Below are 57,671 nucleotides of genomic sequence, written 5' to 3' on the forward strand. Positions count from 1 at the left end.
GGACGTCCGGGTCCAGGGCGGCGACCACGCCCACCCGCCCCTCCGCGACCGAGCCCGGCCCGGCGCCGGGCTCATCGCCGTCGATCTCCAGATAACGGACGGTCTCGACCGGGACTTCCGCGCCCGGGGGCGCGGCTCGCCGCACCATGTTGACCCCGCCGTGCCGGACACCGGCGGCGGTCAGCCGCGCGGCCGCCTCGTCGATGGCGGGCGAGGAGAACATGAGAATGTGCAGTCCCTCGAACCGGCCCAGGCACGCCGCCAGATTGGCACTGGTCTCACCGATCCGTTTCACGAGCACGGGCAGCACCTCGGCCGGCGCTTCCAGTGGAACGAGCCGGGCGTCGGCCGGAAGGCGGGCGGTGTCACCGTCCTTCACACACGTCGCGAGTTCGAGAAAGGAATTCGCGAAATCCGCATGGGTATTGGCGGCACCGAAGGGTTCGGGCACCGCACCTTCACGCCGGGGCATCGCCGGACAACTGGGAGGCGGAACGACGAAGCCCAACCGCTCGTACAGGCCGATCGCCTGCGCCATGTCCTCGACGATATGGCCGACGTGGTGCAGACGGACGATGTCATGCCCCATGGCCGTCACGGTACGGAAGGCCCGACCACCGGTCAACGCCCCGCCGAACGGGCCTGCCACATGGCGGCGGAATCCGTCGCCGCTAAATGGGTTGGGCGGCCCGGTCCCCGGCTGGTACCTTCTGGGCAGCCGTGAAAGAACGCGAGGAGGTGAGACCCATGAAGGCCGTATCCATGTGGGTGCTCCCCCTTGTCGTCACGGTGGGCGATTGACAGTTGGTGTCGCCGGGAGCGCCTCAGACAAGGCACTCCTGAGAGGCAACACCAATGAATTCTTCGCATTCCCCTTCGGACACCGGCAACCACACCGCCGTGGTCACACGGATCTCCGACACACAGTGGCACGCCGTCGAGGACGACCGGGTGGTCGGCCACGGCGACGCTTCGCGCCGACCCGACGGACGGCTCTTCATCAGCATCGACGCATGGCACGAGGCGGTCTTCGACCGCATCGCCGACACGATGCTGACGGACCTGCCGACACCGCTCCACACCGTCGTCGACGAGGCCGACCACGACTCGAAGTCAGCGTGGGAGCGGGCCGGCTTCACCACCGGACGCCGCGAGCAGGGCTATCACGTACCCACCGACCCGCAGGTCACCGGGCTCGGCTCGGTGCGGCCCCCGTCAAACGTGACGATCGTCCCCGCCGGCGAGGCGGAGGAGGGCCCGCTGCGCGCCCTGGACCGCGTCATCCGCGGCGAGGTCGAGGCCGCCGTCGGCTGGCGGACGATGCCGGCCGAGGTACTGCCCCGCCCGGCGGGCACCACCCTGGTCGACCCGTCCAAGTACGCGGTGGCGCGGCACTTCGACCAGTACGTGGGCCTGGTCCGGGTGACGCCGCTGACCCGGCGGCCACGGATCGGGCTGATCGCCGTCCGCGCCGACAGCCACCGCCGCGGCATCGCCCGGGCGCTGCTGGCCCACGCGCTGGGTTCGCTGCACCGCTCCGGGACGGCATCGGCATACGCCGAGGTGGACGACTCCAACGCGGCGGCCACCGCCCTCTTCGAAGGCATCGGCGCCCGCCGCGCGGGCAGCACCATCGAGCTCGTCCGTCACTGAACGAAAGACTCGTCCACCACTGAACGAAAGAAGAGAGAGACCATGACGAAATCATCAGGAGGCATAGACGTCGAAGGCACCGTCGTCGAGTGCCTTCGCAATGCCACCTTCAGGGTTGAACTGGAGAACGGGCACACTGTGCTCGCCCACATCAGCGGGAAGATCCGGAAGAACTACATCAAGATCCTCCCGTACGACCGGGTGCTCGTGGAGCTCAGCCCCTACGACCTCACCCGGGGCCGGATCCGCTTCCGGTACCGGTCGTAGTCGAAGCTCGGCGGCTCAGTGAACAAATAATCGGTTGCCCATCGGCGACGGTGACGGGTCCAATGACCGGCGTGATCACCCAGGGGAGATACCACCCGATGAACACGCCACCATCGCCGTCCGGAGCGGAGCGCCCAGGCGGGTCACCCGTCCGCCTGGGCGCTCTCGTCCCGTTGACACGGCCCGGCTGGGTCGAGGCGGGCCGACACCTGCTCGCAGGACTCGACCTGGCCGTTCACGAGGTCAACGACACCGGCGGGATCGACGGCAGACCACTGGAACTGTTGGTCCGGGACACCGCGGCCGATCCGGAGCGGGCCGCGGCGGCCGTGGACGAACTGGCCGGCCTGGGCGTGGCCGCCGTGGCGGGCGAGTACCACAGCGTCGTCGCCCGCGCCGCGGCCGCCCGGGCCGACGCCCTCGGCGTGCCGTTCCTCTGCTCGTCCGCGGTGCTCGACGCGCTCACCGAGGAGCCGACGGAATGGGTCGCGCGCTTGGCCCCGGCGCAGAACCACGGCTGGCGGATCTACGCGGACTTCCTCCTCGGCACGGGCCGGCGCCGGATCGCCGTGGCGACCCAGCCGAGCGTCTACTGGACGTCCGGGACCCGCGTCCTGCGGGACCACCTCGCTCCCCACGGCGGCACCGTCGTCGAACTCGACACGAACGCGCTCACCCCCGAGGCCCTGTGCGACGCGCTCGTCGACCACGGCGCGACGGCACTCCTCCTGCTGGCCGGCCATCCGGAGCCGGCGGTGCCGATCGTCAGGGCCGTCCGGGGCGACCGGCGGCTCGCGGAGATCCTGATCGGCGCTCCGGCCGGACAACCCGAGTTCGCCGAATGGGCCGCGGCGCTGGGCGAGGACGGCGCCGGCATCCCGTTCCTGCGCTATCTGCCCGAGCGCCTCGGTCCGCTCGGCGAACGCGTCGGGAAGGAGCTGCGCGAGCGGCTGGGCGAAGCGCCCTCCTTCGTCGCCTTCGAGGGCTGGGACACCGTCGCCGTCCTCGCCGAGGTGCTGCGTTCCCACGGCACGGACCGGGCGGCCATCGCCGATTCATGGCCGCGCGTGGCGGTCGAGGGCACCCGCGGGCCGATCCGGTTCTCCCGCACGCCGGGCATCAGCGTTTGGCAATGGGCTTGGACACCGATCCAAGTCGCCGACCGGGACCCGGCGGAGCCCGATCGCTTTCGGATCCTCCACGCCGGCTGAGCGAGCACGGAGGCCCGGCGGCCCTCCGTTTCGGGGACGGCCATCCGCCTCCTACGGCCGCCCACCGCCTACGGTCGGGTGGCTTCCGCGGGAGGCCGGGTGCCTGCGAGCGGGGCTCCGAGCGCGTAGTGCACGTAGGTGTGGATCGGCTGGAATCCGGACTTCGCGGCGAGGTGGCGGCTGGGGTGGTTGTCGCGGGAGCAGGTCCAGGACGGGATGCGGCCCCGGGCGGTGATGTCGGCGCACAGGGCCCGGACGCAGGCGGTGGCCAGGCCCTGGCCGCGCTCGGCGGGCAGGGTGGCCACGGCGATGTCCTCGTAGCGGCCGCCGGCGAAGAAGGTGCAGGCGAGGGAGAGCAGGCACCCGTTACGGAAGGCGCCCCAGCCGTGGCCGGAGGCGGCGAGCCCGGCCGGGCCGCCCCAGCTGTCGGCGAGCCAGGCGAGGTCCGGGCCCAGGGCCCGTACGGCCGGCGCGTCGGCGGGTACGAGGGGGCGGACGAGAAGGCCGGGGCCCTGCCGGGCGGCAGGCGCCGGAGCATCGTAGGCCCAGATCATGCGTTCCCAGGGGACGATCCGCGTGAACGCGCGGCCGAGCACGGGCAGGAAGACGTCCGGGGTGACGACGTAGCAGTGGGCCAGATGCGCGAGGTCCCCCGGGGCCGTCGTACGCGGGTTGCCCGCGAGGACGGCGTACCCGGCGCAGGAGACGGCGGCTGCCCGCGGGCGCAGCGGATGGTCGGTCCACCAGGTGCCCAGCCCGGTGCGGGCGGCGTGTTCGGGCAAGGCTCCGACACCCGGGCGGCCGGCGGGGAACCAGGGGTGCCGTGCCCGGGCGGCCGGCGCTGTGCGGAGGGTGCAGGGGTTCGGCATGACGGCTCCGGAGAACCCGAGGGGCGGGCGGTGCCTCACCACCCGCCCCGGTGGTGACGGCCTGCGGTCAGGTGCAGGCCTTGCTGCCGTGGTTGGCGTTCTTCTTGCGGCGGGCTCGCTTCTTACGGGCGCGCTTGGACATCAGGGGTTGTTCCTTCCTTACTTTCTTTCGGTAGCGGGATGCGGGGGCGTTACGGAGGTCAGGCCGTCCGGGCGACCAGCCCGTCCGCGAGCTTGCACAGTCGGCGTACCGTGCGGTCCTCCATGGCGACGGGAGCGGCCGGGGACAAGGCGGTGCAGTCGTAGTACGCACCGGGGACGAGCTCGGCGACCGGATCGCACAGCCGTACGACGCGCTCGGCGCCCTGCGAGGCGGAGTCGCCCTCGTGCGCGTACAGCGGCAGCAGGGCCGTGTCGCACACGCCCGGGTGCACGCTGACCGACGTCCACGGCGCCTGCTCACGGGCGAAGATGGTCAGCGCCAGCTGGGACTGGGCGTAGGCGGCGATGCGGGAGTAGCGCTTGGCGCGCTGGGGGTCGCTCCAGGAGATGGACGCCGTGCGGTGCATGGACGACGACACGTTGATCACGCGGCTGCCGGGGCGGGCGCTCAGCGGGCCGGACAGCTCGTGGGTGAGGAGATAGGCGGCCAGGAAGTTGACCTGGAAGGAGAGTTCGTTGCCGTCGGCGGTCACGGTGCGTCGCTCGGGTGCGACGACGGCCGCGTTGTTGACGAGAACGTCGAGGACGGGGTGCTCCTCGGCGACGCGGGCGGCCATGGCGCGGACCTCGTCCAGCCGGGAGAAGTCGGCGACGACCAGGCCCAGCCGCAGGGTGTCCGCGCCGGCCGCGACCAGGCGGGAGACGGCGTCGTCGCCCGAGGCCTGGTCGGGGGCGTGCAGGATGACCGTGTCCCCCCGGCCGGCGAGCAGCCGGGCGGTCTCCCAGCCGATGCCGGAGGTGGCACCGGTGACCAGAACGGTCCTGGGAGCGGGCGAGACAGCAGAAGACATGGGAATCCACTCCGGAAATACGAGCAAAGCGGCAGCTGGATCCGCCCCTTGGCGGACTGCCGTGCGAACAGAAGGCGACGTCAGCGGCGGCGCACGTGAACACACGTGGACGTGCCCGCCGACGGGCCGGGTGATGTCGTGGTGCCGTGGAACGAAGATGTGCTCAGCGCACGGGAAGTGAACAGCGCGCGGTGCCGGACAGCGCCGTATGAGGCGGCCGGTCGTCGTGGCGCAGGTGGCTGTTCACAGGCACCATCCAAAACGGCCGGGTAGCCCGGGGCAAGTGACACACCGCTTCCCTGACGCGCTTCTGACATACCGCCACGGGCGTTCGAACCTTGTTTCGCCGCACTCGTCCACTGGATACGAACGACTCCCGGCGTCCAGCGCGTCCTCGCCGTCATCGGCGGCACCGACGCGTCCTCCGTGCCCCTACCCGGCGCGCAGGCCGCGCTCGCCTTCGTGGCAGCGGCCGGCTACGCGGCGGTGGGCCGGCTGATCTGCGGCAAGGCCGAGGAGACCGAGTCCGCCTCCGGCCCCTCCACCGACGCCGAGCGCCTCACACTCGGTGACTCCGAGACCGCCGACTGGCCCCGCGTAGCCGGATCCCGCGTGCTGCCCGTCACCGGCATCCTGGTGGTGACAGCCGGCATCGTCGTCGGATTCACCACCGGGTGGGTGCCGGCGCTGCCGCTCGTCATCACCGGCGTCCCCATGGCCCTGCTGACGATCACACGTCCCAGGTGACCGGGAGACACTTCACCCCGTAGATGTCCGCGGTCTCCGGGCGCAGGGCGACTTCTTCGGCCGGTACGGCCAGGCGCAGTGTGGGGAAGCGGTCGAACAGCGCGCGGAACGCGACGCGCATCTCGACGCGGGCCAGTTGCTGGCCCAGGCACTGGTGGATGCCGTGGCCGAAGGCCAGGTGCCCGCCGTCCTGCCTGCTGAGGTCGAGGACGTGGGGATCCGCGAAGCGCTCGGGGTCGCGGTTGGCGGTGTTGTACGACAGGACGACCGTCGTGCCGGCCTTGATGGTCTGGCCGCCCAGCTCGACGTCCTCCAGCGCCGTCCTCCAGAACTGTTTGGCGACGCTCAGGTATCGCAGCAACTCCTCCACGGCCCGGTCGGTGAGCGCGGGGTCGGCGCGCAGCGCGGCCAGCTGCGCCGGGTTCTGCAACAGCGCGAAGGTGCCCAGCGACAGCATGTTCGCGGTCGTGTCGAACCCGGCCGCCAGCAGGATCAGGCTGATCCCCTTCAGCTCCTCATCGGTCAGGTCGCTGTCGGTGAGTTCGCTGAGCACGTCGTCGGTGGGATTGGCGCGCTTGGCGGCCACCAGCTCCGCGAGGTAGTTCTGGGTGGCGGTGTAGGCCGCCATCAGCTCCTCCTCGCTCGTCTCCCCGCCCATGAACGTGTCGATCTGCTCCTGGAAGGAGCCCCGGTCCTCGTACGGCACTCCCAGCAGCTCGCAGATCACGATGGTGGGGATGGGCTTGGCGAACGCGGTCACCAGGTCCGCCGACGGCCCGGTCTTCTCCATGGCGTCCAGGCAGTCGGTGGTGATCTGCTCGATGCGCTCGGTGAGCAGTCGCATCCGCCGTACGGTGAACTTGCCCATCAGCGGCTTCCGGTAGCGCCTGTGCTGTGGGTCGTCCATGAGGAGGAACTCGCCGGGCGGCGCCGGAGGTATCTCGAAGTCGGCCACGTTCATCAGCTCTCTGCGCGAGCTGAACCGCGAGTCGGCCAGGACCGACTTGACCAGGTCGTACCCGGTGACGAGCCAGCCGGGTGTTCCGCCGGGGTGGGTGCAGCGACTGATGGAGCCGTGCCGGCGGGCGTCGGTCAGCTCTGCCGGCGGGTCGAAGGGGCAGCCGGGCTGACGCGCCGTCGGCAGCGTCGTGACGGTGTGGACGGATTCATCCATGACCATTCCTCGTCTCGCGATATGACGTGTTTGCCACTGCCCGAAAGCTACGTTGCGTTCATGATGTCGTCAATCTACTGAAGGACATATCCCCAGGTCAGATCAGGGAAATTGATGCAATGACGCTGGGATCGAACGCAATGCCATGTTGCAATGACTGACGTCGAAGGCAACACTGACGGCATGCCAGGAGGACGATTGACCCAACAGGACCGCCAGCGCATCGCGGCCGGCCTGTCCGACGGACTCTCCTACGCCGAGATCGCCAGGCGGCTCGACCGGTCGACCTCGACGATCAGCCGGGAGATCGGACGCAACGGCGGCCCCGGCGGCTACCGGTCCCAGCAGGCGCACCAGGCGACGGTCCAGCGGGCGAGGCGTGGCACACCGGCGCCCCCACGCGCGGCCACGGTGCCGGGCGGCGCGATGGAAGAGGAGATCGTCGAGCTGGCGGTCAGGTCGGGGATGCCGAGGATGACAGCGCGCGTGCACGTCGACCTGTTGCTGTCCGAGGACGGCAGGCGCACCGCGACCGAGCTGACCCGCAGGCTGAAGGTCAGCCCGGCCTCGGTCTCCGTGGCCGTGAACTTCCTGGTCCAGCAGGGATATGTCCGGCGCGAGCGCGATGCGCGGCGGCGTCGCGACATCTACGTGGTCGACGACGAGGCCTGGTACCACTCGGTCGTCATCAGCGCGCGGCAGACGCTCGAGTCGGCGCGGGCCGCGATGACGGGGGCGGAGACGGCCGGGCTCGACACCCCTGTGGGACAACGGCTGGCCAGGTGCGGGGCGTTCCTGGAGCGGGTCACCCTGGACATGATGGAGTCGGCCGACCGCTGGCGCACCCTCCTGACGTGACGGGTCCCGGCCGAACCACCTCAATGTTACGGGCAGTAGAACCGGAAGGAGGAGATCCTGTCGTTGTTGTACGCCTTGGAGGTCCCGGAGGCGTAGTCACCCTTCAGACCCCATTGCCATGACGGCGCGAAATCCACGTCAGAAGGGTGGAGCTCCCCGTTGGGATCGTCCCAGAACTGCACCTGGCACTGCGAGTTGTTCAACCAGGACGAGACTTGGTTGTCGGCCAGCTCCCCGTTCAGGAAATGGGTGTTGGTGAGTCTCACTATTTTTATGTTGCCGCCCGCCGGAGGAGGAGTGACAACCACCTTCGAGCCCGTTCCGCCCCCGTTCTGATAGAGGCACAGCGCCCACCCCGGGCAGCCGCTGTAGGGAGGGCTGTCCGCGGCTGCCGGTCCCGCCGAGAAGAGCAGCGCCGCTCCGGCGAATGCGCTCGCGACGGCGGCGGCCATCGGCTTGGGCGATTTCAGTGTCATGGGTCTCTCCACTCTCCAGGTCGCACCGCGTCCGGATGACGCGTCAGCAGAAGATACGTATGCAAGATAGTAGCCCTCCGACGATACGTCAGCTCACACCCAAGAAGCACACATGTGACTGGTATTGCACTCACCGGCACACGGTTGAACATGTGAGAGTCGGCCGTACCGATGCCTCCACCGGTCTCGTCACCTACACGAAGGGTGTTCGCGTGTTCATCACCAGGGCGAAGCTCCGTGCCGCCGCCGCTGCCGCCGCCACGGCCGTGGCTCTGATCGGCCTCGGGGCCGGGACGGCGAACGCCGCGGACTGGCCTCCGTTGCGGGAGGGCGCGTACCTCTACTCGGGAACCCACGGCACGGGGACGGTGTCGACGGTCGACCTCACCGACCTCGGTACGTGCCACGCTCTGCCGGTGCCGCCCCGTTCCGTTCAGATCGTCTCCGGTTCCGCGTCCGTGGTGCTGTACCCCGGGGCCGGTTGCACCGGTACCCACGCGTTCGCCACGGGGTCCCTCCTCCAGGACGACCTTCCGTGGGCGGCGTTGAGCTACCGCGTGGTCCCCGCGTAACGAGTCGGCGGGCGCCGGCCGCCGGCGCCCGCCGACATGGCACACGTCGCGAGCCGGGACCCGCCCGTACCGGACGACGGGTCACATCGTGATGGTCTTGTACTCGGTGTAGGCGCCGAGGCCGACCGCGCCGTACTCGCGGCCGATGCCGCTGGCCTTGAAACCACCGAACGGGCCGTCGAAGCCGACGGAGGCGCCGTTGACCGTGACAGTGCCGGTGCGGACGCGACGGGCGACCGCCAGGGCGTGCTCCTCGTCGGAGGACCAGACGCCACCGGAGAGGCCGTACTCGGAGTCGTTGGCGATGCGGACGGCGTCGTCCTCGTCGTCGTAGGCGATGACGACCAGGACCGGGCCGAAGATCTCCTCCTGTGCGATGCGCATGGAGTTGTCGACATCGGCGAAGACGGTGGGTGTGACGTAGTTGCCCTTCTCCAGGCCCGCGGGGATCTGCGGGCCGCCGGTGACCAGGCGGACGCCCTCCTCGATGCCGAGCCGGATGTAGTCGCGCACACGCTCCTGCTGATCGGGGCGGATCATCGGGCCGATGAAGGTGCCGGGATCGTTCGGGTCGCCGACCCGCAGCGACTCCACCAGTTCCTTGAGCCCGGCCACGACCTCCTCGTACCGGCTGCGCGGAGCCAGGATCCTGGTCTGGGCGATGCACGACTCGCCGTTGTTGAGCAGGGAGGCGAACTTCACGCCCGCCACGGCCTTCTCGATGTCGGCATCGGGGAGGATGATCGCGGCGGACTTGCCGCCCAGCTCCAGGCTGACCCGCTTGAGCTGCTCGCCCGCGATCGAGGCGATGCGGCGGCCGGCCCGTGTCGAGCCGGTGAAAGCGATCTTGTCGACCTTCTCGTGCGACACCAGGTACTCACTGGTCTCCCGGTCCGCGGGCAGAACGCTGATCACACCCTCGGGCAGGCCCACCCGCTCCAGCAGGCCGGCCAGGAAGCCCATGCTCAGCGAGTTCTCCGGGGACACCTTGAGGACCACGGAGTTGCCGGCGACCAGAGCGGGGATGATCTTCGAGGTGGCCGAGGAGAACGGCGAGTTCCACGGGATCACCGCGGCCACGACCCCGACCGCCTCACGGCGCACCACGCTGCGCACGGGGGACGCCGGGTCGGAGGGGACGAGCGTCTCCTCCCAGCCGAATGCCTCCGCCGCCTTCAGGTAGGCGTTCGCCTGTCGGGTCAGGCCGAGCTGTCCGGCACGGGTGAACCATCCGGCCGAACCGTTCTCCAGGGAGATCAGGCGCGCGATCTCCTCCGCGTTCTCCTCGCGCAGTGCGTTGAACCGCCGCAGCTTCGCGATCCGTTCGGCCGGCGGGGCCAGACGCCACGCACCCGCGTCGAAGGACGCCCTTGCCGCGGACACCGCTCGGTCGATGTCCGCCGGCTGCGCCTGGGCGGCGCGGCCGACCACCGACCGGTCGTGCGGCGAGGCGATGTCGAGCAGGTCCGGGTCGCTCGGCTCGACCCAGGAGCCCCCGATGAAAAGCCGACCGTAGGTGATCACGTGCTTTCCCTCTTCCAGTCCAGCGGTGTCGGTTGGTTCCGGCACTCCATCTAACTGTCACGTCAATGTAGCACTTACTATTTCTAGTCACACATTGATGTGCCGAGCTGCTCTTAGGTTGCACACACTTGTGGCAATAGATGCACCAGATTCCACACTTCACGACTAGAATCGGCGCGGTGAGAGCCGACGCAGCACGCAACCTGGAAACCGTCCTGACCACCGGAGCCCGCATGCTCGCCACCGACCCGGGCGCCAGCATCGCGAGCATCGCCGCCGAGGCAGGCGTGGACCGGCGCACCGTCTACCGGCGTTTCGCCTCCCGCGAGGAACTCCTCACCGCCATCTACGAAGCCCGCCTCACAGCCGTCGAACAGGCCATCGAAGATGCCCGACTGCGTGAAGCGCCCGTCGCCGTCGCCCTGCACCGCTACGTCGAGAACGTCATCGCCGTCAACCGCGCCTGGCCCGTCGATCTCACCCGCATGCTCACCGACGACGCCATCCGCCAACGCAGGGATGTGTCCGTCCGCGAGGTCGACAGCTTTCTGCGGCGGGCCACCGACGAGGGCCTCCTGCGCCGCGACCAACCCGAGGGATGGGCAAGCGCGCTGCTGCCCCAGCTCATGCATCTGGTGTCACGGCAGATGCCCGAACTGAGTCCCGGTCAGGCGGCGGACGTCGTCGTCGACACCCTGCTCCACGGCATCGGAACGTCCTGACACAGCGCGGCCCTCGGGTTCACACATGGCGGAGGAGGAAGTGGGGACGATGGAGTCGATCGACGGGGCGCTGATCGGCCGCGAGGCCGAGCAGGAGGTGCTGTCCGGCTTCGTGACGGCCACCGGGGGCCGGGCTCTTGTGCTGCGGGGCGACACAGGCGTGGGCAAAAGCGCCCTGCTGGACCATGTCGCCGACCTTGCCTCGGGCGAGGAGCACAGAGTGATCAGGGCGGCCGGTGTCGAGGCCGAGTCGGAGCTGCCGTTCGCCGGCCTGCACCAGCTCCTGTACCCGCTGTTCCCCTACATCGACCAGCTGGACGACAGCCACCGCCGAGTCTTCGACGTCGTCTTCGGCAGGGGTGAAGGCGCACCGCCCTCGGTCATGGCACTCGGCATCGCCGTCCTCGACCTGCTCTCCCTCGCGGCGTCGCGGAAACCCCTCCTGCTGGTGCTCGACGACGGCCAGTGGTTCGACACCTCCAGTATCGAGGTGTGCGGGTTCGTGGGACGAAGGCTCAGCGGTGGCACGGTCAAGCTCCTCATCGGCCTGCGTTCCGGCGTGCCCTCCGGCTTCGACACGGCCGCGCTCCCGCAACTGCTCGTGACCGCGCTGTCGGAGAAGGCCTCCGAGCAGCTCCTGGACATGCGCAACCCCGGGCTCGATCCCCGGATCCGTCGTCTGATCCTGGACGAGGCCCAGGGGAACCCGCTGGCTCTGCTGGAGCTGCCGCCCCATGTGATGCGCGGGGGCCGGGGCCCGGCAGCGAGCAACCGGGGGGAATTGCCCGGATACGCGGGCACGGGTATCCCCCTGCCCGTGCGCCTTCAGCATGTGTACGGCGCCCGTATCGGGTCACTCGGTGACGCCGTACGCACGGAACTGCTGCGCGGCGCCCTGGACGGCGTCGGAGCGGGCACGGCAACGACCGGACACGCCCGTGGCACGCGCTACCGCATGGTGGACGCCGACGAGGCAGCGGCATGCGGCCTGCTGGACATGGATCCGCTCAGCGGCGACTTCGTCTTCCGGCACCCTCTGGTGCGGTCGACGGTCGTCCAGACAGCGACCGTCGGCCAACGGCGCGCCGCCCACGCGGTCCTCGCGCACGTGCACCGCAAGGATGTGGAACGGCGCGCCATACACCTGGCGGCTTCCGCGGTCGACCCCGACGAACAGGTCGCGGCCGCACTGGAGGCGGCCGCCGACTCCGCCACCCTGCGGGGCGCCTCGCTGGCCGCCGTGTCCTGGCTGACCCGGGCGGCGGAGCTGAGCGAGAGCCACGAGGAACGGTCCCGGAGGCTGGGCGACGCGGCGTTCGTCGCCGGGCAGGCCGGCCTGCTGGACCGGGCCCAGCAACTGGTCCGTTCCGACATCGCGTCAGGAACGAGCGAGTCCCCGGCCGCGGTCCTCACATCGGCCTACGTCGCGCTGTACGAGGACGGGGACGTGTGGTCCACGCAGCGCCAGGTCCTGGCCGCGATCGAGAACATCCGTGACGGCGGAGCGCGGGAGCCGAACGAGGTGCTCACCCGGTTGGTGAACCTGCTCCTGGCCATCAGCCAGTACGCGAGCGACGAGACGTCGTGGGAGCGGGCACACGTTCTGCTCGGCTCCCTGGGCGGCCTGGTGTCCCCGAACTCCCGCATATACGAGGACGCCTGGGGTGACGTGGTACGTCGCGGGACCGGCGTGCACGAGCGGGTGGAGAGCGCCCTCGCCGACCTCCGCGCACTCGAACCGTGGGAGATCACCCGCCTGGGCGTCGCCGCCTACCACGTCGACACCCTCAGCCAGTACCGGCCGTACCTCCAGCGCACCGTCGACCGCGAGGTGGAGACCGGGGCCGTGGCGTCGGCCATGACCATGCTGCACCTGGTCATGCTCGACCAGATGGCAGTCGGTGAGTGGGACGAGGCCGAACGGACCGGACAGCGCACCCTGGACCTGACGGCGTCGCACGACTACGCGTTGTTCGTCCACCACACACATGCGTATCTCGGCCTGCTCGCGGCGATGCGCGGCCGGACCGAGCGCGCGAGAGAGCTCCAGGCCACCGTCGACACCTGGGCCCGCCCCCGCGGCGTCGGCTTCCTGACCCAGCTCGCCGACGCCATCGGCACCACCGCCGCCCTCACCGAAGGCGACTACGAAGCCGCGTACCTCCACGCCATCGGCATCACTCCCCCCGGCGCCTTCGCTCCCTACGCCCACCAAGCCCCCCGCACCCTCCTCGACCTCGTCGAAGCGGCCCTCCACACCGGCCGCACCGAACAAGCCCGCCACCACGCCCTCGCCGCACACCGGGCCGGTCTCCCCGCCGTCTCCCCCCGCCTCGCCCTCGTCACCTACGGCGCCCTCGCCATGACCGCCACCGACCCCACCGAAGCCGACGACATGTTCCACCGCGCCGAAACCCACCCCGCCGCCGCCTTCTTCCCCTTCGAATCCGCCCGCATCCGCCTCGCCCACGGCATCCGTCTCCGCCACACCCAAGGGCGCAAAGCCGCACGCCGCCCCCTCACGCTCGCCGCCGAAACCTTCGAACGCCTCGGCACACCCCCCTGGGCCGAACGAGCCCGGGCCGAGCTCCGTGCCGCGGGTACGTCCACCCCCGCCTCCACGGCGCACCTCGCGGCACTGACGTGGCAGGAACGCCGGATAGCGGATCTCGCCGCCGGCGGCCTGACCAACAAGGAGATCGGCGCACGCATGCACCTGTCACCGCGTACCGTCGGTTCCCACCTCTACCGGGTCTTCCCCAAACTCGGCATCACCTCCCGGGCCGCGCTGCGCGACGCCCTGAGCAACATTCCCGACGACAAGAACGTGTGACTGCGGCCGGGGACGACAATCGTTGGTCTCAGGCGACATGGCGGCGCTGTTCGAACTGCCGATTCCTCCGCTCTCGGAGTGGCTCGAACACACCTACAGGCTCATTCCCGCCGGTCATGAGCTCTCCGGAGTCGACTGGGACATCGCCACCGCCGACCTTCCGCACCCCTAGACAGGTAGTCACGAGGGGCTTCGTCCCGTCGACGACATACGTGGAAAGCATCATCGTCGTCACCTCGCCGACATTGCGAGCATTGTGGATGACGCCCTCAGGAATGAAGAACGGATCCCCCGAGCGCAGACGGAGAGGCGGCCTGTCGTCGAACTCCATCAGGACATCACCACGGATGATGTAACCGACCTCGACACCGGGATGGCTGTGCCGCCCCGACTCCCTGTGCCGAGGGATCTGCACGAGCGTCTGCACGGCATCCCACCCCTCGGCAGGCGAGGGGTGCTTCTGAAGGAGGGTACGCGTGACGCCCTCGGTCGGGTCGGAGCCCGTAGTGGCCGCCGCTGCGGTGTCCGACAGGGCGGCCGCACCGAGCGCACCGGCCACGGCAACGCTACTCGTACGCAGAAGAAGGCGTCGGTTGATCGTCATGTCTCTTAGACAAACATGTCCCTGAAACACACACAAGGCTGAAGTCAGCCAACGCACACGTGTGAGTCAAACGCAGCGCGCCCGTTTCCGGCGAACCGAGGTTCGCCGGAAACGGGCGCGCATGGCTCCGGGCCGTAACTCAGGAGTGGTAGTCGCGCAGGAACAGGGAACGGCCGGCGTCGGTCCTGGAGGCGTTGACGCCGTCGCCACGGGTGTAGTCGTTGCGTTCGTTGTCCGCCCAGTCCTGGATGGGGCCGCCCGCGCCCCTCAGGTGCTGGAAGACGCTCGCGTCGCCGGCGGCGGAACCGAACTGGAAGATCCTGGAGGTGTCGGCGTAGGGCTGGTAGGGCTCGTAGGGACCTCCTGAGGTCGTCTGCTTGGTCAGTGTGTTGCGGAAGAAGACGTTCTGCGGGCCGGTGGATCCGGACCAGCCGATGCCCTTGCTGCCTGCGGCCCAGTAGATCGGCCACCAGGTGCCCTTGTCGCCGGCTCCGCCTTCACCGCCGCAGTTGCTGGCGCACTCGCCGGAGGAGTGGTTGTAGGGAACGTGCACGGTGTTGTTCTCGAACAGGTTGCGTCGTTCCCAGCCGCCGTGCAGGTTCAGGTCGGAGTCGAAGTCGTTGCCGATGGCGACGTTGCCGGAAGCCGACCACTGGAAGGTGAAGTGCCGTAGGTTGCGGCTGGTGTTGAAGGCGTGGAGGGAGTCCCAGACGCGGGATCCGCGCAGGTAGCCGTTGCCGCCCTTGCCCTTGTTCCAGGCGCCGTCGAAGACGTTGTGCTCGACCTGGATGTTCCTGGCCACCTCGGTGACGACCGGGTGCGAGCCGGTCATGTCGGCGCGGACACCGCGCACCCAGGAGTCGGCGGCCCATTTGAAAACGATGCCGTGCATGGCGTACTCGGGTGCCATGTTGCCGTAGTTGTGGACCGCGTCGGCCGGGCTGAGCCGGTACGTACCGCCGCCGAGTTTGGGCAGGCCGTTGATGTCTTCGGTGAAGGAGAAGTCCTCGAATCCCACATCGGTGATCATTTTCAGCGCGGTGACCTTGCTGGTGTAGGGCTTGCCGTTCACCCCCAGCGGTGGGGAGCCGTCGGAGGTGGAGTCGACCGGGACGTCGAACTCCAGCGGCTTGTCGATCGTGACGGTGTGGCGGGCGGCGTCCACCGAGGCGATGGTGAACACCTGCTGGCGCATGTGGAGGTTCTCCAGCCGGCCGTCGTCCGCCGCGGCCCCCGCGACCTCCTGGGACTGGTAGAACTTGAGGCTGTTGGCGGCGCCCACCCACAGGTCGCCGCCCGGCTTGAAGGCGTCCATCTTCGCCTTGGGGTTCAGCTGGATCACCCGGTCGCCCTGGTGTGCGGCGTACTTGGCGTCGGCCGGGGATCCGGCCACGGCGACGCCCGACTCCCAGTGCTGGTTGACGGAGCCCTCGAAGAGGTCACGGCGGTTCTCCGGGATCTTGGAGGGGTAGCCGCAGATCTTGAGGTACTTCTCGGCGACCTCGCGGGTCTGGACCCGGAACAGTCCACGTCCGGGCCATATCCAGCCGCCCGTGCCGACGTTGTTGCCCGTCGTGAACTCACACTTGTGTTCCATCGCCCCCTGGTTCCAGCGCTCGCCCTTCTCGGTCAGCTTGTCGTAGCGGGTGTTCTCGTCGGGGCGGAAGACGATCCGCGAGCCGCTGTCCGGGTCCGCGCCCTGTCCCCGGATGACCAGGTAGGAGGCGTCCACGGCGAGCTGTTTACTGACGTCGATCTTGCCCTTGGGCAGCTCGATCACCGACAGTCTGTTGGGGCCCGCGCTGGGCGTGCAGGAGTCGCGGATCTGGTCGATGGCGCTCTGCAGCCCCGCCGTGTCGTCCTGTCCGTCGTCGGGCTTCACCTTGAACCGCTGCTCGAGCTCGGACGGAGTGATGCGGCAGGTGGGGTCGGAGGTTCGGGAAGCGGCGCCGGGGAGCACCTCACCGGCGCGGTATCCGGCCCGGCTCCAGTCCGGCAGCCCGGCCACGGGGGCGCGGCGGTTGCTCTTGCTCAGCACCGTACTGTTGTCGACGCTCCCGTCGACGGTGTCGGGAGCACCGGACGGCTTGCCCACGCAGGACGAGGTCACCGGGGTCTCGCCGAGCTTCGCCGTGATCTTGGTCAGACAGGCGGACAGGGCGAGCTGGCCGTAGTGGTTGGGGTGAATCGCCTCCTGCTGGTTCCCCTGGGCCTGCCACGGCAGGTCCTTGAGGCCGTCGACCAGGTACGGGACCCACCGCACCCACTCGGCGCGCTCGGCGGGGAGCGGGGAGGAGAGCTTGTGGTCCTTGTTGGCCTGCTGCGTCGTCCTGCCGCACAGCTCGTGCCCGGCGAACGCGTCCTGAAGGTCCAGGAAGGACACCCCGGCCTCGTTGGCGGCGCCGCGCAGCATGGCGCTGATCCGGGGCACCACGGAGGTGTGCGCCCAGTCGCTGTCCGCGTCCAGGAAGGGGCATCCGCCGCTCAGGTACCGGCTGTAGTTGGCGGGCGGGACGGGCGCGTTCTCCGGGTCACGGTAGTCGCGGCCGAGCGGCAGGGGGTTGGGGTAGGACTGCAGCACGATCTGATACGAGCCGTCCTCCTGCCCGGCCTCGCGCAACACCGTCCGGATCGCTTCGACCGACTTCACGATCTTGGCCCGTGCGGGGTCGAGACCTTCGGCGAACTCCTTCTCCTTGGCGCCGCGGCAGCCCTTGTTGAACAGGGACGGATAGAAGTACGCCTTGACGCAGTCCTGGAGGATGTCGGCGAACTTCAGGTCGTTGCCGCCGATCGACAGCACGACCAGTCGTACGTCGTTGTTCCGGGCGATGTCGCGCAGATCGTCGATCTGGGGACGCCGGCCCTTGAAGCCGGTCGTGGTGACATTGTCCGTCGTCGCTCCCGAGCAGGCGATGTTGAAGCGCCGCTCCAGCGGTACGTCGTCGACCGTCAGGCCCCTGATCTCGGCGGAGTCGGACCGGTCGCACGCGCTTCCGCCCTTGTCGTACGACGTGTCGCCGTACACCTTGGACGGGTCGTGGTCGCACACGCTCTCTTCGCCGTTGCAGTTCACCGCGGCCCGGTCGGTGCCCCACGCCGAGCCGACTGCGGAGGCGGGAGCGTTCCCGGCCCACCGTCCCGCTTCGCCCGAAATATAGCTGTCCCCCATGGAGACGACCGCGGGCGGCGGACCGCACGCGTCCCCTGCGTCACGCGCGGTGAGTGCGGTGAGCCGGGCGTCGTCGTAGTTGTAGCTTGTCGGCCGGCTCCAGCCCTCTTTGCACGGCGCTGTTTTCCACGGGGCGAACCTGACGGGAAAATGGTCGGAATTGCCGTTCCGGCTGCTCATCGACACGTCGAGGTTCTTCAGCTGATCGCTGGCGATCATGTAGTCCAGCGCGAAGCCACTCAGCTGCGTCGTGACGGGCGTGCCGTCGGGCTTGCCGTTCTGCGTCGCGTAGAACGTGTTGGGGAACCTGGCCCGGGTGGGGGCCGCCGAGCTGTTGAAGTCGCCCAGAGCCCGCCATCGCTGGCCGGCCATGGTCTGGGTGATCGTGGTGATCAGGGCGACGGTATGCGGGTTGGGCTTGTCACCGGAACGGATCGACGCGGCATGGATGTCGAAGTACCAGGTGTTGTCGACCTTCACGCCGAACGCCGGACGGGACCGGAGCCACTTGTTGCCCGCGTCCTGAGCGGGGAACACCTTGACGCGGTCCTTCAGGTCCTTGAGGTCCTCGGGTGCGTCCCGCAGCCAGATCGCCATGGACTTCTGGTGGTTGTTCTGCGAGTCCGGGTCATCGGGGTCGGCGCCGGGGCCCCAGGTGTCCCTGCCCAGGATGTCCAGGTAGAGCAGCACCCCCATTGTTTTTCGATCACCCCATCGCTGGGCGTAGACCCGGTACTTCAGACGGCTGCTCGGGGGTTGCGCGGTGTCGGTGAGGTTGTCGGTGATCACTTCGCTCTTGGTGAAATCATTAGGAGCGGTCGTGGCCTCCTGTAGGGCCACGATGTCGGCGTCCTTGATCAGATTCGACCTGACGTGGCCCCAACGGTCGCCGCCGAGCATATTGAACGTGATGGCCGGCTTGCCGACGTCCTCGATCGCCTGCGCCGGCACGAGCGGCGTGAGCAGCGTGACGAGCGAGGCGAGCATCGCCACGCACAGGCCCTGCGCCACAGCGCCCGCCCGCCAACGGCTCGGTCTGCCCCGGGACCCGCGTCCCGGCGTACGTATGGACAACTGTCCGTCTCTCTTTCCTGTCCGCCGCGGCCCGCCACGAGCCCTGGAGCCGAACCGATGCCGATACCGATGCCGTTTTCCACAACGGTCCTTGCGTGACGACCGGGCGGATCAGTCATTGGGGTGGACGCCGATGGTCAGCACCGGCCGGGCAAGCCCACACGTGTGAACGCTGCCGAGCGACCGGGGATCGTAGCCCGCTCAGCGGGTGGCGATGCTGACATGTGCGGCTTCTGACTGTCAATAGACGACATGTGTGACCGCGAAGCGTCAGTCGCCGTTCGGAACATGTTGACGTAGACACATACGTGAAGTTCCCCCCACCTGATACAGTGTCAGCTACCTTGGGCTGTTTGATCGAGGAGTCCCGGACGTGGTGGGTGAAGACATCTCCGGATGAGGTCCGGAGGTAACCCGGCCGAGCGGTGGAGGAGAAGGCCGACGTGCCTGCATGCGGAGGCATATTCGCGCTTACGGTGAAGAGCCAACATGTTCGACGAGCCGTCCGGCGTCGCCACCCATCCGCACGGGGCCCTCGACGTGGGTACCATGCGCAGCGTCATCCATATCGAGGGAGTGTGCGGGTGTGAGTAGCCAATCAGCGGCCAGGCTTCGATCGCGGTACGTGGAGCAGGTCGCGTCGGAGCTGGAGGAGAACCGCAGGCGTCAGGAGGAGCTGGCGAAGAGGATCGAGCTGCTGAAGCAGGAGGAAACCCTGCTCTCGGACATCCTCAGCCTCGCCGAGCGGTACGAAGGTTTCGCGGATGCCTCACGCCTGCCCGAGCAGGCACAGGACGAGCCCATGGCCGCGAAGACGAAGCGCCGGGGCACAGCCGGAGCGAGCACCAGGACGAAGAGCGGCGCGGAGGGGAAGTCGCCCCGGCCTCTGCTCGGTGACCTGCTGATGGACCTGCTCGCCGAGCATGACGAACCCCGATCGGCGAAGGAACTGCGGGACGAGCTTCTGGAGAAGGACCCGAGCCGGAATCCGACACCGCAGGTGGTACGGAACACCCTCGAGTCCCTGGTCGCCAAGGCACGCATCCAACGCCACAAGCAGCAGCGGTCGGTCATGTACACCCTCGTGGAGTCTGCCGACGTCGGCTGACGTTCCGCTCGGAGCCGTGTGAGCGGCGATGCGTGGGTCAGACGGTGAGGTCCTGCACTCGGGGTGCCACGAGGCCGAACAGGTCGCCGATGGTGGTCAGGGCGGCGGCCTGGAGGGCTACGGCGGGCAGGGCGGTGCCGTCGGGAGCGGCGAGGGCGCGGGTTGCGGTGGCCTCGGCGACGACGGTGGGCCGGTAGCCGAGGTTGAAAGCACCCTGGGCCGTGAAGGTCACGCACATGTGCGTCATGAATCCGGCCAGCACCAGGTCGGATCCGGAGCCCAGGTCGCGCAGGGTCTTTTCCAGGTCGGTGTTGTGGAAGGCGTCGGGGAACTGCTTGACCACCACCGGCTCCCCCTCGGCCGGGGCGACCTCGGGGCTGATGGCGCCGATCTCGGCCCGGACGTCGTAGGGGGTGCCCTCGCCGCCGTCGTTGACGATGTGTATCACGGGCGTGCCCTGGGCGCGGGCGGCGGACAGCAGACGCGCGCCGGCGGCCAGCGCCTCCTCGGCCCCCTCCAGGGCCATGACACCGGTGCGGTAGGTGTTCTGGAAGTCGATCATCAGGAGGGTGGCGTCGGCGACCCTGGGGAGCCGGCTGTCCAGGCCGATGACGTCACGCAGTGTCGTGGAAATAGGCATAGTCGTGTCCTCATTGGAGTTGAAGATTGGAATGGAACCGGCAGGCAGGGCGCGTTGACCGGTCAGGCCATGGTGGTGCGGAAGCGGCGCCGGTAGGCGGCCGGGCTGGTGGCGATCTGCCGGCGGAAGGCGCGGTGGAGGGTTTCCACCGAGCGCAGGCCGGTGGCCCGGGCGATGTGGTCCAGGGGCTGGTCGGTGGTCTCCAGTAGGCGGCGGGCGGCCTCGACGCGCAAGGCTTCGACGTACGCGGCGGGGGTCGCTCCGGTCTCCTGCGTGAAGACGCGGGCGAAGTGCCGCTCGCTCAGGCACATCCTGGCCGCAAGCGCGGCCGCCGACAGGTCCGTATCGAGGTGGTCGGCGATGTACCGGCGCACTTCGTCGATGTCCCGGCGGGACGTCGGCGGGCGGCTGATCGGCACGCTGAACTGGCTCTGGCCGCCTTGGCGTTTGAGGTAGACGACCAGGTGCCGGGCGACCGCGAGCGCGAGGTCCTCGCCGTGGTCCTCGGCGACCAGGGCGAGGGTCAAATCCAGGCAGGCGCTGATGCCCGCTCCGGTCCACACCTTCCCGGAGCGGATGAAGATGGGGTCGGGGTCGACGATGACCTCGGGGTGGTCGGTGGCGAGCCGGTCGGCCGTGGACCAGTGCGTGGTCGCGGCCTTGCCCTCCAGCAGACCGGCCGCCGCCAGCAGGTGGGCGCCCACGCATACGGAGGCGATCCGCCGTGCATGGGGCGCGGTGTCCTTGATCCAGTCCACGACGTGGGGGTCGATCCGGGGCCGGGGCCCGTCGGCGTCCACGTCCACCGCACCGGGCACCAGGAGGGTGTCCACCGCGGTGCCGACGTCGCCGAAGCCGAGGTCGGTGACGACCCGCACGCCCGCGGAGGTGGCCACCGCCTCCCCGGCCCGCCCGGGCCCGGCCAGGCGGACCCGGTAGTCGGCCCGGCCGCCGGACTCCCGGTTGGCCAGCGCGAAGACCTCGGCCGGCCCCGTGACGTCAAGCAGATCGACGTCGGGGAAGACCGCGATCACGACGCGGTGGCTGGTTCTGGACATGCGTCCATCGTCCGCCCCGACCGGCGCGACCGCAATGACAGGCTTATGTCACATCCGGACATCCCTGGCACCTATCGCGTTTGAGCGTTTGAGGGGGATCGACAGGAGCCAGGTCCACAGTGCCGTTCGGGGGAGAGAAATGCGGCGAAAGCCCGCGGTTGCATGGTCGATGTGTCGGGCTAGGGTGAGGAGTAAGAGCGTCACAGAGGGACGCAGAATCCCGATCCTGCCGTTGTCTGGCCTTGCTGTTTCGCTGAAGGCCACCCTGGTCCGGACAGACCCGCCGGGTACAGCCCTGCACGCAGTTCGCCCAGCCGTACGCGGTCGCGCGGCGCCTTGACTGATTCAACAGAGCGACGGTGTCCAGCACTTCACCGTCCAGCCCGACAGGCAGGAGGCGTCGCATGCCTGGCAACGCCCGACTGAACCAGATCGATCACATCGTGGTCCTGATGCAGGAGAACCGCTCCTTCGACCACATGCTGGGGTTCCTCTACCCCGACAAGAAAACCCCGTCAGGCAAGCCCTTCGAAGGCCTGACGGGAGAGGAGAGCAACCCCGGGGACAGTGGCCCGGTCACGGTCTTCAAGATCGATACGAGCACCCCCGACGCGTACTTCATGCCGGGCGCCGATCCCAGAGAGGGCTACAAACCGACCAATACGCAGCTGTTCCGGACAGAAACTCCTGACACACCCACCTCCGTCCCGACCATGGACGGCTTCGTGGACAGCTTCGCCGACGCCCTGCAGTTCGACCCGCAGCACGGCAGGGAGGTATATCCCGGTACCAAGCCGGCCAACATCATGGGCTGCTTCACGCCCGAAGCCCTGCCGGTCCTCTCCGGTCTGGCCCGCGGCTTTGCGGTCTGTGACCAGTGGTACAGCTCGGTACCGACCATGACCCTGCCCAACCGGGGGTTCGCCCTGGCCGGCACCAGTTTGGGTCACATGGATGACAAGGAGGCCCACTTCCCCATCGCCTTCGATACGCCGAGCATCTTCGGCGCACTCGGCGACAGAGTGGGCTGGGCGATCTACAGCGGCGGCAGGCTGTTGACCCGCCGCGACTTCCGCGATACTCAACAGGCTTCCGACAGCCATTTCGGTGATCTCGCCGCGTTCAAAGCCGCCGCCGCGAACGGTACTCTCCCCCAAGGGTTCATCTTCCTCGAACCCAACTGGGACGGAACCAACGGCAACGACCAGCACCCCGTTCATGACGTCGCTTACGGTGAGCAGCTCATGCTCGACGTCTACAACGCACTGCGCGACGGGCCGGACTGGAACAAGACCTTGCTGATCATCACCTACGACGAGCACGGCGGCTGCTACGACCACGCACCCCCGCCTTCCGGCGCCGCCCCTCCTGACGGTTCGCAGGGGCAATTCGGTTTCGGCTTCACACGGTTCGGCGTGCGCGTGCCCACGGTGCTGGTCTCTCCCCTCATCGAAGAGGAGACCGTGTTCCGCGTCGACGGCGGCACTCCGCTGGACCACACGTCACTGCTCAAGACGATCGAGGAGCGGTGGGACGTGGCTCCCCTCACCAAGCGCGACAAGGCCGCTCCGGGAATCGGCGACGTCCTCACCCTCGACCGGCCCCGGGAGGACAACCCGCTCGCCGGCGTCGTGGTTCCCACCTCCAGCGGCAACAATCCGGAAGCGGGCAGGATGTCCTACCTCGACAAGGTGTGCGACGCTCTGGCCGCCCGGGCAATGAACGAATAGCCGGCACGCCCCCGTCAAGCTGCCGGGTCGCGGACGGCGTCCGCGACCGTGTCCGGCAGACCACGGAGAGAGCAGTGTCAGCAAATCCCATCTTCCTCCGTCTCCACACCTGTACCGTCGACGAGGTCGTGGACGAAGCCCTGCCGGGTACGTCCGCAGCCGTGCGCGGGGAGGCACAGGCATGGAGATCGAACTGGCGGCCGCGGTGGCCGCGTTGCGCGACGAGCTGACGGCGGCCGTGGCCCGTGGCAGCGAGCAGGAGATCAAGTTCCAGGTGGGCCCGATCGAGCTGGAGTTCACCGTCGAGCTCCGCCAGGACGTCAAGGCGAAGGCCGGCTTCAAGGCCTGGGTCGTCTCCGGTGACGGCGAGGCGGGCCTGGCCCGGAGCCGTACGCACCGGGTGACGGTGGCCCTGACGCCGAAGGGGCCCGACGAGGACGTCTGGATTCACGGACGGCGGTCGGCGCCCCCCGGGCCGGGCGACGTGTCCGGCCGCATCGCGGACTGACGCAACGGGAAGAGCAACCGGGCGCCTTACGAGGGGGTCACCGGAGAGTCACGTACGGGGGGACGTCACGGTGAACGGTGATCTGGTGGTCGGGGTGAACGGGCCCCGGGGTCCGGGGTCGGGGTACGTCGTCGCCCCCAGCCTCATTTTGACCTCGGCACACGTCGTGCCGGCGGTGGGCGGGACGGTGACCTTCTTCCACCCCGGGAAGGACGGGCAGTACTCCGCCACGGTGGCCTGGCGGGGCACGCCCGGGGAGCGGGACGACGCGGCCCTCCTGCGTGTCGACAGCGCGTATCCGGACGCGGCAGGGGCACCACCGGCGAACGGGTCCGTCCGGTGGGGGCGGCTCGTCACCCACCGGCCCGCGACCGCGTGCGAGACGCGAGGCCTGCCGGACGTCGTACAGCGGGAACGTCAGGCGGCAGACATTCTGCACTTGGAGGGAACCGTCAACCGGGCGGACCGCTCCGCCAACAACCGGTACCTCATGCGCCTCACCGAACGAGTCGAGCCGTGCACCGACCCGTCCGGGCGGGCGGTCTCGCCCTGGGCGGGCCTGTCGGGCGCGGCCATGTTCTGTGACGGGCTCCTCACCGGGGTGATGTGCACGGACTTCGGTGGTTTCGCGCACACCCGGCTGGAAGTGGTGCCGGCCTATGTCCTGCTCAACGACGGCGGCTTCCGCCGGGTCCTGGCGGAGCACGGCGTGGGAACGGTGCTGGAACCTGCGGAGTGGAAGGGGCTGTCCGGCCTTTCGTCCCGGTTCAGGGACCGCCTGGCGGCACCGGCTCTGCCGGCGTCGCCCGCGGCGCTGCTGGAGGCCCGGCGTGCCGTGGTGCCCTTCCGCGCTCGTAAAGCACTGCTCCAGGAGTTGCGCGAGTGGTGCGAGGAGCCCGGCCTCGCCGTGCGTCTCGTGCACGGGCCGGGAGGCCAGGGCAAGACCCGGCTGGCCCTTGAGCTCACGGCCCGGCTGGAAAGCAGGCACTCGACGGTGGTGTGGCTGAGGAGCGACGCGAAGGCCGGGGACATGGCGGCGCTCGCCGACACGGCCGTTCCGCTGCTGGTGGTCCTCGACTACGCCGAGACGCGTGTCGAGCAGCTGACCGCCCTGCTCAAGACGATCGTCGCCCGTACGGTCCCGACGCCGTTCAAGGTACTGCTGCTCGCCCGTACCGCCGACGACGACTGGTGGCGGCCCGCGCGGCGGGCGAACAGCGACACCCGGGACCTCCTCGACGACATGATCGAGACGCCGTTGCCGCCGCTGGAGCCGGACCCCCAAGGCCGTGCCGAGGCATACCGGTCCGCCGTGGAGAGTCTGGCCCGGGCCCTGCCGGAGGTGCGCGGGCAGGAGCACCACACCTGGCCCGAGCACGCCACGACGGTGACCGATGCCGTTCGGGACCGTCCCGAACGGCTGGGCGGCCCCGGACTGGACATGGCCCTCACTCTCCACATGACCGCCCTGGCCGACCTACTGGATGAGTCCGTCCGCGCCGCCTCGGCCCGGCCGGGGGCCGAAACCGGGCCAGGGGCCGGAAACGAGCCGGTCACCGCTGCCGGCCGCAAGGCCGTACGCGTGGAAAGGCGACTGCTCGACCATGAGTCCAAGTACTGGGAGAACGCCGCCCGGCAGCACGCGCTGACGGAGCTGGATGACAAGACCCTCGAGGACGCCCTCGCCGCTGCCTTCCTGTGCGGCGCCGACACCCCCTCCCGGGCGGAAGTCCTCCTGGGCCGTATCTCCTGTCTCAGGGACCGGGGACGGGCGTGCCACCGGTCCCTCACCGGCTGGATCGCCGCGCTGTACCCGCCCCGCGACGGCGGGGCGTGGGGGGCCCTGCGTCCGGACCGGCTGGCCGAGTACTTCGTCGGAGAGCGGCTGAGCAGGAACCCCGACCTCGCGGAGGACCTGCTCGGCGGCGTGACGGCGGGTGACCACGGCCCGTACGCCGGGCCGCAGGACCTCACCGACGCGCAGATCACGCAGTTGCTCACCGTCTACGCCCGGGCGGCCGCCCACCCCGCCCACCTCGGCGCCCTCGACGCCCCCCTCACGGAGCTGTGCGTACGCCGTCGCGACGTGCTGACGCAGCCCGCCATCGACGTCGCCACGCAGGTCGAGCGGCCGGAACCGCTGGTGTCGGCGTTGGGCAGGCTGGCCGACGAACCCGGTGCCACGCCGGAGGATCTGCTCGGACTGGCCGACCGCCTGCCGCGACCGACGCACGCGCTGGCCCCGCCGGCCGCGCAGGTGACCGAGCGGCTCGTCAGGATCCACCGCAAGCGGGCCGGCAAGGACCCGGCCTGCCTGCCGGACCTGGCGCTGATGCTGCGTCGCCTGAGCGGCCGCCTCGATGACGTGGGGCGCACCCGTGAGGCGTACGCGGCCACCGACGAGGTCGTCCAGCTCTACCGGCGGCTGGAGCGGGACGATCCGGCGACCCACCGGCCGCATCTCGCCGCCGTCCTGCACAATCTGTCGCTGATGGCGCGCGGTCTGGGCCGGCGGGAAAAGGCCCTGTCGCACGCCCGGGAAGCCGTGCGCTTCTACCGTGAACTGCGCGAGGCCCGGCCCGACGCGCCCGAGTCCTTGTCCGGCCTGGCCCACGGCCTGGGCGCGCTCGCCCAGGCGGAAGGCGAGCTGGGCCGCCCCGAAGCGGCGCTGAAGTCGATGGACGAGGAAGTCGCCATCCGGCGCGGCTTGCACAAGGAGTACGGCGATGAAGCCCTGCCGGACCTTGCGGCGGCTCTGAACAACCAGGCCATATGGCTGCAGGAGTGCGGGCGCGTCGAGGAGGCCGTGCCGGTGAGCCGGGAGGCCGTCACCTTCTACCGGTCACTGGCCGAACGGCGCCCCGACGCCTTTCTGAACGGCGTCGCCCGCAGCCTGGGCACGTACTCCACCAGCCTCCACCGCGCGGGCAGACCGAAGGAGGCGCTGGCGGCGACGGAGGAGGCCGTCACGATCCGGCGCCGCCTGGCCGGTGAACGCCCCGGCGCGTACCTCGCCGACCTCGCGCTCAGCGTGCACTCCCTCGCGATCGACCTGGCCGGGGCGGGACAGCCGGACGAGGCCCTGGCGCGAGCCGAGGAGGCCGTCCGCCTCTACCGGGGCCTGGCGGAACAGGAACCCGACGCATTCGGGCACCGGCTCGCCAACTCCCTCAACACTTACGCCCACCGGCTGAACGACGTGCGGCGGACGGCGGACGCCCTGGAAGCCGCCCATGAGTCGGTCCGCCTCCACCGGACTCTGACCGAGACGGAACCCGGCGCGTTCAGGGCCGACCTCGCCATGAGCCTGGACACGTTGGCCACCCAGCTGGAGGAGACCGGGCACCCGGAGGACGCCTTACGCACCGGCGAGGAGTCGGTCACCCTGTACCGCCTGCTCGCCGAGCAGCGCCCCGATGCCCCGCTCGAAGACCTGGCGTGCGCTCTGAACAACCTCTCACGTCGGTTGAACACCCTCGGAAGAGCGGACGAGGCCCTGTCGGCGCTGGACGAGGTGGTCCGCATCCGTCGCCGTTCGGTGACGGCGGATCCGGTCGGCAGGTCGCGCTCCGCCCTGGCGGGCGCCCTGCTCGCCAGGACGCACTGCCTGGGCGACATGGGACGGACGGAGGACGCCGTGCCCGCGGCGGCCGAAGCGGTGAAGCTGTACCGCGGCCTCGTGGGGGAGGACGCGGACTTGTACGAACGCGGGTTCGCCACGGCTCTGTCCGGTCACTGGCTGGTGCTGTCCCGGGCCGGGCACACATCGGAAGCCCTGGCCGTACTGGAGGAGTCCATCAAGGTCAGCGGCCGTCTGCTGGAACGGGAGCAGGACGCCGGTTCGGCTCCGGCGTACGGCGACGAGCTGTACGTCCTCGCCACCCAGCTCTCCGCGGCGGGCCGCCCGGACGACGCGGCACGCGTCATGCGCAAGGCTCTCGCCGCCCATCGGGAGGCGGCAGGGGACGTCTCCGCAAGGCCTTGGCCCCGGCTGCTCCCGGCCCTGTCCTGCCTGGCGACGTACCTGATCCAGGCGGGCCGGCGTGCCGAGGCCCTGCCCATCGCCGAGGAGGCGGCCGGACTGCTCGACGACCTCGCACGGCGGGACGACGCGCACCAGGGCCTGCTGGCCGAGTCACTGTGGGTCCTCGGCTGCCTCCAGCACAATGCCGGCCGGCGGGTAGCGGAGGAAACCCTTCGACGGGCTGTCGCCGTCGCGGACGCCCTGCCGGCCGGCACCGGCGGCCGCGACGTCGCCCGCAGCCTGGCCCGCTCCGATCTGGGCGTACACCTCGTGGAGCGGGGCCGGGCGGCCGAGGGCCTGCCGCACGCCCGGGAGGCCGTCGCCATCGCCCGCGTCCTGGCCGACGCCGACCCCGCCCACGGCCGGGTGCCGGCCCTGACGCTGATCGACCTCGGCCGCCTCCTGGCACTCGGCTCACCACCGCACGAAGAGGCCTTCGACGTCTCCGCCGAGGCCCTGGCCCTGTCCGAGAAGTTGGCGACGACCGGGGCCGAGGCCGACGAAGCGGTCCTGGTCTGGGCGCTCGCGCACCATGGCCTGCGGCTGGGCGAGGCGGGACGGCACGCGGAGGCTCTGGACACCACAGCCCGGGCCGTCCCCCTGAGCCGCCGCCTGGCCGCCCGCCACCGCGCCGCGCACCAGGACCACCTCGCCTTCGCGCTCTACGCGCACGCCAGAACCCGGCTGCTCGCGGACGTCGAACGGGAGGAGGCGAGCGACGCCATCAGGGAAGCGGCCTCCCTGTGGCAGGCGATCGCCGAGAACGAACCGGGCCTCGCCGCCCCCTACCTCGACACGATGATGGACACCCACGCGCGCCTCGTAGGCCAGGGTTGAGAACGCCGGGCCATCGATCGGCGTCGCACAAGCGGGCACCACGATGAGGGATTTATTGATGCCACCTTTCGTACTGCTCGGAAGCATTACAGAGCGTCGTTTGCAGGAGGGTGCCGTTTCGCACGCTCGGCGTCGACAGACAGAGCCCGCTCGACACGTTCTGCCATACGTCGTACCAGCCTGAAGGCGGCCCGTTGGGGTTGTCCGCGAAGAAGACGCGCCACTGCTGGGTCGCCGCGGCCGCGTCGCAGAACGCCATCGTGACCGTCCCGGCCCCCGAGGCCGGAGCGGTGATGCATCGTCCTGTGCGCGAGTTGGTGAAGGTGAACAGGCCGGTCTGAGTGTTGAACCCTTCGAGCCAATTCTGCTCGGAAACGCCGGTGCACGACCACATCTGGAGTCTCGCGGCGTTTTCGGTGGCATTGTCGAGACAGTGGCTCGAGTTCCAAACCTTGATAGGGCTGAAGCCATCGGCCTGCGCGGGTGTGCCGATCACGGTGATGGCCAGTATCGCCGACACCGTGGCGAAGAGTGCGGACAGAACGCGTCGTATGGGCATAGGTTCTCCGGTTTCTCACTGGAAACTGGTGAAGAGCCCGGACGACATCCGGAGTACGCAGTGGAAGGGGTCCGGGCACCGCGAGTCGTGATACTGCCTGCTGGATACTCCGACGTACCTCTCCCGTCAGCTGCCAGGCAGTCTCCCACTCGGATTTGTCGCCGACAACGGATGCGAGGCTGTCGGATCCGGCCACTGTCCATACGGCGCCGGTCGTGCCGTCGCGTCGCCGGCCCGCTCCCGTTTGAACGGAGCGCCGTGAAGCGCACCGGTGTCCTCGACGCCATCCCCGAGAACCATCGCGAACGGCTGATGGAACTGGGCCACGAGGTGTCGTTCCCCGCAGGCACGAGGATCTTCGAGGAGGGTCAGCGGGCGGACCGGTTCTGGGTGATCCGCTCCGGCACGGTCGACCTCGACATCCACGTGCCGGGTCGTCAGGCGGCGGTCGTCGAGACTCTCGCCGCAGGTCGGCTGCTCGGGTGGTCCTGGCTGTGTCCGCCGCACCAGTGGCACCTGGGCGCGGAGTCGACGGCCCCGGTGGAAGCGTGGCAGTTCGACGCGGCCGAGGTCCTCGCCCTGTGCGAACGCGATCCCGAGCTCGACCACGCGCTGCTCGCCTACGTCGTGGAGGTCATCGGCGGACGCCTGCGGGCGGCCCGCACCCGGCTGCTCGACCTCTACGGCCCGTACGGGAGTGGGGTGGCGCGGTGACCGCGGCATTCGCCGCCGACGCCGGCCACGAACTGCGCACCCCGGACGGCACCCCGGGTCGAGCTGCGGATCACCCCTTCGCCTGGACGGGCCAACGGGCCGCCACCGCCCGGCCCGGTCGGCGGCGCAGCGCTGGCACAAGCTCCCGGGTTCTGATCCCCTGACGAAAGGGCGGCTCGCGATCCGGCAGCCGACGGCGACGGCACGCCTCGCCGGGCGATCATGTGGAGGCTGGGACGATGCACAACGGCGGACCGCGCCCCGGCGACCCCGGCACGGACTCCGGTGGTCCGCCTACGGACACGGTGGCGACCCGCTGTGCCGTACGCCGTGAGCAACTGGGGCTGTCCCGTGAGGAAGTGGCGTGCCGCGCGGGCATGTCCGTGCCCTATCTGAGTCAGCTGGAGGCGTTCGGCGGCGACTTCGACCCCGCCGCCCTCATGCGCCTCGCGGCCGCCTTGGAGATGCCGTACGACGAACTCACCGGAGGCCCGCGCGAAGCGGCACCCGGTCAGCAGCCGGCCGGTACCAGTCCCGTGCTCGCGCAGCTCTCCGAGGACGACTGCTGGCGGCGGCTCGGCACTCATGGCATCGGCAGGATCGGCCTGACGACCGGGCCCGCTCCCGTCGTCCTGCCCGTGAACTTCCTGGTCGACGGCCGCACCATCGTCTACCGGACCGAGTCGGGAGGCACGGCGGCCGCGGCCGACGGCGGCCCGCTCGCGTTCGAGGCCGACCACATCGACGCACACGCCAGCCGCGGCTGGAGCGTCCTCATCACCGGAACGGCCGAACACATCACCGACCCCGGCACCGTCGAAGCCCTCGCCACCCGCCCCGGAGCGCAACCCTGGGCCGGCGGGAAGCGTGACCTATGGATCCGGGTCCGCCCTGGTCACGTCACCGGGCGTACGATCCACACCCGGTGAAACACCTGACAATCCACATCCCGACACGTTCCGGTTCTCTACCGAGCAAGCTTCGCCGCCCGGTCGGGCACCCGTGTCTGCTGTTCCCGAGGAGGCCGCCGGTATCCGGTGGAGGGTGGGCGGGGCGGCAGGTCGAGGGCGGGCACGGGGATGTCGTGGTACGTCACCGTGGACAGCAGGTGGGCGATCATGTTGATGCGGGCCGAGCGCTTGTCGTCGCTCTCGACGACGTACCAGGGCACCTCGGGAATGTCGGTGTGTTCGAACATCTCGTCCTTCGCCCGCGAGTACGCCTCCCAACGGGTGATCGACTCCAGGTCCATCGCCGACAGCTTCCAGCGCCGTGTCGGATCCTTCAACCGGTCACGGAACCGTTGCTCCTGCACCGTGTCGCTCACCGAGAACCAGTACTTGCGCAGCAGGATCCCGTCCTCGACAAGGAGCCGTTCGAATACGGGGCACTGGCGGAGGAACCGCGCGTACTCTTCGTCGGTGCAGAAGCCCATGACGTGCTCGACGCCGGCGCGGTTGTACCAGCTGCGGTCGAACAGGACGATCTCCCCGGCGGCGGGCAGCTGTTCCACATAGCGCTGGAAGTACCACTGCGTGCGTTCCCGCTCGGTCGGCACGGGCAGCGCGGCGATCCGGACGACACGCGGGTTCAGGCGCTGGGCGACCCGCTGGATCGCGCCACCTTTGCCCGCCGCGTCGCGTCCCTCGAAGACCACGACGAGCCGTCGGCCCCCGGCCCGCACCCACTCCTGGAGCCTGACCAGCTCCACCTGGAGCCGCAGCAGCTCCCGCTCGTACACCGGGCGCGACAAGCGCTGCGGCCGTTCGTCGTCAGTCACCGTCATCTCCTCCCGTACGCCCCTGCCGACACTACGGCGCGGACCTGCCCGGCCGGCCCCGCCTGGGCCGAATGGGCCCGGGTGCCCTCCGATCGGCCCTGGTGGCAGCGCCCCGCGAAGCCCAGGCTGGGAAAAGCTACTGACAGGGCCCCGTCCAACCCTTCGGAGGCAGTCATGCGGGACGTCACGACGCCGGCACCGGCCACCACTCCCACCGACGAGGAGCTACGGGCCCTGGACGCCCACTGGAGGGCCGCGAACTATCTGGCCGTCGGGCAGATCTATCTGATGGCCAACCCTCTCCTGACCCAGCCCCTGCGCCCCGAGCACATCAAACCCCGGCTGCTGGGCCACTGGGGCACCTCCCCGGGCCTGAACCTGGTCCACACCCACCTCAACCGCGTCATCCGCGCCCGCGACCTGAACGCCCTGTGCGTCTGGGGCCCCGGGCACGGCGGCCCGGCGGTTTTGGCCAACTCCTGGCTGGAGGGGACGTACACGGAGACGTACCCCGACGTCACCCGGGACGCGGCAGGCATGGAGCGGCTGTTCCGGCAGTTCTCCTTCCCCGGCGGCGTACCCAGCCACGTCGCCCCCGAGACCCCGGGGTCGATCCACGAGGGCGGTGAACTGGGCTACTCCCTCTCCCACGCCTACGGAGCCGCCTTCGACAACCCGGACCTGGTCGTCACGTGCGTCATCGGCGACGGCGAGGCCGAGACCGGACCGCTGGCCGCCTCCTGGCATTCGAACAAGTTCCTCGACCCCGTCCACGACGGCGCGGTCCTGCCCATCCTCCACCTCAACGGCTACAAGATCGCCAACCCGACCGTCCTCGCCCGCATCCCCGAACACGAACTCGACGAACTCCTCAAGGGCTACGGCCATCACGTCATCCACGTGACCGGCGACGAACCCCTCCAGGTACACCGCGACATGGCCCACGCCATGGACACCGCGCTCGACCACATCGCGGCCGCCCAGCACGCCGCCCGCACCGAGGGCGTCACCGAACGCCCTCGCTGGCCGGTGATCGTGCTGCGCACGCCGAAGGGCTGGACCGGCCCCGCCGAAGTCGACGGGCTGCCCGTCGAAGGCACCTGGCGCGCACACCAGGTGCCGCTCGCCGCAGTCCGTGAGAACCCCGAACACCTGCGGCAGTTGGAGGCGTGGCTGCGTTCGTACCGCCCGGAGGAGCTCTTCGACGAGCACGGCCGGCCCCGGCCCGAGCTGCTGGCCTGCGTACCGGACGGCGACCGGCGCCTCGGCGCGACCCCGCACGCCAACGGCGGTCTCCTGCTGCGCGAGCTCCCCCTGCCGCCCCTCGAGCGCTTCGCCGTGGCCGTCGACAAGCCCGGCGCCACCCGGCACGAGCCCACCCGAGTGCTGGGCGACCTGCTCGAGGACGTCATGGAGGCCACCGGCGACCGCCGGGACTTCCGCCTGGTCGGCCCCGACGAGACCGCCTCCAACCGGCTTCAGGCCGTCTACCGGGCCAGCGGCAAGGCCTGGCAGGCCACCACTCTCACCACCGACGAGCACCTGGACCGGCACGGCCGGGTGATGGAGATCCTCTCCGAGCACACCTGCCAGGGCTGGCTGGAGGGCTATCTGCTCACCGGACGGCACGGTCTGTTCTCCTGCTACGAGGCGTTCGTCCACCTCGTCGACTCCATGGTCAACCAGCACATCAAATGGCTCCGGGTCACCCGCGGGCTGCCGTGGCGCCGCCCCATCGCCTCGCTCAACTACCTGCTCACCTCGCACGTCTGGCGACAGGACCACAACGGGTTCTCCCACCAGGACCCCGGCTTCATCGACCACATCCTCAACAAGAGCCCCGAGGTCGTACGGGTCTACCTCCCGCCGGACGCCAACACCCTGCTGGCCGTGGCCGACCATGTGCTTCGCAGCCGTGACTACGTCAATGTCATCGTCGCCGGGAAGCAGCCCTGTTTCGACTGGCTGAGCCCGGAGCAGGCGCGGGCGCACTGTGCCCGGGGCGCCGGCATCTGGGAGTGGGCCGGCACCGAGGACGGCACCCGGGAACCCGACGCCGTCCTCGCCTGCGCCGGAGACATCCCCACCCAGGAGGTGCTCGCCGCCGCCCAGCTCGTCCGCCGGCACCTGCCCGGACTGGCCCTCCGCGTCGTCAACGTCGTCGACCTGGCCAGGCTGCTGCCCGACGAAGAGCACCCGCACGGCATGACCGACCCCGAGTACGACGCCCTGTTCACCCCGGACAAGCCGGTGATCTTCGCCTACCACGGCTACCCCTGGCTCATCCACCGCCTCGCATACCGCCGCACCGGCCACCCCCACCTGCACGTACGCGGCTACAAGGAGATCGGCACCACCACCACGCCCTTCGACATGGTCGTACGCAACGACCTCGACCGCTACCGGCTCGTCATGGACGTCATCGACCGCGTCCCGGGCCTGGCCGCCCGCGCCACCGCCGTACGGCAGGCCATGGAGGACAGCCGCACCCGTCACCACGCCTGGATCCGCGAACACGGCACGGACCTCCCGGAGGTCGCCGACTGGACCTGGGCGGGCTGACGACCGCCGGTCCCTCGGGACAGCGGTGGGGCCGCCCGGGGAGCGCTGCTCCGCGTCCGGGCGGCCGATGGCTACGGAAGCGTGACCGTTTCTCCCGGGGTGATCGTGTCGGGGTCCTCGATCTGCGGGTTCGCCGCCGTCAGTCCGGACAGCGGGACGTCGTTCGCCGCCGCGATGGACGAGAGCGTGTCGCCCTCCCGCACCGTGACGGTGCGGGCCCGGCCGTACTCCGCCGTCAGCCGCGCCAGCTGCTTGGGGCCCGGGATGCCGTCCGCGTCGGCGCCCGTGTCGCCGATCTTCTCCTGGTACCGGCGCACCGACTCGGTGTCCGCGTCCGTCCATTCGGGGCCGGGGCCCTCCTCGTAGGCGCCGCAGCCGGCCCGCACCAGCATCTCTCCCAGGCGGGTGATGTGCTCGCCGCTGCTCCCGGGGCCGTAGGCCAGACCGTCGATCACGACCTGGCGGGAGGAGTCGCCGTCCTCCGGCGTCCCCCCGTCCCGGTCTTCCTTGCGGTCCTCCTCCCGGGCGGCGGGCCGGGAGGAGGTGTCGCCGCCGGCCGGGATGTCGGACTCGTCGGCCTGCTCGCCGAAGTAGACGACGCCGGGGCGCCCCTGCCAGTCGGGGTCGGCCACGACGGCGCCCTCCGGGAAGTCCGGGATGCCGTACCCGTAGACGTAGGACGACTTGCGCGGCCGGGTCTTGAGGTAGACGCCGTCGCCCTCGGCCGAGCCCGAGTCGTTGGTGTTGCCCTCGATGGTGGTGATCTCGTCGTCCGTGTACGCGATGCAGATGCCCGTGTGCGAGCCGCCGCCGGGGCCGAAGAAGACCACGCTGCCGACAGCCGGGTAAGCGCTCCAGCGGTCGCGGCCCTGGAACCACTCCACGCCCGCCGGGCACCACGCGTAGCGCGGCACGATGTCGCCGTTCCCGCTGCGGTCCGCGGCCCAGCTCACGAACATGCCGCACCACGCCTCCTCGTTCATGCCGTACCAGCGGCCGAACTTGTTGTCGTTGTCCCAGTGCCCGTCGGAAAAGCCCTCCTGGTATCCGATCTCCTCCCGGGCGACGCTGATGAATTCCCTTGCTCCGGACATGGTTTACCCCTCCTGGATTTTGAACATGAATATTTCCGTGGCGTCGGTGACGTGACCACAGTGGAATGAACCGGAATGAACGCTCGCGCGATGGTGCGCAGAGGGCACGGCATGGACGTGCACCGCCGCCGACGTGGGCAGCGAGCTGTCGATCACCATGCCACATCGAGGCCGGACATGCTCTTCCGGGCCCCCGTTGAACGCTTTTCCGGGAGGCGTTGACCAGCGCGTTGATCCGCGTTGACCGGCATTGATTTCACGTTGACCCACCGTGAATCAGGACTCGGCAGCATGGTGAACGCCGAAAAGGTTCGGCTGCTCCCGGAGCAATTCATACGACGCTGCGCCGAAGAATGCGCAGCGCTCCAGAACGGTTGGCAGAGAGAAATGTCCCCGCAGAACGGCCAGATGTACGTCCTTCGCTCGGCGACCGGTGTGGTCGCCGACATCGACCACAGCAACACGGCACCGGGCACGAAGATCCAGGGTTGGTCGCCCAACGGTTCCAAGGCCCAGCAGTGGGTCTTCTGGGCCAAGGACAACGGCTCGTGGCTGCTGGAGACCGGCCTGACGCACGGCACCCACGGCCCCGGCCAGGCCATGGTCCTCGACTACGACTTCACCAACTGGCGGGCCCACCTGGTCGAGGAGCACGGGCAGGACAACCAGCTGTGGCAGCTGGAGGACGCCGGCGACGGCTACGTGCGGATCAAGAGCCGGCGCACGGAAGGCGGCGACGCCTATCTGACCGCCGACGGCGGCGGCCGCTTCCTGGGCGTGTGGAAGGCCGACTCCGGCAGCGACGCCCAGCGGTGGCGGCTGGAGAGCGTCTCCTTTTCCGGCCAGGGACAGCAGCCGCAGCCTCAGCCGGGTCAGCAGCCCCAGCCCCAGCCGCAGCCCGGTGGTGGCGGTGGCGGCTCGGCGGTCGAGGAGATGCTCAGCCTGGTCAACCAGGAGCGGGCGAAGGCCGGTCTGCCGGGCCTGGTCCTCGACGGCCGGCTGAGCGCGGCGGCGCAGCGGCACTCCGACGACATGGCGCGCAACAACTTCCTGGGCCACGACGGCAGGGACGGCAGCACGCCGTGGAAGCGGATCAACGACGCGGGCATCGCGAACGTGCCCATGGCCGAGAACGCGGCCACGGGTTCCGACGTGCGCGGAACCATGGACATGTGGATGCGCAGTGAGGGGCACCGCAACAACATCCTCGGGCGTGACTTCCGGCGCTTCGGGGCGGCCTTCTCCCCCGGCAGCGGCGGCCGCTGGACGCAGACCTTCGCCGGCTGACGACACCCGAGAGGACACCCCCATGGGCATCACCTGGATTTCCGGTGCCGAGCGCCTCGGCGACGGCGACATCGGCGGCGGCATGGACACCCCGGACGAGCCGCCCCGCATCGTCTGGCACACCACCGAGAGCGGCGCCGGCGACGCGGAGTTCGACTCCACCGCCGACTACCTGATCGAGATCGGCGCCGAGCCGCACGTGCTCTACGACCCCACGACCGACCGCATCGGCCAGTTCGGCCCGCTGGACGAGAGCGCCCGCGCCCTGCGCAACGACGGCGACGACCGCACCAACCGCACCGGCAGGGTCTGCATCCAGGTCGAGGTGCTGGCCCGGGCGAGCGAGCCCTTCACCGGCTACTGGCAGCCGGGGCCGAACTTCGCCGCGCTGCTCGACGCCGCCCGCTCCTGGGGCGTCCCGGACGCCTGGCCGGCGGGCGACCTCGCCGCCGACGGCTCGGACTCCACCGACCGGGACAGCGACACCTGGCACTCCGAGGGCGGCCACTACGGGCACGCCAACGTCCCCGGCAACGACCACTGGGACCCGGGTGCCATCGACCGGTCGGCGATCCTCACCGCGGGCTCAGGCGATGCCCCGGCCCCGTCCGTGACCGAGACCGCGGACGAGGAGTCCGGCGCCCCGTCCACGGCGGGGGCCGCCGACGTCAGCCTGGCGAAGGTCGTGGCCGCGGCCGGGAGCGACCCGGACGCCCCGCAGGGCGCGACCTCCCACCGCGACGACGTGCTCGTCGTGGAGCGGGCCCTCCAGGCCGAGGGCCTGCTGTCCGCGGACTGGGTCGACGGATCCTTCGGCACCAGGACCCAGGACGCCTACGCCGAGTGGCAGAGCCGCTGCGGCTACGAGGGCGACGACGCCGACGGCGTCCCGGGCCGTAACACCCTCGAGAAGCTGGGCGCGGAGCACGGCTTCCGCGTCACCGGCTGAACCCTTCGCGCTCCTCACCCACGAAACCCACGAAAGGCGTCACAGCATGTCTGTCGTTCCACAGAACGGCCAGTTGTTCACCCTCCGGTCCGCCAACGGCCTGACGGCCGACGTCGACCACAGCAACACGGCACCGGGCACGAAGATCCAGGGCTGGAAGCCCAACGGCTCCAAGGCCCAGCAGTGGGTCTTCTGGGCCAAGGACAACGGCTCGTGGCTGCTGGAGACGGGTCTGACCCACGGCACCCACGGCCCCGGCCAGGCCATGGTCCTCGACTACAACTTCAGCGCCGGGGTCACCCACCTGTTCTCCGAGCACGGCGACGCCAACCAGCGCTGGCTGTTCGAGGACGCGGGCAGCGGCTGGTACCGGATCAAGACGGCGCGCGGGAACGAAGGCGACCGTTATCTGACGGCCGTCGGCGAGGGCATCGCGCTGGCGCTGCGGAGCCCGGACGGGGGCGACCCCGGCCAGCGATGGGAGCTGCTGCCCGCCGGCTCCCAGCCGCAGCAGCGGCAGCCCGGCGGCCAGGGCGTGCGGATCACGCTGGACGCCGGGCAGGCCCCCGACCTGGCCGGCTGGCTCGAAGAGCGGAAGCCGGTGCTGGAGACCTGGTACCCCAAGACGGTCGCGCTGATCATAGGCGACGCCTACGCGGCGCCCGCCGAGTACCGGATCGTGCTCGACCGCTCCAACACCGGTGTCGCCTACGCCTCGGGCGGCATGGTGAGCGTCAACCCCGACTACGTCCGCCGCAACCCCGGCGACGCGGGCTTCCTCATCCACGAGCAGGTCCACATCATCCAGCAGAACCGCACCGCGCCGGGGTACTTCGTGGAGGGCGTGGCCGACTGGGTGCGCAACTACCACTTCGAGAACGGCGGGCTCCCCTACGTCCGGTCCTCCGATAAGTACACCGACGCCTACAAGACGACGGCGTACTTCCTCGACCACGTGGCCACGCACTACGACGCCGACATCGTGCGCAAGCTGAACGTGGCCGGGCACGACGGCTCGTACGCCGGCGACGACGCGTGGTGGAGCGCCCGTACCGGCAAGACCGCTCAGCAGCTGTGGGACGAGATCCCCAAGCGCTGAGTCCCCTCGGCGGGACGACTTCCCCCGTCCCGCCGAAGCGCCGCGTCCCCCGGTCCCCCCAGCCGGGGGGCGCGGCTGCTGTCCCCGCCCGCCACGGGTCAGAGCTCCCGGAGGTGCCGGGCGACGTCGTCCGCGTCGGGCAGGCCCAGCTCGCGGAAGACGCTCTCCGCGCGGCGGTAGTGCTCCCGGGCCTCGCCGGTGTCGCCCTGTGCCCGGTGGGCGTGGCCCAGCTGGGCGAGGGCACGGGCGAGGATGCCCGCGTCGCCGCGCGCCTCGGCGATGTCCCGTGCCCGCGCGGCGTGTTCGGCGGCCTCCACGGGTCGTCCCGAGAGGTTGTGGGCCTCGGCGATCGCGCCGAGCAACAGGCCCTCGCGGAAGCGGGAGCCCGTCTGCCGCCACAGGCGCAGGCTCTCGTGCAGGCTGTCGAAGGTCTCGGAGGTCCGCCCGGTCCACAGGCAGACCTGGGCGAGGTTGTGCAGCGCGTTGGCCTGGCCCGCGACGTCGCCGGTCGCCCGGGTGACGGCGACGGCCTCGCGGCAGTGCGCCAGCCCCTCCTCGGCCCGGCCGGTGGCCAGCAGGGCCAGGCCGAGGAAGCCGAGCGCGTATGCCTCGGTGCCACGGCTGGCCAGGGCCCTGCCGTGGGCCAGTGCCTCGGTCAGCATGGCGTGCGCGGTGGTGAAGTCGCGCAGGGCCAGCGCGCCTCCGCCCCGTGTGATCAGGGCGTGGGCGAGCAGCGTCCGCTCCCCGGCCGCCCGGCACAGCTCGATGGCCCGGTCCAGGGCGGGGGCGCCGAGCCGCATGGCGAAGCGGTGCTGCACGGAGCCGCCCAGCATGTACAGGGCGCGTGCTTCCGCGGTGCGGTGGCCGGCGGCGCGCGCGGCCTCGGCCAGGGTCCGGGCGGCGCGCTCGAGGCCGTACGGCTGCGCGCCGAGGCGGCCGAGCGGGTCCGCGGCCAGCAGCAGGTCCGAGCAGACGGTCAGCGACAGGGAGGGGTCGCCCGCCGCCTGCTCGACGAGCCCCAGGAGCGACGACTGTTCGTCGAGCAGCCAGGCGGCGGCCTCCTGCGGGCCGGCGAAGACCAGGCCCGCGGAGCGCGGCGGGGCCGCGTTCCCGGGGAAGAGGTCGTCGGGCAGCGACGCCCGGTGGGCATCGAGGGCGGTGGCGAGGGCGAACTCCAGCAGGCGGGTGAGCGCGGCGGTCCGCTCGTGGTCCGGCACTTCGGCGACCGCGGTCTGACGGGCGAAGAGCCGGAGCAGGTCGTGGTAGCGGTAGCGGCCGGGGGCTACCGATTCCAGCAGGCTCAGGTCGACCAGCGACTCGCACAGCTCCTCCGCCTCCCGCTCCGGCCGGGCGAGCAGCGCCGCCGCCGCGGGCACGCTCACCTCGGGCACCTCGGGCAGGGCCAGCAGCCGGAAGGCGCGGACGTGCTCGGCGTCGAGCAGGTCCATGCCGAGCCGGAAGGTCGTCTCCACGGCGGCGTCCTCCGCCGTGAACGCGCCGAGGCGGCGCCGCTCGTCCGCCAGCAGCGCGGCGGTCTCCGTGAGGGTGTGGTCCGGCCGGGCGGCCAGCCGGGACGCCACGATGCGGAGGGCGAGTGGCAGATGGCCGCAGGCGTCGAGCACCTCGGCGGCGGCCTCCGGCTCGGCGGACACGCGCCGTTCGCCGACGATCCGGGTCAGCAGCTCCAGGGCCTCCGCCGGTGTCATGGGCCCCAGGTCCACCAGGGTGGCCCCGGTCAGCCCGGCGAGCCGGGAGCGGCTGGTGAGCAGGACGGCGCTGCCGGGTGCGCCGGGCAGCAGGTCGCGGACCTGGGCCAGGTCGCGGGCGTTGTCCAGCAGGACGAGCACCCGCCGGGTGGCGAGCATGGAGCGGTAGAGGGCGGCCCGTTCCCCGGGCAGCGCCGGGAGGTGGCCGGCGCGGACGCCGAGGACGCGCAGGAAGCGGCCCAGCACCTCCATGGGCTCCGCGGGCCGGGGGTCGGTTCCCCTCAGGTCCGCGTAGAGCTGCCCGTCCGGGAAGCGGTGGCGCATCCGGTGGGCCACGTGGACGGCGAGCGCGGTCTTGCCGATGCCGCCCATCCCGCTGATCGCGCTGAGGGCGACGATCCGGCCGCTTTCCAGCGCGGTGCACAGCCGGTCGGCCTCGTCGTTCCGGCCTGTGAAGTCGGCGGTGTCCTGGGGCAGCCGGGCCGGTCCGTCGGACCGGGCCGGAGCCCGGAGCCCGGTCGCGTCGCCCGACTGCCGCCCGGGGCCGGCGGTGAGGATCTTCTGCTGGAGCCGGTCCAGGCCGGGGCCCGGGCGGGTGCCCAGTTCCTCGGCGAGCGCGCGGCGGACGTGCGCGTGGACGTCGAGTGCGTCCGCCTGTCGTCCGGCGCGATGCAGCGCTGTCATCAGCAGCTCGTGGACCCGCTCGCGCCACGGGTGTTCGGCGGCCAGCGCGCGCAGCGGACCGAGCGCGTTGTCGTGCCCGCCCAGCGCGATCTCGGCCTCCCAGCGTGCCTCGACGGCCGACAGGCGCAGCTCCTCCAGCCGGGTGCGCTGGGCCTCGGCGTACGGGCCGGGCACGCCGGCGAGCGGCCTGCCGCGCCACAGGTCCAGCGCGGAGACGAGCAGTGACCGTGCCTGTTCGGGCCGGCCGGCGGCCCGCTCCCGCCGTGCCTCGGCCATACGGAGCTCGAAGACCGTCAGGTCGACGTCCTCCGGGGCGACGCGCAGGGTGTAGCCGTCGCCCGTCGTCAGCAGCGTCAGCGCGGCGGCGCGGGGCGCCCGGCCGGGCTCCAGCAGCCGACGCAGGGTGAAGACATGGGTGCGCAACGCCCCCAGCGCGCCGGGCGGGGCCTCGTCGCCCCAGACCGCGGCGATCAGTTCCCGGGCGGACACGGAGGTGCCCGCCCGCAGCAGCAGGACCGTGAGCACCGCCTGCACCCGGGGCGCGCCGACGGGCATCTCGGCCGGCCCGTCGTACACGCGAAGGGGACCGAGAACGGTGAACCGGCAGGCGGCGGTTCGCCCGGATACGCCGCCGGAGGAGTGGCCGGGAGAGGCAGTGAGAGGCATGGGATGTCTCCGAATGACGTGAGGACCACTTGGCGTGAGGACCTTTTGACGAGAGGTCACGAGGGGGGGGCGGATCGCCCGTGACACCGGTTCCGCAGGGGCGGGTCCGGCATACGAGGAGAGCGGGCCGCTCTCGTCAGGGGACCGGTGCCGGTTCGGGCCCGTCGCGGCGCCCGGGCCCGTCGCCGAGCAGGGCGAGGAGGTCGTCGGCCTCCGGCATGCCCAGGCGGGCGCAGATCTCGTGCGCGGTGCGCCGGTGCGCGCGGGCGCCGTCGTGGTCCCCGATGCCGTCGAGGGCGGAGCCGAGCGCGGCCAGGGCGTGGGCGCGGCCCCGGTCGTTCCTGACCTCCTCCAGCGTCGCGACCGCGGTCCGGGCCAGCCGGGCGGCCTCCTCGGCGCGGCCGGTGGCGAGCCGGTTCTCCGCGAGCCGGGAGACGGTGAGCCCTTCCCACAGCCGGTTGCGGCGGGTGCCGAAGAAGGCCAGCGCCTCGGTGAGGCGTGCGGCGGACTCGGTGGTCCGTCCGGCGGCGCCGAGGACGACACCCAGTTCGTACAGCGCGAACCCCACCCGGCGGCCGTCGCCCAGCCCCTGATGGACGGCCAGGGCCTCCTCGGCGTCCGCGACCGCCAGGTCCGTCTCGCCCGCCGACTGGCGCACCCGGCAGCGCGCCCCGAGGGCGTTCGCCTCGCCGAGCCGGTCGGCGTGCGCGCGGAAGACCGCCAGGGCCTCGGTGAGGAGGGCGTGGGTCTCGTCGTGGCGGCGCAGGTGGTACAAGCAGCGGGCCAGCAGCACCAGGGCGTCGGCCATGACGAGCGCGTCGCCGGCCGCGCGGCTCTCCGCCACCGCGTGGCGGTAGACCACGACCAGTTCGCGGAGGCGGGCCGCGTAGTAGTGGCCGTGGCCGAGGGCCAGATAGGCACGGCCCGCGCTGCGCCGGTCGCCCAGGCGGAGCGCCGCGGCGACCACCTCCTCGGCCGCCTGCTCGAACTCCGGCCCGGGGCGCCCGCGCTCCAGCAGCTCCTCCGTCATGAGCAGCAGGTCGGCCGCCGGGGCGAGGGCGCCGTCGGGGGCCTTGGCCGCCTGGCGCACCGCCGCGAGCAGGCATGGCGCCTCCTCGACCAGCCAGGCGCCGGCGTCCTCGGCCGTGGCGAACGACAGTCCGGGGACTCCTCCGGTCACCCTCAGGCGTTCGGCCCTGTCGAGGGCGCCGGGGTACGAGGCCCGCACCGTGGACACCATGAACTCCAGCAGGCGGCGCAGGGAGGCGGCCCGCCCCTCCGGGGACTCCTCCGCGCTCGCGCGGCCACGCGCGTAGAGCCGGAGCAGGTCGTGGTAGCGGTAACGGCCGGGGGCGGGAGACTCCAGCAGGCTTACGTCGACCAGGGACTCGCACAGTGCCTCGGCCTGCGACTCCGGCAGGTCCAGCACCGCGGCCGCGGCGGCGGAGGAGATGTGCGGGCCGTCGGGCAGGGCGAGCAGCCGGAAGGCGCGCTGCTGGTCCGGCCTGAGCTGGGCGTGGCCGAGTGCGAAGGCGGCCTCGACGGTCAGGTCGGCGACGCGCAGTTCCGCCAGGCGGTGCTTCTCGTCGGCGAGCCGGCCGCGCAGCGCGTCGAGCGGCCACGCGGGGCGCGTGGCCAGCCGGGCCGCCACGATCCGCACGGCCAGCGGCAGGTGGCCGCAGGCCGACACCAGCCGGGCGGCGTCGTCCGCCTCGGCGGCGACGCGGGCCCGGCCCATGACCTTGCCCAGGAGTTCGACCGCCTCGCCCCGGGTCATGACGTCGAGGTCGACCAGGCGCGCGGCCACCGGCCCCGCGAGCTTGGCGCGGCTGGTGACCAGGACGGCACACGAGGGCGGACCGGGCAGGAAGGGCCGCACCTGCCCGGGGCCGTGGGCGTTGTCGAGGAGGACGAGCACGCGGCGCCCGTCCAGCCGGGCGCGGAAGAGCTCGGAGCGCTCCGCCAGGCCCTCGGGCATCGCGGCGTCGTCCACGCCCAGCGCCCGCAGGAACGAGCCCAGCACGGTGGCCGGGTCGGCCGGATGGCCGCCGACGCCCTGGAGGTCCGTGTAGAGCTGTCCGTCCGGGAAGGACTCCCGCACCAGGTGCGCGACGTGCACGGCGAGGGCGCTCTTGCCCACCCCACCGGCTCCGGAGACCGCTACCGTGGCGGCGGCCCCGGGGCGTTCGGACGTCAGCAGCGCGCACAGCTCCGCCACGAGCGTGGCGCGGCCGGTGAAGTCGGCGAGGTCACCCGGGAGCTGGGCGGGCAGCGGCGGCGTGGCCGGGTCCGGGAGCCCGGTGCCGCCGGTGGAGTCCGGCGCCGTGAGCAGATCCCGTGCCTCGGCGAGGTCGCGGCCGGGTTCGAGCCCGAGCTCCTCGCTCAGCAGCAGGCGGGCCTCGTCGTAGACGGCGAGCGCTTCGGCGGACCGGCCGTCACGGTGCAGCGCCCGTATCTGGAGGGCGCGCAGCCGTTCGTGGAGGGGATGGCGTGCGGCCAGGCCGGCGAGCTCCGCGAGGACCGACCGCGGGCCGTCCAGCTCCAGGTCGAGTTCCAGGCGGGCTTCGAGGGCCGTCAGTCGCTGCTCGGTGAGCCGGGCGCGGTGCGCGTCCATGGCCGCGCCGGGGACGCCCGGCAGGGGGTCGTCCTGCCAGGGCTCCAGCGCGAGGCGCAGCCGGGCGCGGGCCTCCGCGAGCCGCCCGGCCGCCCGGGCCCGGCCCGCCGAGGCGACGTGGTCCTCGAACCGGGTGAGGTCCACGGCCTCGCGCGGCACGTGGAGCACGTAGCCGTCGGGGACGGATACCAGGACCCGGGGGGACTCGCCCGCGGCCCGCTCCGGCTCCAGCAGCTTGCGCAGCCGCGAGGCGTACGTCCGCAGGGCCCCCACGGCGCGGGGTGGCGGATTCCCTCCCCACAGGGCCTCCACGACGTCGGCCACCGAGGCGGCCCGCCCCTGGCGCAGCAGCAACACCACGAGAAACGCCTGCTGCTGCGGGGAGCCGAGCTCCAGTTCCCTGTCGCCGCGCCACGCGCGCAGCCGACCGAGCAGCGAGAACCGCAGCCCGGTGCCCCCGGTATCCCCGGTGACCATCTTTCGCCCCACCCCATTGACGCTTTCAGGCACACAAGCCGGGGGACGGCGGGCCGGACCCGTCTTCCCGCCGGGCGCTCGGCACGCCGCCCCACCGGTGTGCGTTTGCCTGGATATTACCTGTGGACAATCCGTCCTTTAATGTCACCGGCGCGATGCGGGAGGCACCGACACGACCCGGTACGGCTGATCAGCCAGGCGCTGGACATCATCAAGCACGTGATCGACGCCTGGTCGTACGTACTCCATATCGAGCAAGCGATGCCCTATTCCAGGTGGCTGGGTCTGCTCCGGCAGGTGGTCCCGGCGTAGCCCGGATACAGATGCTTCGCCCCTGTTCGTTCCGTCGTCCGTCGGAGGCGGCGTTCTCCGCTGAGCTGATCCGGCTCGATGTCCCATGCGACGACAGGGGCTGTCGAGTGCGAGTCGGACCAAGGAGACGACGATGACTGAGCAACATGTGGTGCTGGAGGGAAGCAAGCGGCCCGCCATGGCCGATGCGACCCGGGTGGCGGACGCGGACGCCCAGGCGCCGGTGAGCGTGACCGTCACCCTGCGCGGAAAGGTGGTCACCGACGACCGGATCCCCGACGAGCGGCGCGAGGACGCCGAGAAGACCAAGGCCGTACTGGAACGCTACGGCCTTACGGTCGACAAAGTCCGGCTCCAGCCGGGCAGTGTCCTGGCCAGCGGTCCCGTGAGCGCCATGAACGCCGCCTTCCAGACGAACCTTGGCATCTACCGCAGTGCCGAGCAGGGCGAGCTCCGTGGCCGCGAGGGCGAGTTGAGGATCCCGTCCGAGCTGGCCGGGATCGTGACCGGGGTCTTCGGGCTGGACGAGCGGCGGGTGGCGCGGCGGGCCGCCGCACAGGGAACGGGCACGGGCACGGGCTTCCACGGGTCGTTCTCGCCGGCAGACCTCGAGCGCCACTACAACTTCCCCCAAGGTCAGGGGGACGGCCAGAAGATCGGAATCGCCGAGTTCTTCCCTTGCGGTTACTTCGACGACGATCTGCGGGCCTTCTGCGACGGCCACAGCCTCCCCACGCCGCAAGTCGATGTCGTGCCCGTCGGCTTCGACCCGCCCCGGTCCCCTCTGGCAGCTCAGCAACTGGCGCCGGACGCCGAGGACAACACGCTCGAAGTGATGATGGACGTGGAGATCGTCGCCGGCCTCTGTCCGGCGGCCCGGATCCCGGTCTACTTCGTCCCATGGACCCAGAAGGGGTGGATCGACCTGATCGACCAGGCCATCGCCGACCGGCCGGTGGCTCTCTCGATCAGCTACGGGCTTCCGGAAAAAGATCCCCACTTGGCGTCCGCCGCCCGTGATGAGGTCTACAAGCGCCTTGAGGGTGCGGCGGGCCTAGGGATCACGGTCTGTGTCGCCTCCGGTGACGACGGAGCCGGGGCTCAGGTCCAAGACGGCGCTGCCCATGTCAGCTTCCCGTCCACCAGCGAGTCCACCCTCTGCGTCGGCGGCACCCAGATCGACTCCGCCGGCCGGGAAGTTTCCTGGTGGGAAGCGCCGGGTCGCCGCAGCGGCCACGGCGGCGCGAGCGGGGGTGGCGTCAGTGCCATCGTCAAGCGCCCGCAATGGCAACAGAACATCCAGGTGGACTCCCTGAACCAGGGCGCCATCAAAGGGCGGGTCGTACCGGACGTGGCCGCGCTCGCCGGCAGCCCCGGCTACGACCTCACGTTTGAAGGCCGGCCCCAGCCCTCCGGCGGCACCAGCGCTTCCACCCCGCTGTGGGCCGCACTGATCGCCCGCGTCGACGCCGCACTGCCGGCCGGCAAACGGCAGCGTTTCCTCACCCCGCTGCTCTACAAGAGCAATGGCGCGGGCGGGCAGCCACTCGGCCAGGCGGTCTGTCGCGACATCCCGACCGGCCACGACAACAGATCCAACCCCCCGGCGGTGGGCTACCCGGTCAAGGCCGGGTACGACGCCGTCACTGGCTGGGGCGTCCCGGACGGCACCGCGCTGGTGAAGGGACTGCAGAGCGTCTAGGTAGTGCTGCCGGATGACTCCTGCCCGGGTGGCGGATCTGTTGCCGCTCAGGGCAGGAGCCGTGCATGGTCACCGGCGCCGCTCGGTGGAAACACGGCCTCAAACACGAGCCTGAACCGCACACATCGCTCAACTGTCGTTGCAGTACTAACCAGCCATTCCTTCCTGCACCCAACCCTCTCAAGTGCTCGCCCGAAGCGGCCTGGACGTCGGCCGCACCGCCTCGCCGACTGCCGCGCCCGGCCCGATCAGCGCTGCCCACGTGCACCGCGGCCCGGAGAGCACGGTGCGCGAAGAGCACCAAAGAGCACCGGTGGACGTGGCCAATACGCGCTGATCCCGAAAACGGATGTTTGTTATCCCTCACCCGCGCGAGCATCATGTCCGAGCTGGTTCCCCAGTGGCAAAGAAACGACCATGGCCCGCAAAAGCAAGTTCTTCGGCCTTTCCTCCCGTCCGGCACATCACGAAGGGAAGAGACCCCATGTCGTTCATCACGGTACAGAACCAGCTCTACAACGCACTGGCCCAAGGGCTGGGTCAGTCGGATCAAACCTTCCAGCTCCTCCAGCCGGCGGCTCCTCTCACTACGGATGGTGGGGACAAAATCCTCTGGTCCTTCCTCAACAACATCCCGCCGCTGTCGCTGGACCAGAACTACACCCAGAGCGGCGGGAACCAGCTCTTCTCCGACTACAAGGGGGCCATGTCCGCGCTGCGGCCGGCGACCAAGGTCGATGTCAAGCAGGAGATCGGCGAGGAGAACTTCCAGAATTTCGTGAAATACCTGCAGTCACTGAAGCCGATACCTCCGGTGAACCAGTTTCCCGACATCTTCTTCAACTGGGCAATGGTGAACGCGCCCGACATCGCGCAACAGGGAGCGTCGGCGTACGCGGCGATCATCCTCGACCCGATCGGCTCCGCACAGCAGGCCCTGATGCCCTACATGCAGAGACCGCCCGCGCCACCGGACTGGGCCCGGGGCTACGACTCCCTGGTGCAGGACCTCTCGCAAGCGCCCCAGCGGGCTTTTGAGATGCGCAGCTCGACCACGAGCTCGGACGTGAGCAGATCATGGTCCTCGGGGCGGCGCTCCGTACTGTTCGGCCTGTGGAGAGGAAGCGAGAGCACCGAGCGTCTGAGTGAATTCTTCGCACAGAGTGAAATCACCATCAAGGCCTCCTTCGGGCACGTGCTGAGCTTCCAGACGAACGCCGGAGCCTGGTACGGCTCGTCCGCCCTCGGCACCGCCTACGCCAAGAAGGGCGACCCCCCGTGGCGGAGCGGCAGTGCAATAACCTGGGACAGCACGTTCGGGGCCGCGGGAAACATCCAACGGGTCACGGTCAATCTCCTGGTGGCCGACGCCATGGACATCAGTGTGACCGCCAGAACTTCGTTCAGCCAGCAGGACCAGCAAATCATCCGGGGCAACTCGGGCTTCGGGCTCTGGCCTTTCTACAACGGTGGCGGAGAGCGCGGAATGACAACGAACACGCAATTCGGCGGCGGGGGCGAGACCACACTCACCACCAAATCCTCTCCCGGCGTTCCGGTGCTGATCGGAGTCAACGTCCTGCCGATCGGCCGCTTCCTCGGCTATACGTCGGCAGCACGCGAGCAGTAGCGCCTGGTGCAGGGGCGACGTCGATGACCTGACCGGCCGGGGGTCGGCGGCCCCCTGGCCGGTCAGGAACACCCCGGGAGCACCCGACGAAAGGCCAGCGTCATGCCGACCGTGCCGCCGTCACCGCCCGACCCGATGGCCGAGCTCCAGAACCGATGGCACAACGCCGTGTTGAAGAGCTTGCCGACTTCTCCCTCGACCACCCAGCTCATTCAGCCCGCGCCCCCGCTGGAACCGTCCGACACCGCGCTGTGGGCCCATGAGAACATCGTCCCGCCCGCGTCTCTCACCTTCAACCGGCAGATGGTGGAGAGCGCGTTCTTCTTCGACGAGTACGCCGCCGTGATTCAGGCGCTGTGCGTCCCGGAGAGCACCCTTGTGACGGCAATCGGCTCGGATGTCCATCAGGAATGGCTCAGGTTCGTCCGAGGATTGACGCCCCAGCCGGGTGAGGACAAACTGCCCGATGTCTTCTACGACTGGGCGATGGCACACCATCCCGGTGTTGCGAACGAAGGCGCTTCCGTGCTGCGGGACATCGCGAGCCTCAGGGCCCTTCAGCGGCTTCTGCTGACTTACCAGGGACCGCCCCCGAGGCCGGCCGAGTACCTGGGCGGCAGCAGGGAGCTGCTGAGTATACTCAAGAACTCCCCCTCCGCGAGGATCTCCTTCAACAGCGCGGCAACAAGTGGGGATGTTTCCGGTACTTGGACCGGAGGAGTGAACAAGGGCTTCTCAGGACTGTGGGTCGGTGCCGACCGGCTCGACGCGACCACCGTCAGATTTGCCCGAGGCGTGGTGACCGTCGAGGCCGAACTGGGTGCGTATGCGGTCTGGCCGGTCAACCCTGACCCCGGCTGGTACAACTCAAGTCAGCTTCACACGGCATACACGAAGCGCTCAAGTCCGCCATGGGCGTCGAATCCTCAGCTGCACTGGGACATGGCGTTCGGTGAGACGTCCGGGAAGCTCCAGCGGGCGATCGCCTCGCTGATGGTGGTGGAGAGACTCACGACCGTGGTCACCTCGGATGCTGCGTTCACTCCCGACGACCAACAGGCCATCAAGGCCAAAGCGGCTGCCGGCCTGTGGCCGTTCTTCGTTCCGACCGGCGACGGCGTCACCAACAAAGCCGACTTCGACAGCGGGAAGCTGAGACTCGCGACCACCGCCCAAGCGGGCAAGCCCTTGGTCATCGGCGCCCATGTCCTCCCCATTGCCAGATATCTCGGCGGTTCGGCTACCGCCCTCGGGGAACCGGCCGCTTACTGAAACCGGCTTTGAAGAGCCAGGCATCGGACTCCTCCAAGTCCACAGCCGACCGGATCTCTAGTAATAGCCTTTCGTGCCGTCGAGAAGCTCCCGGACGATGTCCGCGTGCCCTGCGTGCCGCCCCGTCTCCTCTACGAGGTGGATCAGCATCCAGCGGAGGTTGGCGCTGCCGGAGCGGAAGCCGGGGTGGCGGCCGACGTCGTCCAGGGAGGCCGCAGCGACGATCTCGTCGCTACGGGCGCACTGGGCCTCGTACTCCGCGAGGAGCTCGGCGAGGGGGCGGCCGTCGGTGCGCCAGTCGGCGTCCTCGATCGACTCGTCGAACGACGGGTTCTGCTTCTCGTCGCCGCCGAGGAACAGCACCTCCAGCCACGTGTGCTCGGTCCACCGCATATGGGAGATGAGGCCGGCCATCGTCATGGACGGTGAGGTCGGGATGACCGAACGGTGAGCGTCCTCGTCGTTCAGCCCCTCGCATTTCCAGCGCAGGATCTGCCGCTGCAGCGTCAACCAGCCGATGAGCGCGGTGCGTTCGTCCGCTTGGAGCGGGGGGCGTTCCAGTTCCGATGCCATGTCGGTGCACGCTACCTGGGCAGCCGGGCGGGGGCATCTGGGTTTATGGGACAGCCTTTGGCCTCGCCTCGTGAAGGAGACGTGGGTCCCTGCCGAGTCGGCAGGGACCCACGCCGGCGCGGCTCACCGTCTGCTGGTGGCCTGACGGCCCGGCTTCACTTCAGATGCCGGATGAAGAACTGGGCCGCGGCGTCCCCCGCGAACTGCGGGACTCCGGTGTGCCCGCCCATATTGGCGTGCAGGGACTTCTCCTTGGAGCCGAAGGCGTCGAACAGCTCCAGGGCCGCCTGCCGGTCGTTGCCTTCGTCGTCCCACTGCAGCAGGACATGCAGTGGAATGGTGACCTGGCGGGCCTCCTCGAACATGGCGCGAGGCACGAAACTCCCGGCGAACAAGCCGGCGGCCACGATGCGCGGCTCGGCCACCGCAAGGCGAACGCCGATGGAGATCACTCCCCCCGAGTACCCGACCGGGCCGCCGATCTCGGGCAGCGACAGGAGGGCGTCCAAGGCGGCCCGCCATTCCGGGACCGATTTTTCGACGAGCGGGAGGACGAGGGCGTCGATGATCTCGTCGCCGACCGGCTCGCCGGCCTCCATGGCCCGGCGCAGGTCGGCGCGGGCCTGCTCGGCGGCGGCCCAACGGGGCCGGTCACCGCTCCCGGGGAGCTCGATGGTGGCCGCGGCGAAGCCGTCCGCCGCAGCGCGGCGGGCCCGCTCCGCCAGCCGGGGGTACATCTTGCGCAGTCCGAGCGGGGGGTGGCCGAGCAGGATCAGCGGCACCGGTGCGGACACGGATGCGGACGCAGGCGTCCACAGGATGCCGGGGATCTCGCCGAGGGTGAATTCGCGCTCGACGACACCGTCGTCGAGACGCTGCTCAGAAGTGAAATGCATGGTCGTGCCTTTCGGGAGTGCACTTTACGGCGCTCCCGGACGACCTACCGCCCGACCGTGACCCCGGAGGGGAGCACCCACGTCGATACTGCGTACACGGGTACCACCTCCTCAATCTCTCGCACGGCCTCCGGAAACGTAGCAGCGGTCGCGGTGGTCGGCCAAACGGATTTTTGCCCGAGGCCCTGCGACGGCGGAGAAGCCCGGGGGCGATCCCCGGGCCCCGTTGCCGTGGACGGCGTGGGTGACCCGACTCAGCATGGACAGCGTGCCCGTGACCCCCGCACTGCTGCGGCCGAGGCGGGCGGCGAGCGCCGGTCTGCCGGCATGGGACCTTCTACCGCGTGAATACCGGAAGGGATTCCAGTCCCCGCATGAGTCGTGTGCGGCGCCATCGGAGCTCTTCGGCCGCTACGGCGAGGCGTAGTCCGGGGAACCGGGTCAGGAGTGCACGGAGGGCGATCTCCGTCTCGGCCAGGGCCAGTGGCGCGCCCAGGCACCGGTGGATTCCGTGCCCGAATGCCAGGTGCCCCCTGGCGTCGCGGTCGGCGTCGGGGCAGCCGGGAGTCCGGTACTGGGCCGGGTCTCGGTTGGCCGCTCCGGGCGAGATGAGCACGGGGACCCCGGAAGGGATTTCGGTCTCGCCAAGGGTGATCGGTCGGGTGCTGTAGCGGAAGGTGGCGATGCCGACCGGTGAGTCGTAGCGCAGCAGTTCGTCCAGCATGCTGCCCATCCGGCCAGGGTCGGTTCGTACGCGGTCGAGGAGGGCGGGGTGCTGGAGGAGTGCCAGGACGGCGTTGCCGATGAAATTCGTGGTGGTTTCATGACCGGCAACGAGCAGGAGGACGGCGAGAGAGACAAGCTCATCTTCGGTGAGCTGCTGTTCGCCTTCGTCCCGGACGGCGATGAGGCCGTGCAGAAGGCTGTCGTCCCGTACGCGACGTTTGGCCTTGATGAGATCGGCCATGTAACCGGCCACGGCGTGGGAGGCTTCGTCGATCCGCTGAGGCTGCCCGGCAGCGAAGAGGTCGTTCGACCAGGTACGCACCTGGGCTCGGTCGGCCTCGGGCACCCCGAGCATCTGGCAGATCACCGTGACCGGCAGCGGGATGGCGAGACCGGCGACGAGGTCGGCTTCGCCGTTCTTCGGGAGAACGTCGAGGAAACGGTCGACGGTGTGCTGGATGTACGGGCGCAGGCGGGTGACGGCGCCGGTGGTGAAGGCTTTCGTCACCAGGCGGCGCAGGCGGGTGTGCTCGGGCGGGTCGGTGGCGAGCATGGTGTGGGCGACCGCGGGGTGGAGATTGCGGCCGGAGGAGCGGCCGGCGAAGAATCGGTCGGTGTTCTTGGACAGTCCCGGTTCCGTGAAGGCTGCCTTCGCTTCGGCGTAGCCCGTCACGAGGTAGCTGGACCTGCCGCCGGACCCGGTGTTCACCTGCTGCACAGGGGCTGCCGCCCGGAGTTCGTCGTAGAAGGGGTAGGGGTTCTGGAGGAACTCGGGGCACGTCAGCGGGTCGCTCATGGTGTCGGGACTGCTTCCTTTTCCTGGGCGGTCTCGGTGGTGGTCGCGCGTACGACGCCGCTGTTGGCGTATTCCTGGGCGACGAGCAGCAGCCACTCGGTCCCGGCTCTCAGGTTGCCCTCTCGTCCGTCGGTGCCGGGTGCGGGCCGCCCGCGAGCGCCAAGGTAACGCAACCACCCGACTGAGTACCTTCAGTTTCGCGCACTCGCGGGGATCGAAGGGCATGACCCAGATACGCCAGAAACCCTCCACGAGATGATCTTGGCGTCTGGAGAGATCGCTAATGAGTCTCGGGCGCGAGGGTGCTGACGCGGTTCGCGTACTCGCGGCGGGGCGAGTGAGCGGCGACTCGCGTCAGCCGGGCTTCTGAACCCGGATGACAGTGGTCTGCGCCGTGAACGCAACCAGGCTAGTTCCGTTGATCTTCCACGGTGGTGCCCGCCGGGGGGAGTGAACTTGAAGGTCGAGTCGTCAAAGTCTCCGCTGCGCTGGCCACAGGGTCTCCCCGTCGCAGACCAGCAGGCTCTCGTCCGGCTGCGGCGTGTGCCACCGATAGCGGCCAGGACGCTTGACGGTCACCGTGCCCGCACCCTCCTGGACAGCGCTGCCACTGCCGTCGGTGACCTTCTGACTGAAAGCGACCTCAAAGCTGTTGATCTTGGTGAGTCGTATCGGAAGCTCATCGGCAGCGCTGCTCACTTCGCCTATTCCTCCTGGTCGTTGTACTGGTTCGCGGCGTCATTTGTGACCACCGAGGTGCCTCGATCAGCCCCACTTTGTGAAGATCGCTACCCGGCCTCGTGGTTGGTGGCCCTGAGCTGTGGTGATGAGCTGAGTCCAGGAGCACCGGTGCCTGTTTCAGGCGTGCCAGCCGTTCTTGGCGACTTGGATGAAGCCGCGTACCAGTGGACTGCGTGCTGTCCTTGGCCAGGCCACGACGAGATCACTGGGCAGGCGATCACTGAGTGGGACGACGACCAGGCCGCCGGGCAACGGCTGATCGATGGGAGCGAGAGCCGAGGTACCGTTCCACAGGACCGCTTGCAGGCACTCCTGGATCGTTCGCATGATCGGCGACGCGTCGTCGTCGTTGTCTCCACTGCCGGTCCAGTACTCCGTCCACGCCGGATCGGCGCCGTCGGGCAGCCGGACCCATCGGCGGCCGGCGAGGTCGGTCAACGAGACCGAGGCGTGACCGGCGAGCGGATCATCGCCCCGCATCACTGCGCCGACGGGTATCGAGCGTAGGACGTGGGTGCTGATGCCGCTGTCGTCGAAGGGAGTCCGGGTGATGGCCACGTCGACCAGCCCGGCGCGGAGTCCGGCTATCGGGTCGCCGAGGTCGGATTCGTGGATGGTGACGTGGACGTGCGGATAGCGGGCTCGGAAGAGTGGGACGAGTCGGCCGCCGACGTGTTCGGCCGCGTCCGCCAGGGTCCCGATGGCGAGGGACGCTGTACCCGCCGCAGCCGCCACTCGCCTGCGGATCCCGTCCACTTGCCCCAGCAATGCCCTCGTTTCGTCGTACAGAACCTCTCCAGCGGGCGTGAGGGCGACGCCCTTGGGGGTGCGTGCGAACAGCAGGACGCCGAGTTCGTCTTCAAGTTGCCGGATCGCGCGGCTCAGTGGCGGCTGTGTCATGTGCAGCCGGTTCGCTGCCCGGCCGATGTGACACTCCTCGGCCACGGCGACGAAATACCGCAGCGAGCGAAGGTCCACCCCAAGCACGATACCCGTGCGGTATCGGACGTTCCCAACGGGTCTTGGACAGCAGACACCGTGACGGCCAACGATGAAGGCAGCAGAGCCGACGAGGAGGAGGAGTCTTCATGGCCGCCCCTGCCCTGACGGTCGGGTGCTTCTTGTACGACACGACGCGGGCGCTGTTCGACGGGACCGTGAGCGCCGACGGTGTCGACGTCACGATGAAGACCGCAGCGACCCTGCCGGAGCTCTTCGACCGGCTGATCCGCGGAGAGGAGCTCGACGTCGCCGAGCTCGGCCTCACGTTCTACCTGCGGTTGCTGGAGACCGGACTGCCGTTCGTGGCGTTGCCGGTCTTCCCGAACCGCGTGTTCCGTCACTCGTGCATCTTCGTCAACGCCCACAGCGGGATCACGGAGCCGAGCGATCTCGCGGGCAGGACCATCGGCGAGTTCGGCGTCTACGGTCAGGACTCCGGTGTGTGGGCCAAGGGGATCATAATCGTCGAGACGCTCCTCAACAGCCTCGCCGCTGGAGAGGCCTGGAGCCCCGCCACCGGAGCGTCCGAGATGGAGCAGACCGTCGCGGATGCCACGCGTCCTCTCGAGGACACCGCCTGGCCGCAGAAGGCCGAGGGCCGCTGCCTTCAGTGGACTCCGTCCAGCGGTGATCCCGTCGGCGTCCAGTTCAACGCCTTCGCCGCCCAACGTCACGCAGACGGCCCCCTGGACACCTGGACCATGTGGGGCGGCAACACCTCCAACCGCCCCATCTGGGCCATCCACCTCTCCGCACACGCCCCCGCCTCGCTCCTGCAAGACCTCACCTTCGAACTCGCCAACGGACAGTCCACCAGGCCTGCTCCGAACATCCAGCCCCAACAGCCCCGCCTTTCCGCCCTCACCAGCCACCCGCTGCCGCCCTTCACCGCCGCCTCCCGACCAGCCCGTAAGCGGTAAGACAAGTGTGCGCCCGTCATGGACTAACTGTGTTTCTGTACGTGTCTCTACAGAAATGAGGGGGCGAGTGTGGGCAGGCCAAAGGGCGATGGTGAAACACCCAAGCGGAACGTCCGCGTCAAGGACTCACTCTGGGAAGACACGAAGAAGGAAGCCAAGAAGGAAGGCCGGACGATCACCGACGTCATCGTCTCGTCTCTGACCACATACGTAGCCGAACGCCGGGCACAACGGCGAGCCCAGAAATCCATCCCCCTCAGCCAGGACACGGCAGCGTTGCTCCGCCACCTGGCTGCGGACCGGCCGAACGGCTCCGTGTTCCCACCGGAGAGTGTCCAGCTGCGCACCTTCCACACTACGAGCAGCCATATCGTCCTGCTCGACTCCGGCGAAGTGTCACGCATGCTGCGTGCGCTCAGCGCCTCCTACCGCGCCCCCTTGTACCAGGGCGTCGCACAAGACCTGGTTGAGCTGGCCGACGCACTCGATATGCAGGTACTGGCCGCCCAGGAAGCCGCCCGCGGCGACGGATTCGCCTAGATGATCAAGCCCGATGTCGGGGCATCCGTGCAGGGTGATGAGGTCAGCTGTGTGGCAGTTTGGGAAGGAAGTGTTTCCCCAGGTCAGCGGCCCCTTCCTGGAGGTGCGGGGCTGGGCTGGGCGGCTCCCGGGTTGACATGCAAGTAAATGCTTGCATGATGGTTGGTGTGAGCGATGAGATGGACAGGGTTTTCAAGGCTCTGTCCGATGCGACCCGCCGGTGCCTGCTGGACCGGCTGCACGAGAACAACGGCCAGACCCTCAGTGAGCTGTGCGACGGCCTGGCGATGTCCCGCCAGGCGGCCACCCAGCACCTGGGCCTGCTGGAGGCCGCGAACCTCGTCAGCACAGTCAGAAGAGGCCGGGAGAAACTCCACTACCTCAATCCCGTACCGCTCCACGAGATCCAGGAGCGGTGGATCGACAAGTTCGAACGCCCGCACCTGCGGGCCCTGAGCGCACTGAAACAGAAAGCCGAGCACGCCATGTCCACCAAGCCGCAGTTCGTCTACACCACCTACATCGAGGCCACCCCGGACAAGGTCTGGGAGGCCTTGACCGACCCCGAGATGACCGCCGCCTACTGGGGCCACAGCAACATCTCGGACTGGCAGCCGGGTTCTGCCTGGGAACATCGCCGCACCGACGGCTCTGGCATCGCCGACGTAGTGGGCACCGCCGTCGAAGCCGTCCCGGCCGAGCGCCTCGTCATCACCTGGGCCGGCCCCGACGAAGACCGCCCGAACGGCCCCTCCACGGTTGCCTTCGACCTCAAGCCGCTCGGCGACACCGTCGTCCAGCTCACCGTCACCCACGAGAACCTGCGCGACGAGGCCGAGCGCCGCCAGGCCGCCGGCGGCTGGACGGCGGTCCTGTCCAACCTCAAGACCTATCTCGAGACGGGCAAGCCGCTGTCCTCGCCGCTGTGGTCCTGATCCGCAAACGGGGCTGACCGCGCCCTCTGACAGCGGCCAGCAGGATTTCCCCGCGTGCGGCCAGTTGGCACGGTTACGCAAAGTAGCCAAGGAAGGGGTGGTCGTAGTGGGATATTCACTGGCGAAACGGTCGCCTGATCGGCAAGGTCTGGGTATGGACTCCCCGCTCAATGACGTGCCAGACCCTTCCTGGCTCGGTGCCCCGATCGATGCCCGCTCACTCTTCGCTCCCGAGCAGGCTGCGCTGATGGTCACGCTGCGCGGCCTGGCTCCCGCCGACTGGGGCAAGGAAGCGGTGCCGGGCTGGACCGTGCGCGATCTCGCCGCCCACATCCTGGGCGACTTCTACGGACGTCTCGCCCGCGACCGCGACGGCCATCAGGAAGGCCCTGCCTTCGCGGCGGGCGAGACGCTGGAGTCGTTCATCCATCGCATCAACCAGGAATGGGTGGACGCCTACCGCAGGGTGAGCCCGTCCGCGCTCGCCGACACCCTCGACCTGGTCGGCGGGCAAGTCGCCCGCTTTTTCGAGGCCGCCGATCTCAACTCCCCGTCGCTGGGGGTGTCCTGGGCCGGGGTCGACCCGGCGCCGATGTGGCTGGACAGCGCCCGCGACTTCACCGAGTTCTGGACTCACCGCCAGCAGATCCGCCACGCCGTCGGCCAGGACACCGACCCCGACCCGCGATTCCTGACCACGGTCCTGGACACCTTCATGCGGGCCCTGCCCCACACCCTGCGCCATACCGACGCACCGGTCG

The 57,671-nt window shown here is 70.0% G+C and carries 46 protein-coding genes (2 of these 46 cut by a window edge); 25 read left to right on the plus strand and 21 right to left on the minus strand.

Annotation, left to right across the window (positions count from 1 at the left end; genetic code table 11):
* Positions 1–589 carry the 5' portion of a VOC family protein gene (locus RM609_RS05485; RefSeq protein ID WP_311608360.1) on the minus strand. 437 nt of this gene lie to the left of the window's left edge, so only the first 589 of its 1,026 coding nucleotides appear in the window; its start codon is at positions 587–589; its stop codon lies off the left edge, out of view.
* Between the two features lie 266 nt (positions 590–855).
* Between RM609_RS05485 and RM609_RS05490 the strand changes: the two genes are divergently transcribed.
* From RM609_RS05490 to RM609_RS05500, 3 genes are all read left to right on the plus strand, one after another.
* Positions 856–1,653: a GNAT family N-acetyltransferase gene (locus RM609_RS05490; RefSeq protein WP_311608362.1), complete on the plus strand. Its 798-nt coding sequence runs from the start codon at positions 856–858 to the stop codon at positions 1,651–1,653.
* Between the two features lie 42 nt (positions 1,654–1,695).
* On the plus strand, positions 1,696–1,920 hold the full coding sequence (gene infA, locus RM609_RS05495; RefSeq protein WP_311608363.1) for a translation initiation factor IF-1: 225 nt from the start codon (positions 1,696–1,698) through the stop codon (positions 1,918–1,920).
* A gap of 98 nt (positions 1,921–2,018) precedes the next feature.
* Positions 2,019–3,131: an ABC transporter substrate-binding protein gene (locus tag RM609_RS05500; RefSeq protein WP_311608365.1), complete on the plus strand. Its 1,113-nt coding sequence runs from the start codon at positions 2,019–2,021 to the stop codon at positions 3,129–3,131.
* Positions 3,132–3,199: 68 nt separating this feature from the next.
* Here RM609_RS05500 and RM609_RS05505 read toward each other — a convergent pair whose 3' ends face one another.
* The 3 genes from RM609_RS05505 to RM609_RS05510 form a co-directional block, all read right to left on the minus strand.
* Positions 3,200–3,913: a GNAT family N-acetyltransferase gene (locus tag RM609_RS05505; RefSeq protein ID WP_311608367.1), complete on the minus strand. Its 714-nt coding sequence runs from the start codon at positions 3,911–3,913 to the stop codon at positions 3,200–3,202.
* Positions 3,914–4,067: 154 nt separating this feature from the next.
* Positions 4,068–4,142 carry a 50S ribosomal protein bL37 gene (locus RM609_RS34710; RefSeq protein ID WP_467590489.1) on the minus strand — a complete coding sequence of 25 codons (75 nt, stop codon included), beginning with the start codon at positions 4,140–4,142 and terminating at the stop codon, positions 4,068–4,070.
* 58 nt (positions 4,143–4,200) lie between these two features.
* Positions 4,201–5,013 (minus strand): SDR family NAD(P)-dependent oxidoreductase, encoded by an 813-nt coding sequence (locus RM609_RS05510; RefSeq protein WP_311608369.1) that lies wholly within the window; start codon positions 5,011–5,013, stop codon positions 4,201–4,203.
* Positions 5,014–5,439: 426 nt separating this feature from the next.
* Between RM609_RS05510 and RM609_RS05515 the strand changes: the two genes are divergently transcribed.
* Positions 5,440–5,760: a hypothetical protein gene (locus tag RM609_RS05515; RefSeq protein ID WP_311608370.1), complete on the plus strand. Its 321-nt coding sequence runs from the start codon at positions 5,440–5,442 to the stop codon at positions 5,758–5,760.
* Here the strand turns inward: RM609_RS05515 and RM609_RS05520 are convergent.
* On the minus strand, positions 5,744–6,934 hold the full coding sequence (locus tag RM609_RS05520; protein ID WP_311608378.1) for a cytochrome P450: 1,191 nt from the start codon (positions 6,932–6,934) through the stop codon (positions 5,744–5,746). The genes RM609_RS05515 and RM609_RS05520 overlap by 17 nt on opposite strands.
* 183 nt (positions 6,935–7,117) lie before the next feature.
* Here RM609_RS05520 and RM609_RS05530 point away from each other — a divergent pair, with 183 nt between their 5' ends.
* On the plus strand, positions 7,118–7,792 hold the full coding sequence (locus RM609_RS05530) for a helix-turn-helix domain-containing protein (protein ID WP_438828390.1): 675 nt from the start codon (positions 7,118–7,120) through the stop codon (positions 7,790–7,792).
* A gap of 26 nt (positions 7,793–7,818) precedes the next feature.
* Here the strand turns inward: RM609_RS05530 and RM609_RS05535 are convergent, their stop codons facing one another.
* Positions 7,819–8,268, minus strand: coding sequence for a peptidase inhibitor family I36 protein (locus tag RM609_RS05535; RefSeq protein WP_311608379.1), 450 nt, complete (start codon positions 8,266–8,268; stop codon positions 7,819–7,821).
* A 212-nt stretch (positions 8,269–8,480) separates the two neighbouring features.
* On the opposite strand from RM609_RS05535, the gene RM609_RS05540 reads away from it, so the two are divergent.
* Entirely contained in the window at positions 8,481–8,840 is a 360-nt protein-coding gene (locus RM609_RS05540; protein WP_311608380.1) for a hypothetical protein, read from the plus strand.
* Between the two features lie 81 nt (positions 8,841–8,921).
* On the opposite strand, the gene RM609_RS05545 is transcribed toward RM609_RS05540, so the two are convergent.
* On the minus strand, positions 8,922–10,364 hold the full coding sequence (locus RM609_RS05545) for an aldehyde dehydrogenase (RefSeq protein ID WP_311608381.1): 1,443 nt from the start codon (positions 10,362–10,364) through the stop codon (positions 8,922–8,924).
* Positions 10,365–10,597: 233 nt separating this feature from the next.
* Between RM609_RS05545 and RM609_RS05550 the strand changes: the two genes are divergently transcribed.
* Both RM609_RS05550 and RM609_RS05555 read left to right on the plus strand, forming a co-directional pair.
* On the plus strand, positions 10,598–11,086 hold the full coding sequence (locus tag RM609_RS05550) for a TetR/AcrR family transcriptional regulator (protein ID WP_311608532.1): 489 nt from the start codon (positions 10,598–10,600) through the stop codon (positions 11,084–11,086).
* A 49-nt stretch (positions 11,087–11,135) separates the two neighbouring features.
* Positions 11,136–13,919 (plus strand): helix-turn-helix transcriptional regulator, encoded by a 2,784-nt coding sequence (locus RM609_RS05555; protein ID WP_311608533.1) that lies wholly within the window; start codon positions 11,136–11,138, stop codon positions 13,917–13,919.
* 28 nt (positions 13,920–13,947) lie between these two features.
* On the opposite strand, the gene RM609_RS05560 is transcribed toward RM609_RS05555, so the two are convergent.
* The gene (locus RM609_RS05560) at positions 13,948–14,523 is read right to left on the minus strand and encodes a cupin domain-containing protein (RefSeq protein WP_311608382.1); all 576 of its coding nucleotides are present in this window, start codon (positions 14,521–14,523) and stop codon (positions 13,948–13,950) included.
* Positions 14,524–14,662: 139 nt separating this feature from the next.
* Entirely contained in the window at positions 14,663–18,706 is a 4,044-nt protein-coding gene (locus tag RM609_RS05565) for a GDSL-type esterase/lipase family protein (RefSeq protein WP_311608383.1), read from the minus strand.
* 649 nt (positions 18,707–19,355) lie between these two features.
* Between RM609_RS05565 and RM609_RS05570 the strand changes: the two genes are divergently transcribed.
* Positions 19,356–19,877, plus strand: coding sequence for a hypothetical protein (locus RM609_RS05570; RefSeq protein ID WP_311608385.1), 522 nt, complete (start codon positions 19,356–19,358; stop codon positions 19,875–19,877).
* A 37-nt stretch (positions 19,878–19,914) separates the two neighbouring features.
* Here RM609_RS05570 and RM609_RS05575 read toward each other — a convergent pair whose 3' ends face one another.
* Together RM609_RS05575 and RM609_RS05580 are read right to left on the minus strand one after the other, a co-directional pair.
* The gene (locus tag RM609_RS05575; protein WP_311608386.1) at positions 19,915–20,517 is read right to left on the minus strand and encodes a cysteine hydrolase family protein; all 603 of its coding nucleotides are present in this window, start codon (positions 20,515–20,517) and stop codon (positions 19,915–19,917) included.
* A gap of 62 nt (positions 20,518–20,579) precedes the next feature.
* Complete coding sequence (locus RM609_RS05580; RefSeq protein ID WP_311608387.1) at positions 20,580–21,575, minus strand: GlxA family transcriptional regulator; 996 nt, start codon at positions 21,573–21,575, stop codon at positions 20,580–20,582.
* Between the two features lie 404 nt (positions 21,576–21,979).
* Here RM609_RS05580 and RM609_RS05585 point away from each other — a divergent pair, with 404 nt between their 5' ends.
* The 3 genes from RM609_RS05585 to RM609_RS05595 all read left to right on the plus strand — a co-directional run bounded on the left by RM609_RS05585 (position 21,980) and on the right by RM609_RS05595 (position 28,674).
* Positions 21,980–23,305 carry an alkaline phosphatase family protein gene (locus tag RM609_RS05585; protein WP_311608388.1) on the plus strand — a complete coding sequence of 442 codons (1,326 nt, stop codon included), beginning with the start codon at positions 21,980–21,982 and terminating at the stop codon, positions 23,303–23,305.
* A gap of 181 nt (positions 23,306–23,486) precedes the next feature.
* Complete coding sequence (locus tag RM609_RS05590; RefSeq protein ID WP_311608389.1) at positions 23,487–23,813, plus strand: trypco2 family protein; 327 nt, start codon at positions 23,487–23,489, stop codon at positions 23,811–23,813.
* Between the two features lie 148 nt (positions 23,814–23,961).
* Positions 23,962–28,674, plus strand: a complete 4,713-nt coding sequence (locus tag RM609_RS05595) for a tetratricopeptide repeat protein (RefSeq protein ID WP_311608390.1) — start codon at positions 23,962–23,964, stop codon at positions 28,672–28,674.
* A 52-nt stretch (positions 28,675–28,726) separates the two neighbouring features.
* Here the strand turns inward: RM609_RS05595 and RM609_RS05600 are convergent, their stop codons facing one another.
* On the minus strand, positions 28,727–29,194 hold the full coding sequence (locus RM609_RS05600) for an RICIN domain-containing protein (protein ID WP_311608392.1): 468 nt from the start codon (positions 29,192–29,194) through the stop codon (positions 28,727–28,729).
* A 297-nt stretch (positions 29,195–29,491) separates the two neighbouring features.
* On the opposite strand from RM609_RS05600, the gene RM609_RS05605 reads away from it, so the two are divergent.
* Positions 29,492–29,947, plus strand: coding sequence for a Crp/Fnr family transcriptional regulator (locus tag RM609_RS05605; protein WP_311608393.1), 456 nt, complete (start codon positions 29,492–29,494; stop codon positions 29,945–29,947).
* A 239-nt stretch (positions 29,948–30,186) separates the two neighbouring features.
* Positions 30,187–30,876 (plus strand): pyridoxamine 5'-phosphate oxidase family protein, encoded by a 690-nt coding sequence (locus RM609_RS05610; RefSeq protein ID WP_311608394.1) that lies wholly within the window; start codon positions 30,187–30,189, stop codon positions 30,874–30,876.
* A gap of 38 nt (positions 30,877–30,914) precedes the next feature.
* Here RM609_RS05610 and ppk2 read toward each other — a convergent pair whose 3' ends face one another.
* Entirely contained in the window at positions 30,915–31,733 is an 819-nt protein-coding gene (gene ppk2 / locus RM609_RS05615; protein WP_311608396.1) for a polyphosphate kinase 2, read from the minus strand.
* 168 nt (positions 31,734–31,901) lie between these two features.
* Here ppk2 and RM609_RS05620 point away from each other — a divergent pair, with 168 nt between their 5' ends.
* A complete protein-coding gene (locus RM609_RS05620) occupies positions 31,902–34,289 on the plus strand; it encodes a phosphoketolase family protein (protein WP_311608397.1) in 2,388 nt (795 codons plus the stop codon).
* A 71-nt stretch (positions 34,290–34,360) separates the two neighbouring features.
* Here RM609_RS05620 and RM609_RS05625 read toward each other — a convergent pair whose 3' ends face one another.
* A complete protein-coding gene (locus tag RM609_RS05625; RefSeq protein WP_311608399.1) occupies positions 34,361–35,383 on the minus strand; it encodes a peptidoglycan-binding protein in 1,023 nt (340 codons plus the stop codon).
* 387 nt (positions 35,384–35,770) lie between these two features.
* Between RM609_RS05625 and RM609_RS05630 the strand changes: the two genes are divergently transcribed.
* Genes RM609_RS05630 through RM609_RS05640 form a run of 3 tightly spaced genes read left to right on the plus strand, consistent with a single transcriptional unit; the run spans position 35,771 to position 38,718 of the window.
* Entirely contained in the window at positions 35,771–36,670 is a 900-nt protein-coding gene (locus RM609_RS05630; protein ID WP_311608401.1) for a CAP domain-containing protein, read from the plus strand.
* 22 nt (positions 36,671–36,692) lie between these two features.
* Positions 36,693–37,619, plus strand: a complete 927-nt coding sequence (locus tag RM609_RS05635; RefSeq protein WP_311608402.1) for a peptidoglycan-binding domain-containing protein — start codon at positions 36,693–36,695, stop codon at positions 37,617–37,619.
* A 46-nt stretch (positions 37,620–37,665) separates the two neighbouring features.
* The gene (locus tag RM609_RS05640) at positions 37,666–38,718 is read left to right on the plus strand and encodes a basic secretory protein-like protein (protein WP_311608403.1); all 1,053 of its coding nucleotides are present in this window, start codon (positions 37,666–37,668) and stop codon (positions 38,716–38,718) included.
* Positions 38,719–38,816: 98 nt separating this feature from the next.
* Here RM609_RS05640 and RM609_RS05645 read toward each other — a convergent pair whose 3' ends face one another.
* Together RM609_RS05645 and RM609_RS05650 are read right to left on the minus strand one after the other, a co-directional pair.
* Positions 38,817–41,684 (minus strand): AfsR/SARP family transcriptional regulator, encoded by a 2,868-nt coding sequence (locus tag RM609_RS05645; RefSeq protein WP_311608405.1) that lies wholly within the window; start codon positions 41,682–41,684, stop codon positions 38,817–38,819.
* A 226-nt stretch (positions 41,685–41,910) separates the two neighbouring features.
* Positions 41,911–44,865 carry an AfsR/SARP family transcriptional regulator gene (locus RM609_RS05650; protein WP_311608406.1) on the minus strand — a complete coding sequence of 985 codons (2,955 nt, stop codon included), beginning with the start codon at positions 44,863–44,865 and terminating at the stop codon, positions 41,911–41,913.
* 445 nt (positions 44,866–45,310) lie between these two features.
* Between RM609_RS05650 and RM609_RS05655 the strand changes: the two genes are divergently transcribed.
* The 3 genes from RM609_RS05655 to RM609_RS05665 all read left to right on the plus strand — a co-directional run bounded on the left by RM609_RS05655 (position 45,311) and on the right by RM609_RS05665 (position 49,781).
* Positions 45,311–46,879 carry a S53 family peptidase gene (locus RM609_RS05655; RefSeq protein WP_311608407.1) on the plus strand — a complete coding sequence of 523 codons (1,569 nt, stop codon included), beginning with the start codon at positions 45,311–45,313 and terminating at the stop codon, positions 46,877–46,879.
* A gap of 484 nt (positions 46,880–47,363) precedes the next feature.
* The gene (locus tag RM609_RS05660; protein ID WP_311608409.1) at positions 47,364–48,509 is read left to right on the plus strand and encodes a hypothetical protein; all 1,146 of its coding nucleotides are present in this window, start codon (positions 47,364–47,366) and stop codon (positions 48,507–48,509) included.
* A 135-nt stretch (positions 48,510–48,644) separates the two neighbouring features.
* A complete protein-coding gene (locus RM609_RS05665) occupies positions 48,645–49,781 on the plus strand; it encodes a hypothetical protein (RefSeq protein ID WP_311608411.1) in 1,137 nt (378 codons plus the stop codon).
* A 57-nt stretch (positions 49,782–49,838) separates the two neighbouring features.
* Here the strand turns inward: RM609_RS05665 and RM609_RS05670 are convergent, their stop codons facing one another.
* From RM609_RS05670 to RM609_RS05690, 5 genes are all read right to left on the minus strand, one after another.
* Positions 49,839–50,354: a DinB family protein gene (locus RM609_RS05670; protein WP_311608413.1), complete on the minus strand. Its 516-nt coding sequence runs from the start codon at positions 50,352–50,354 to the stop codon at positions 49,839–49,841.
* A gap of 155 nt (positions 50,355–50,509) precedes the next feature.
* On the minus strand, positions 50,510–51,250 hold the full coding sequence (locus RM609_RS05675; protein ID WP_311608415.1) for an alpha/beta hydrolase: 741 nt from the start codon (positions 51,248–51,250) through the stop codon (positions 50,510–50,512).
* A 337-nt stretch (positions 51,251–51,587) separates the two neighbouring features.
* Positions 51,588–52,772, minus strand: a complete 1,185-nt coding sequence (locus RM609_RS05680; protein ID WP_311608416.1) for a cytochrome P450 family protein — start codon at positions 52,770–52,772, stop codon at positions 51,588–51,590.
* Between the two features lie 471 nt (positions 52,773–53,243).
* Entirely contained in the window at positions 53,244–53,471 is a 228-nt protein-coding gene (locus RM609_RS05685; protein ID WP_311608417.1) for an outer-membrane lipoprotein carrier protein LolA, read from the minus strand.
* Positions 53,472–53,630: 159 nt separating this feature from the next.
* Complete coding sequence (locus RM609_RS05690) at positions 53,631–54,500, minus strand: LysR family transcriptional regulator (protein ID WP_311608418.1); 870 nt, start codon at positions 54,498–54,500, stop codon at positions 53,631–53,633.
* Positions 54,501–54,601: 101 nt separating this feature from the next.
* On the opposite strand from RM609_RS05690, the gene RM609_RS05695 reads away from it, so the two are divergent.
* The 4 genes from RM609_RS05695 to RM609_RS05710 all read left to right on the plus strand — a co-directional run.
* Positions 54,602–55,435, plus strand: coding sequence for a DUF317 domain-containing protein (locus tag RM609_RS05695; RefSeq protein WP_311608419.1), 834 nt, complete (start codon positions 54,602–54,604; stop codon positions 55,433–55,435).
* Positions 55,436–55,504: 69 nt separating this feature from the next.
* Entirely contained in the window at positions 55,505–55,975 is a 471-nt protein-coding gene (locus RM609_RS05700; RefSeq protein ID WP_311608421.1) for a hypothetical protein, read from the plus strand.
* Positions 55,976–56,154: 179 nt separating this feature from the next.
* Complete coding sequence (locus RM609_RS05705) at positions 56,155–56,910, plus strand: ArsR/SmtB family transcription factor (protein WP_311608534.1); 756 nt, start codon at positions 56,155–56,157, stop codon at positions 56,908–56,910.
* Positions 56,911–57,064: 154 nt separating this feature from the next.
* Positions 57,065–57,671 carry the 5' portion of a maleylpyruvate isomerase family mycothiol-dependent enzyme gene (locus tag RM609_RS05710; RefSeq protein WP_311608422.1) on the plus strand. Its footprint extends 251 nt past the window's final position, so only the first 607 of its 858 coding nucleotides appear in the window; its start codon is at positions 57,065–57,067; its stop codon lies off the right edge, out of view.

The sequence above is a fragment of the Streptomyces hesseae genome (assembly GCF_031845785.1).
Taxonomy (GTDB): domain Bacteria; phylum Actinomycetota; class Actinomycetes; order Streptomycetales; family Streptomycetaceae; genus Streptomyces; species Streptomyces hesseae.

Excerpts from the sequence above, each read along its gene's own strand:
- RM609_RS05490 (WP_311608362.1), top strand. The coding sequence starts at position 856 with ATGAATTCTTCGCATTCCCCTTCGGACACCGGCAACCACACCGCCGTG.
- infA (WP_311608363.1), top strand. The coding sequence starts at position 1,696 with ATGACGAAATCATCAGGAGGCATAGACGTCGAAGGCACCGTCGTCGAG.
- RM609_RS05500 (WP_311608365.1), top strand. The coding sequence starts at position 2,019 with ATGAACACGCCACCATCGCCGTCCGGAGCGGAGCGCCCAGGCGGGTCA.
- RM609_RS05510 (WP_311608369.1), bottom strand. The coding sequence starts at position 5,013 with ATGTCTTCTGCTGTCTCGCCCGCTCCCAGGACCGTTCTGGTCACCGGT.
- RM609_RS05520 (WP_311608378.1), bottom strand. The coding sequence starts at position 6,934 with ATGGATGAATCCGTCCACACCGTCACGACGCTGCCGACGGCGCGTCAG.
- RM609_RS05530 (WP_438828390.1), top strand. The coding sequence starts at position 7,118 with ATGCCAGGAGGACGATTGACCCAACAGGACCGCCAGCGCATCGCGGCC.
- RM609_RS05535 (WP_311608379.1), bottom strand. The coding sequence starts at position 8,268 with ATGACACTGAAATCGCCCAAGCCGATGGCCGCCGCCGTCGCGAGCGCA.
- RM609_RS05550 (WP_311608532.1), top strand. The coding sequence starts at position 10,598 with ATGCTCGCCACCGACCCGGGCGCCAGCATCGCGAGCATCGCCGCCGAG.
- RM609_RS05555 (WP_311608533.1), top strand. The coding sequence starts at position 11,136 with ATGGAGTCGATCGACGGGGCGCTGATCGGCCGCGAGGCCGAGCAGGAG.
- RM609_RS05560 (WP_311608382.1), bottom strand. The coding sequence starts at position 14,523 with ATGACGATCAACCGACGCCTTCTTCTGCGTACGAGTAGCGTTGCCGTG.
- RM609_RS05575 (WP_311608386.1), bottom strand. The coding sequence starts at position 20,517 with ATGCCTATTTCCACGACACTGCGTGACGTCATCGGCCTGGACAGCCGG.
- RM609_RS05580 (WP_311608387.1), bottom strand. The coding sequence starts at position 21,575 with ATGTCCAGAACCAGCCACCGCGTCGTGATCGCGGTCTTCCCCGACGTC.
- RM609_RS05585 (WP_311608388.1), top strand. The coding sequence starts at position 21,980 with ATGCCTGGCAACGCCCGACTGAACCAGATCGATCACATCGTGGTCCTG.
- RM609_RS05590 (WP_311608389.1), top strand. The coding sequence starts at position 23,487 with ATGGAGATCGAACTGGCGGCCGCGGTGGCCGCGTTGCGCGACGAGCTG.
- RM609_RS05610 (WP_311608394.1), top strand. The coding sequence starts at position 30,187 with ATGCACAACGGCGGACCGCGCCCCGGCGACCCCGGCACGGACTCCGGT.
- ppk2 (WP_311608396.1), bottom strand. The coding sequence starts at position 31,733 with ATGACGGTGACTGACGACGAACGGCCGCAGCGCTTGTCGCGCCCGGTG.
- RM609_RS05620 (WP_311608397.1), top strand. The coding sequence starts at position 31,902 with ATGCGGGACGTCACGACGCCGGCACCGGCCACCACTCCCACCGACGAG.
- RM609_RS05625 (WP_311608399.1), bottom strand. The coding sequence starts at position 35,383 with ATGTCCGGAGCAAGGGAATTCATCAGCGTCGCCCGGGAGGAGATCGGA.
- RM609_RS05630 (WP_311608401.1), top strand. The coding sequence starts at position 35,771 with ATGTCCCCGCAGAACGGCCAGATGTACGTCCTTCGCTCGGCGACCGGT.
- RM609_RS05635 (WP_311608402.1), top strand. The coding sequence starts at position 36,693 with ATGGGCATCACCTGGATTTCCGGTGCCGAGCGCCTCGGCGACGGCGAC.
- RM609_RS05640 (WP_311608403.1), top strand. The coding sequence starts at position 37,666 with ATGTCTGTCGTTCCACAGAACGGCCAGTTGTTCACCCTCCGGTCCGCC.
- RM609_RS05650 (WP_311608406.1), bottom strand. The coding sequence starts at position 44,865 with ATGGTCACCGGGGATACCGGGGGCACCGGGCTGCGGTTCTCGCTGCTC.
- RM609_RS05655 (WP_311608407.1), top strand. The coding sequence starts at position 45,311 with ATGACTGAGCAACATGTGGTGCTGGAGGGAAGCAAGCGGCCCGCCATG.
- RM609_RS05660 (WP_311608409.1), top strand. The coding sequence starts at position 47,364 with ATGTCGTTCATCACGGTACAGAACCAGCTCTACAACGCACTGGCCCAA.
- RM609_RS05665 (WP_311608411.1), top strand. The coding sequence starts at position 48,645 with ATGGCCGAGCTCCAGAACCGATGGCACAACGCCGTGTTGAAGAGCTTG.
- RM609_RS05670 (WP_311608413.1), bottom strand. The coding sequence starts at position 50,354 with ATGGCATCGGAACTGGAACGCCCCCCGCTCCAAGCGGACGAACGCACC.
- RM609_RS05675 (WP_311608415.1), bottom strand. The coding sequence starts at position 51,250 with ATGCATTTCACTTCTGAGCAGCGTCTCGACGACGGTGTCGTCGAGCGC.
- RM609_RS05680 (WP_311608416.1), bottom strand. The coding sequence starts at position 52,772 with ATGAGCGACCCGCTGACGTGCCCCGAGTTCCTCCAGAACCCCTACCCC.
- RM609_RS05695 (WP_311608419.1), top strand. The coding sequence starts at position 54,602 with ATGGCCGCCCCTGCCCTGACGGTCGGGTGCTTCTTGTACGACACGACG.
- RM609_RS05705 (WP_311608534.1), top strand. The coding sequence starts at position 56,155 with ATGGACAGGGTTTTCAAGGCTCTGTCCGATGCGACCCGCCGGTGCCTG.